58 protein-coding genes (1 of these 58 cut by a window edge) are annotated in these 56,389 nt (G+C 68.9%); 36 read left to right on the top strand and 22 right to left on the bottom strand.

Translation table 11 applies throughout. The features are described 5' to 3' along the window. Together B0293_RS39670 and B0293_RS39665 are read left to right on the top strand one after the other, a co-directional pair. On the top strand, positions 1–437 hold the 3' portion of the coding sequence (locus B0293_RS39670) for an HAF repeat-containing protein (protein WP_322789255.1). Its footprint begins 724 nt before the window's first position; 437 of the gene's 1,161 nt are visible here — the last part of the coding sequence; its start codon lies off the left edge, out of view; it ends in the stop codon at positions 435–437. Positions 438–723: 286 nt separating this feature from the next. Continuing rightward, positions 724–2,769, top strand: a complete 2,046-nt coding sequence (locus tag B0293_RS39665) for an MDR family MFS transporter (protein ID WP_005163075.1) — start codon at positions 724–726, stop codon at positions 2,767–2,769. Here the strand turns inward: B0293_RS39665 and B0293_RS39660 are convergent. From B0293_RS39660 to B0293_RS39650, 3 genes are read right to left on the bottom strand one after another with little or no spacing between them, the layout of a single operon-like run. Next, positions 2,766–4,118 carry a dipeptidase gene (locus B0293_RS39660; RefSeq protein ID WP_052014534.1) on the bottom strand — a complete coding sequence of 451 codons (1,353 nt, stop codon included), beginning with the start codon at positions 4,116–4,118 and terminating at the stop codon, positions 2,766–2,768. The two genes, B0293_RS39665 and B0293_RS39660, sit on opposite strands and share 4 nt — an antisense overlap. Then, positions 4,115–4,555 carry a hypothetical protein gene (locus B0293_RS39655; protein WP_039919130.1) on the bottom strand — a complete coding sequence of 147 codons (441 nt, stop codon included), beginning with the start codon at positions 4,553–4,555 and terminating at the stop codon, positions 4,115–4,117. The genes B0293_RS39660 and B0293_RS39655 overlap by 4 nt, the downstream gene beginning before the upstream one ends. Then, complete coding sequence (locus B0293_RS39650) at positions 4,552–5,970, bottom strand: APC family permease (protein ID WP_039919139.1); 1,419 nt, start codon at positions 5,968–5,970, stop codon at positions 4,552–4,554. Before B0293_RS39650 ends, B0293_RS39655 begins: the two co-directional genes overlap by 4 nt. Positions 5,971–5,973: 3 nt before the next feature. Between B0293_RS39650 and B0293_RS43615 the strand changes: the two genes are divergently transcribed. Then, entirely contained in the window at positions 5,974–6,123 is a 150-nt protein-coding gene (locus B0293_RS43615) for a hypothetical protein (protein WP_157376432.1), read from the top strand. A 109-nt stretch (positions 6,124–6,232) separates the two neighbouring features. Then, positions 6,233–6,679: a DUF6069 family protein gene (locus tag B0293_RS39645; protein ID WP_005163086.1), complete on the top strand. Its 447-nt coding sequence runs from the start codon at positions 6,233–6,235 to the stop codon at positions 6,677–6,679. 12 nt (positions 6,680–6,691) lie between these two features. Here B0293_RS39645 and B0293_RS39640 read toward each other — a convergent pair whose 3' ends face one another. Together B0293_RS39640 and B0293_RS39635 are read right to left on the bottom strand one after the other, a co-directional pair. Beyond that, positions 6,692–7,396, bottom strand: a complete 705-nt coding sequence (locus B0293_RS39640) for a GOLPH3/VPS74 family protein (protein WP_052014535.1) — start codon at positions 7,394–7,396, stop codon at positions 6,692–6,694. A gap of 155 nt (positions 7,397–7,551) precedes the next feature. Continuing rightward, the gene (locus B0293_RS39635; RefSeq protein ID WP_039919131.1) at positions 7,552–9,015 is read right to left on the bottom strand and encodes an alpha/beta hydrolase; all 1,464 of its coding nucleotides are present in this window, start codon (positions 9,013–9,015) and stop codon (positions 7,552–7,554) included. A gap of 147 nt (positions 9,016–9,162) precedes the next feature. Here B0293_RS39635 and B0293_RS39630 point away from each other — a divergent pair, with 147 nt between their 5' ends. Both B0293_RS39630 and B0293_RS39625 read left to right on the top strand, forming a co-directional pair. Further along, positions 9,163–9,879, top strand: coding sequence for a helix-turn-helix domain-containing protein (locus tag B0293_RS39630; protein WP_005163094.1), 717 nt, complete (start codon positions 9,163–9,165; stop codon positions 9,877–9,879). Further along, positions 9,876–10,538, top strand: coding sequence for a hypothetical protein (locus B0293_RS39625; RefSeq protein ID WP_005163097.1), 663 nt, complete (start codon positions 9,876–9,878; stop codon positions 10,536–10,538). The genes B0293_RS39630 and B0293_RS39625 overlap by 4 nt, the downstream gene beginning before the upstream one ends. Before the next feature lie 117 nt (positions 10,539–10,655). On the opposite strand, the gene B0293_RS39620 is transcribed toward B0293_RS39625, so the two are convergent. The 3 genes from B0293_RS39620 to B0293_RS39610 all read right to left on the bottom strand — a co-directional run bounded on the left by B0293_RS39620 (position 10,656) and on the right by B0293_RS39610 (position 13,467). Next, positions 10,656–11,111, bottom strand: coding sequence for a MaoC family dehydratase (locus B0293_RS39620; protein ID WP_005163100.1), 456 nt, complete (start codon positions 11,109–11,111; stop codon positions 10,656–10,658). Continuing rightward, positions 11,108–12,424 (bottom strand): MFS transporter, encoded by a 1,317-nt coding sequence (locus tag B0293_RS39615; protein WP_005163102.1) that lies wholly within the window; start codon positions 12,422–12,424, stop codon positions 11,108–11,110. The genes B0293_RS39620 and B0293_RS39615 overlap by 4 nt, the downstream gene beginning before the upstream one ends. A gap of 137 nt (positions 12,425–12,561) precedes the next feature. After that, on the bottom strand, positions 12,562–13,467 hold the full coding sequence (locus tag B0293_RS39610; protein ID WP_005163105.1) for a LysR family transcriptional regulator: 906 nt from the start codon (positions 13,465–13,467) through the stop codon (positions 12,562–12,564). A 109-nt stretch (positions 13,468–13,576) separates the two neighbouring features. Here B0293_RS39610 and B0293_RS39605 point away from each other — a divergent pair, with 109 nt between their 5' ends. From B0293_RS39605 to B0293_RS39565, 9 genes are all read left to right on the top strand, one after another. Continuing rightward, positions 13,577–14,488 (top strand): CoA transferase subunit A, encoded by a 912-nt coding sequence (locus B0293_RS39605; protein ID WP_039919140.1) that lies wholly within the window; start codon positions 13,577–13,579, stop codon positions 14,486–14,488. After that, entirely contained in the window at positions 14,485–15,255 is a 771-nt protein-coding gene (locus B0293_RS39600) for a CoA-transferase subunit beta (RefSeq protein WP_005163109.1), read from the top strand. The genes B0293_RS39605 and B0293_RS39600 overlap by 4 nt, the downstream gene beginning before the upstream one ends. A gap of 10 nt (positions 15,256–15,265) precedes the next feature. Next, entirely contained in the window at positions 15,266–16,756 is a 1,491-nt protein-coding gene (locus tag B0293_RS39595; protein ID WP_005163111.1) for a 3-hydroxyacyl-CoA dehydrogenase, read from the top strand. Further along, a complete protein-coding gene (locus B0293_RS39590; RefSeq protein WP_005163114.1) occupies positions 16,753–17,913 on the top strand; it encodes an acyl-CoA dehydrogenase family protein in 1,161 nt (386 codons plus the stop codon). The genes B0293_RS39595 and B0293_RS39590 overlap by 4 nt, the downstream gene beginning before the upstream one ends. Before the next feature lie 503 nt (positions 17,914–18,416). Then, positions 18,417–19,883 (top strand): alpha/beta hydrolase, encoded by a 1,467-nt coding sequence (locus B0293_RS39585; RefSeq protein WP_005163118.1) that lies wholly within the window; start codon positions 18,417–18,419, stop codon positions 19,881–19,883. A 104-nt stretch (positions 19,884–19,987) separates the two neighbouring features. Then, positions 19,988–21,178 carry a sensor histidine kinase gene (locus tag B0293_RS39580; protein ID WP_005163121.1) on the top strand — a complete coding sequence of 397 codons (1,191 nt, stop codon included), beginning with the start codon at positions 19,988–19,990 and terminating at the stop codon, positions 21,176–21,178. After that, positions 21,175–21,828 (top strand): response regulator, encoded by a 654-nt coding sequence (locus B0293_RS39575; protein WP_005163124.1) that lies wholly within the window; start codon positions 21,175–21,177, stop codon positions 21,826–21,828. The genes B0293_RS39580 and B0293_RS39575 overlap by 4 nt, the downstream gene beginning before the upstream one ends. Before the next feature lie 117 nt (positions 21,829–21,945). Next, on the top strand, positions 21,946–22,365 hold the full coding sequence (locus B0293_RS39570) for a hypothetical protein (protein WP_143254749.1): 420 nt from the start codon (positions 21,946–21,948) through the stop codon (positions 22,363–22,365). 19 nt (positions 22,366–22,384) lie between these two features. After that, the gene (locus B0293_RS39565) at positions 22,385–22,750 is read left to right on the top strand and encodes a VOC family protein (protein ID WP_005163128.1); all 366 of its coding nucleotides are present in this window, start codon (positions 22,385–22,387) and stop codon (positions 22,748–22,750) included. Between the two features lie 66 nt (positions 22,751–22,816). On the opposite strand, the gene B0293_RS39560 is transcribed toward B0293_RS39565, so the two are convergent. Both B0293_RS39560 and B0293_RS39555 read right to left on the bottom strand, forming a co-directional pair. Next, a complete protein-coding gene (locus B0293_RS39560) occupies positions 22,817–23,917 on the bottom strand; it encodes a sensor histidine kinase (RefSeq protein WP_005163131.1) in 1,101 nt (366 codons plus the stop codon). Then, positions 23,914–24,573 (bottom strand): response regulator, encoded by a 660-nt coding sequence (locus B0293_RS39555; protein WP_039919133.1) that lies wholly within the window; start codon positions 24,571–24,573, stop codon positions 23,914–23,916. The genes B0293_RS39560 and B0293_RS39555 overlap by 4 nt, the downstream gene beginning before the upstream one ends. Positions 24,574–24,813: 240 nt before the next feature. Here B0293_RS39555 and B0293_RS39550 point away from each other — a divergent pair, with 240 nt between their 5' ends. Next, positions 24,814–25,575 carry a BPL-N domain-containing protein gene (locus B0293_RS39550; protein WP_039919134.1) on the top strand — a complete coding sequence of 254 codons (762 nt, stop codon included), beginning with the start codon at positions 24,814–24,816 and terminating at the stop codon, positions 25,573–25,575. Positions 25,576–25,646: 71 nt separating this feature from the next. Then, entirely contained in the window at positions 25,647–26,183 is a 537-nt protein-coding gene (locus B0293_RS39545) for a helix-turn-helix transcriptional regulator (RefSeq protein WP_005163139.1), read from the top strand. A gap of 21 nt (positions 26,184–26,204) precedes the next feature. On the opposite strand, the gene B0293_RS39540 is transcribed toward B0293_RS39545, so the two are convergent. Further along, a complete protein-coding gene (locus B0293_RS39540) occupies positions 26,205–26,801 on the bottom strand; it encodes a TetR/AcrR family transcriptional regulator (protein WP_005163140.1) in 597 nt (198 codons plus the stop codon). Between the two features lie 92 nt (positions 26,802–26,893). On the opposite strand from B0293_RS39540, the gene B0293_RS39535 reads away from it, so the two are divergent. Beyond that, a complete protein-coding gene (locus tag B0293_RS39535; protein ID WP_005163143.1) occupies positions 26,894–27,829 on the top strand; it encodes a zinc-binding dehydrogenase in 936 nt (311 codons plus the stop codon). A gap of 5 nt (positions 27,830–27,834) precedes the next feature. Here the strand turns inward: B0293_RS39535 and B0293_RS39530 are convergent, their stop codons facing one another. Then, positions 27,835–28,197, bottom strand: coding sequence for a VOC family protein (locus tag B0293_RS39530; protein WP_039919136.1), 363 nt, complete (start codon positions 28,195–28,197; stop codon positions 27,835–27,837). A gap of 189 nt (positions 28,198–28,386) precedes the next feature. On the opposite strand from B0293_RS39530, the gene B0293_RS39525 reads away from it, so the two are divergent. The 4 genes from B0293_RS39525 to B0293_RS39505 all read left to right on the top strand — a co-directional run bounded on the left by B0293_RS39525 (position 28,387) and on the right by B0293_RS39505 (position 31,917). After that, on the top strand, positions 28,387–28,725 hold the full coding sequence (locus B0293_RS39525; protein WP_005163148.1) for a type VII secretion target: 339 nt from the start codon (positions 28,387–28,389) through the stop codon (positions 28,723–28,725). Beyond that, complete coding sequence (locus B0293_RS44830; protein ID WP_005163150.1) at positions 28,722–30,140, top strand: WXG100 family type VII secretion target; 1,419 nt, start codon at positions 28,722–28,724, stop codon at positions 30,138–30,140. The genes B0293_RS39525 and B0293_RS44830 overlap by 4 nt, the downstream gene beginning before the upstream one ends. Positions 30,141–30,658: 518 nt before the next feature. Beyond that, entirely contained in the window at positions 30,659–31,114 is a 456-nt protein-coding gene (locus tag B0293_RS39510; protein WP_005163152.1) for a hypothetical protein, read from the top strand. Then, positions 31,108–31,917, top strand: a complete 810-nt coding sequence (locus B0293_RS39505) for an MBL fold metallo-hydrolase (RefSeq protein WP_005163154.1) — start codon at positions 31,108–31,110, stop codon at positions 31,915–31,917. The genes B0293_RS39510 and B0293_RS39505 overlap by 7 nt, the downstream gene beginning before the upstream one ends. Before the next feature lie 15 nt (positions 31,918–31,932). Here the strand turns inward: B0293_RS39505 and B0293_RS39500 are convergent, their stop codons facing one another. Next, on the bottom strand, positions 31,933–32,373 hold the full coding sequence (locus tag B0293_RS39500; protein WP_005163157.1) for a hypothetical protein: 441 nt from the start codon (positions 32,371–32,373) through the stop codon (positions 31,933–31,935). A 330-nt stretch (positions 32,374–32,703) separates the two neighbouring features. Between B0293_RS39500 and B0293_RS39495 the strand changes: the two genes are divergently transcribed. Continuing rightward, positions 32,704–33,585 carry a class I SAM-dependent methyltransferase gene (locus tag B0293_RS39495; protein WP_005163168.1) on the top strand — a complete coding sequence of 294 codons (882 nt, stop codon included), beginning with the start codon at positions 32,704–32,706 and terminating at the stop codon, positions 33,583–33,585. On the opposite strand, the gene B0293_RS39490 is transcribed toward B0293_RS39495, so the two are convergent. The 6 genes from B0293_RS39490 to B0293_RS39465 are packed head-to-tail and all read right to left on the bottom strand — an operon-like array spanning position 33,544 to position 38,613. Then, complete coding sequence (locus B0293_RS39490; RefSeq protein WP_005163170.1) at positions 33,544–34,494, bottom strand: PDR/VanB family oxidoreductase; 951 nt, start codon at positions 34,492–34,494, stop codon at positions 33,544–33,546. The two genes, B0293_RS39495 and B0293_RS39490, sit on opposite strands and share 42 nt — an antisense overlap. A gap of 24 nt (positions 34,495–34,518) precedes the next feature. Beyond that, positions 34,519–35,268 (bottom strand): SDR family NAD(P)-dependent oxidoreductase, encoded by a 750-nt coding sequence (locus B0293_RS39485; RefSeq protein WP_005163172.1) that lies wholly within the window; start codon positions 35,266–35,268, stop codon positions 34,519–34,521. Further along, the gene (locus tag B0293_RS39480) at positions 35,265–35,759 is read right to left on the bottom strand and encodes an aromatic-ring-hydroxylating dioxygenase subunit beta (RefSeq protein WP_005163174.1); all 495 of its coding nucleotides are present in this window, start codon (positions 35,757–35,759) and stop codon (positions 35,265–35,267) included. The genes B0293_RS39485 and B0293_RS39480 overlap by 4 nt, the downstream gene beginning before the upstream one ends. Then, positions 35,752–37,059 carry an aromatic ring-hydroxylating oxygenase subunit alpha gene (locus B0293_RS39475; RefSeq protein ID WP_005163176.1) on the bottom strand — a complete coding sequence of 436 codons (1,308 nt, stop codon included), beginning with the start codon at positions 37,057–37,059 and terminating at the stop codon, positions 35,752–35,754. The genes B0293_RS39480 and B0293_RS39475 overlap by 8 nt, the downstream gene beginning before the upstream one ends. A 5-nt stretch (positions 37,060–37,064) precedes the next feature. Continuing rightward, the gene (locus B0293_RS39470) at positions 37,065–37,436 is read right to left on the bottom strand and encodes a hypothetical protein (RefSeq protein WP_005163177.1); all 372 of its coding nucleotides are present in this window, start codon (positions 37,434–37,436) and stop codon (positions 37,065–37,067) included. 37 nt (positions 37,437–37,473) lie between these two features. Then, positions 37,474–38,613 (bottom strand): acyl-CoA dehydrogenase family protein, encoded by a 1,140-nt coding sequence (locus tag B0293_RS39465; RefSeq protein WP_005163180.1) that lies wholly within the window; start codon positions 38,611–38,613, stop codon positions 37,474–37,476. Between the two features lie 174 nt (positions 38,614–38,787). Between B0293_RS39465 and B0293_RS39460 the strand changes: the two genes are divergently transcribed. From B0293_RS39460 to B0293_RS39440, 5 genes are all read left to right on the top strand, one after another. Beyond that, a complete protein-coding gene (locus B0293_RS39460; RefSeq protein WP_005163182.1) occupies positions 38,788–40,299 on the top strand; it encodes a PAS domain-containing sensor histidine kinase in 1,512 nt (503 codons plus the stop codon). Between the two features lie 70 nt (positions 40,300–40,369). Further along, positions 40,370–40,885 (top strand): flavin reductase, encoded by a 516-nt coding sequence (locus tag B0293_RS39455; RefSeq protein ID WP_005163202.1) that lies wholly within the window; start codon positions 40,370–40,372, stop codon positions 40,883–40,885. A gap of 15 nt (positions 40,886–40,900) precedes the next feature. Further along, positions 40,901–41,170, top strand: coding sequence for a hypothetical protein (locus tag B0293_RS39450; protein ID WP_005163205.1), 270 nt, complete (start codon positions 40,901–40,903; stop codon positions 41,168–41,170). Continuing rightward, positions 41,167–42,423: an amidase gene (locus B0293_RS39445; protein ID WP_005163207.1), complete on the top strand. Its 1,257-nt coding sequence runs from the start codon at positions 41,167–41,169 to the stop codon at positions 42,421–42,423. Before B0293_RS39450 ends, B0293_RS39445 begins: the two co-directional genes overlap by 4 nt. Beyond that, on the top strand, positions 42,420–43,061 hold the full coding sequence (locus tag B0293_RS39440) for a response regulator transcription factor (protein ID WP_005163209.1): 642 nt from the start codon (positions 42,420–42,422) through the stop codon (positions 43,059–43,061). The genes B0293_RS39445 and B0293_RS39440 overlap by 4 nt, the downstream gene beginning before the upstream one ends. Here B0293_RS39440 and B0293_RS39435 read toward each other — a convergent pair. The 3 genes from B0293_RS39435 to B0293_RS39425 form a co-directional block, all read right to left on the bottom strand. Further along, positions 43,051–43,596 (bottom strand): nuclear transport factor 2 family protein, encoded by a 546-nt coding sequence (locus B0293_RS39435; RefSeq protein WP_005163210.1) that lies wholly within the window; start codon positions 43,594–43,596, stop codon positions 43,051–43,053. The genes B0293_RS39440 and B0293_RS39435 overlap by 11 nt on opposite strands. Beyond that, positions 43,593–44,915: an MFS transporter gene (locus B0293_RS39430; protein WP_005163215.1), complete on the bottom strand. Its 1,323-nt coding sequence runs from the start codon at positions 44,913–44,915 to the stop codon at positions 43,593–43,595. The genes B0293_RS39435 and B0293_RS39430 overlap by 4 nt, the downstream gene beginning before the upstream one ends. A 720-nt stretch (positions 44,916–45,635) precedes the next feature. Next, on the bottom strand, positions 45,636–46,496 hold the full coding sequence (locus B0293_RS39425; RefSeq protein WP_005165014.1) for an alpha/beta fold hydrolase: 861 nt from the start codon (positions 46,494–46,496) through the stop codon (positions 45,636–45,638). A gap of 129 nt (positions 46,497–46,625) precedes the next feature. On the opposite strand from B0293_RS39425, the gene B0293_RS39420 reads away from it, so the two are divergent. The 8 genes from B0293_RS39420 (at position 46,626) to B0293_RS39385 (ending at position 56,012) form a co-directional block, all read left to right on the top strand. Further along, entirely contained in the window at positions 46,626–47,543 is a 918-nt protein-coding gene (locus tag B0293_RS39420; RefSeq protein WP_005165016.1) for an AurF N-oxygenase family protein, read from the top strand. Position 47,544: 1 nt separating this feature from the next. After that, complete coding sequence (locus tag B0293_RS39415; protein WP_005165017.1) at positions 47,545–49,050, top strand: FAD-dependent oxidoreductase; 1,506 nt, start codon at positions 47,545–47,547, stop codon at positions 49,048–49,050. Between the two features lie 279 nt (positions 49,051–49,329). Continuing rightward, positions 49,330–49,863 (top strand): RNA polymerase sigma factor, encoded by a 534-nt coding sequence (locus tag B0293_RS39410; RefSeq protein WP_157376437.1) that lies wholly within the window; start codon positions 49,330–49,332, stop codon positions 49,861–49,863. 39 nt (positions 49,864–49,902) lie between these two features. Next, entirely contained in the window at positions 49,903–51,153 is a 1,251-nt protein-coding gene (locus B0293_RS39405; protein ID WP_143254748.1) for an ABC transporter substrate-binding protein, read from the top strand. A 117-nt stretch (positions 51,154–51,270) separates the two neighbouring features. Further along, the gene (locus tag B0293_RS39400; protein ID WP_005165020.1) at positions 51,271–52,884 is read left to right on the top strand and encodes a hypothetical protein; all 1,614 of its coding nucleotides are present in this window, start codon (positions 51,271–51,273) and stop codon (positions 52,882–52,884) included. Between the two features lie 52 nt (positions 52,885–52,936). After that, positions 52,937–55,057 (top strand): HelD family protein, encoded by a 2,121-nt coding sequence (locus B0293_RS39395; RefSeq protein WP_005165021.1) that lies wholly within the window; start codon positions 52,937–52,939, stop codon positions 55,055–55,057. After that, positions 55,057–55,308, top strand: a complete 252-nt coding sequence (locus tag B0293_RS39390) for a hypothetical protein (protein WP_005165022.1) — start codon at positions 55,057–55,059, stop codon at positions 55,306–55,308. The genes B0293_RS39395 and B0293_RS39390 overlap by 1 nt, the downstream gene beginning before the upstream one ends. A 221-nt stretch (positions 55,309–55,529) precedes the next feature. Next, on the top strand, positions 55,530–56,012 hold the full coding sequence (locus tag B0293_RS39385; RefSeq protein ID WP_005165023.1) for a hypothetical protein: 483 nt from the start codon (positions 55,530–55,532) through the stop codon (positions 56,010–56,012). The last annotated feature ends 377 nt before the right edge of the window (positions 56,013–56,389 follow it).

Below are 56,389 nucleotides of genomic sequence, written 5' to 3'. Positions count from 1 at the left end.
CCGTGCGTGACACCAGCAGCGGGCCCACCATTCCGGCGAGGTGGGACCAGGCAGGCGTGCGGCATCCGATGGAATGGCCCAGTCCCCACGTGGTCTGGGTCTATCAGATCGGCTCCACCGGTTACGTGGTCGGCTCCGGCTATCTCTATCCGCCGAAGCGGTCTGCCTTGCTCTGGGACCTCGACGGTCACGTCACGGCCCTGCCCGACGACGGCAAGGGCGCCGACGCCGAATCGGTCGACGCGGACGGCACCGTTGCGGGCACCTTCAAGAGCCAGGCGACGATCTGGTTCCGTAACGGGGAACGCAGGCAGCTTGGCACGCTGCCCGGCGGCACCAGCAGCAAGGGTTACCGGATCACCGACAGCGGTCGCGTCGTCGGGACCGCCTACACCGCCGCGGGCAAGAGCCACGCGGTGTACTGGACGCTCGGCTAGCACGGAACAGCGCCGGGGGCAGTGAGCTGAAGGGGACTTTTCCCTCATCGCACGCGCGGAAAGTCCCCTTCACCGCGACACCGAGGTCGGCGTGTGGGCGAGCGAATGAACACGCCACCTTTGCCAGTTCCGTGAAGGCCTCCTTCACTACCTTGAGGGTAGGGAAGGAGGCCTTCACGGACGGTCCATTTCGGACCCCCGCGAGGACCACCGGATCGGGTGATCATCGAAGTGCGCCGGACCCTCGGCCTGTCTTACGTTGGGTGCCCGACGTGAGGGAGACTCGATGACCACGACCGCCGAGGTCGGCCGACCGGACGTCACCCCTCCGGTGCTGAGCCGCAAGCGCCGGAACGCGGTGTTCGGGGCGGTCATGCTCGGGATCCTGCTCGCCGCGCTCGACCAGACGATCGTGGGCACCGCGCTGCCGACGATCGTCGGCGACCTCGGCGGCGCCGGGCATCTGTCGTGGGTGATCACCTCGTACCTGCTCGCCGAGACGATCATGACCGTCGTCGTCGGGAAGCTCGGCGACCTGTTCGGCCGCAAGCTGATGTTCCAGCTGTCGGTGATCGTGTTCACGGTGGGCTCGTTCTTCTGCGGGTTCGCCGACGACATGATCTGGCTCATCGTCGCCCGCGCGGTACAGGGCCTGGGCGCGGGCGGTCTGATGGTCACCGCGACCGCGCTCGTGGCCGACGTCGTGCCCTTGCGCGAGCGGGGCAAGTACCAGGGTGTGCTCGGTTCGGTCTTCGGCGTCGTCACGGTGCTCGGCCCGATGCTGGGCGGGTTGTTCGTGGACCACCTGTCGTGGCGGTGGGCCTTCTACGTCAACGTCCCGATCGCGGTCGTCGTGCTGATCGTGGCGGCGAGCGCGATGCCGAGCGTGAAGGCCGTGGCGAAGCCGGTGATCGACTATCTCGGCATCCTGCTGATCGGGCTGGCCGCGACCGGTCTGACCCTGGTCACCAGCTGGGGAGGCACGCAGTACGCGTGGGATTCGCCGACGATCATCGGGATGGCGATCGGCTCGGTGATCCTGCTGGTGCTGTTCGTCTTCGCGGAGAAGCGGGCGAAGGAACCGACCCTGCCGATGCGGCTGTTCCGGAATCCCGTGTTCGCCGTTTCGGCGATCCTGAGCTTCGTCGTCGGGTTCGCGATGCTCGGTGCGCTGTCGTACCTGCCGACGTATCTGCAATACGTCCACGGCATCTCGGCGACCAGTTCGGGTGTGCGGATGCTGCCGATGGTGATCGCGTTGCTGGTGGCCGGCGTTTTCGCGGGCAACGTTGTCGGAAAGACGGGGCGGTACAAGATCTTCCCGATCGCGGGCGGGGTCGGGCTGACGCTCGGCCTGTACCTGCTCTCGCGCCTGACCCCGACGAGCGGGTTCTGGGAGATGTCCCTCTACTTCGCCGTGCTCGGCCTGGGAATCGGCTTGAGCATGCAGGTCCTGGTCATCGTCGTGCAGAACACCGCCGACTATCGCGATCTGGGCGTGGCGACCTCCGGTGTGACGTTCCTCCGATCCCTGGGTTCTTCTTTCGGAGCGGCCATCTTCGGCACGATCTACGCCAACCAGCTGGCGCCGAACATGGCCGCGGCGGTCGCGGAACACCCACTGCCGCCCGGAATCGACCCCCGGGCCGTGCAGGTCCCGAACGCGCTCCACGCCTTGCCGGATTCGGTGTCGGCTCCCTATGTGCAGGCGTACAGCGATTCCCTGCACACGGTGTTCCTTTACGCCGCACCGGTCGGGCTCGTCGCGCTGGTGCTGGCCTTCTTCCTCAAGGAGGTTCCGCTGCGGGACACTTCGCGAGCGGCCGCGCCGGACCTCGGCGAGGGTTTCGCGATGCCGGAGTCGGGCAACGGAGACCAGGATCTCGAGCGCGCTGTCGGCCGGTTGCTGGCACGCGACGGAAAAGCGGCCTCCGCGGGGATCCTCGCGAAGTCCGGTTGCGAACTCGGTACTGGCGGGCTTTGGTGCCTGGGGCAGGTCCGGCTCCGGGAACGGCGGGACAAACCCACGTCCCTGAAGGTGATCGGCGATCGCTACGGCATCCCGCCCGAGGTGTTCGAAGCCGCCTTCGCACGCCTGGAGTTCACCGGGCACCTGGTCTTCAAGTCCGGGGAGTGGGCCACCACGGAGACAGGGCGAGCCGAACTCGAAAAGCTCATCCGGGCGTGGAAGGACTGGTTGGCCGAACGGCTGCGGGACTGGGGCCTGGAAGGACACGACGAGCTCGACGAGGCGCTCGGCCGGGTCGCGAACCGCATCCTGGACCAGGCCGCCGAGGACCAGCCGAGCGGGAAGCACGCGGCGGTCGTCTAAGCCGGACTTCCGTAGTCCCGCAGGAACAAGGCTTCGGTCAGTGCCATGGCCGAGATCTCTTGAGGGGCCACGCTTTCGTTGGGCGCGTGGATGCGTGCCAGTGGTTCCTCGACGCCGATGAGCAGGATTTCGGCGTCCGGGTACGTCTCGGCGAACACGGTGCAGAGCGGGATCGACCCGCCTTGCCCGAGCCTGCTCATCGGCCGGCCGTACGCGGCCTGCATCGCGTCGGCCATCGCCCGGTAGGCTGGACCGTCGATCGCGGAGCGAAAGGGCCGCCCACACGCTTCGACCTCCGTCGACAGGTGCACACCCCTGGGCGTCACGGCGGTCAGGTGCTCGGTCAGCGCGTTCGCCGCCTCGTCCGGTTCGACGCCGGGCGGGATCCGCAGGTTCAGCCGGGCGCGGGCGTGTGGCGTGATCGCGGCGGCGGAGCCGACGACCGGAGGGCAGTCGATGCCGAGGATCGTCACCGCCGGTCGCGCCCACAGCATGTCCGCGACTCCGGCACCCCCGAGCAGCGGCGCGCCGGGGAAGAGCCCGGCGTCGACGCGGAACTGCGCGTCCGGGTACGGGGCTCCTGGCCAGAGACCGTCGTTGGACAGTCCGCGGACGGCGGTGTTGCCTTCGTCGTCGCGGAGGGTGGCGAGCACGGACACCAGCGCGGCGAGCGCGTCCGGGGCGGGGCCGCCGAACATGCCGGAGTGCAGTTCGGACGGCAAGGCGTCGACGGTGACGATCATGGTGACCATGCCCCGCAGGCTGACCGTGACGGCGGGTTGCCCGACCGCGACGTTCCCGGTGTCGCACACCAGGATCGTGTCGGCCCGCAGGAGATCGGCGTGCTCGGGGACGAAGGCCTCCAGCCCGCCGGTACCTTGCTCCTCGGAGCCCTCGACGACGACCTTGAGGTTGACGGGCAGGTCGTCGCCGAGCGCGCGCAAGGCGGTGAGGTGCATGAGGATGTTGCCCTTGCAGTCGGCGGCACCGCGGCCGTACCAGCGTCCGTCCACTTCGGTCAGCCGGAACGGCGGCGTGTGCCACGCGTCGTCCTTCAGCGGCGGCTGGACGTCGTAGTGCGCGTAGAGCAGCACGGTCGGCGCGTTTTCCTTGCCGCACGGGCGGGAGCCGACGACGGCCTGGCTGCCGTCGGGGGTGTCGGCGAGCCGGGTGTCGGCGAATCCGGCTTCGGTGAAGGCGTCCGCCACCCAGGTGGCGGCACGACGGCACTCGTCGGGCGGGAACTGCCGGGGGTCCGCGACGGACCGGATCGCGACGAGCTCCGCGAGCTCTTCTTGTGCCTGCGGCATCAGTTCGTTCACCCGGTCACGGAGATCCATCTCCCTCATCCTCCTGTCACGTCGCTGAAGCCTTGTTGATTCAGGAAATTCTTGAAGCCCGCGAGTTTTTCGGGGCAGTAGACCTCGACGACGAGCAGCTGCCCGCGGGCCAGAGTGCCTTCCGGGAGTACCGGCCGCGTGCCGGGCCCGCCGCCGGAGATCCCGCCCTCGCTCGTCGCGCGGGCGAACGCCGCGTCCGGGTCGGCGCAGATCGAGCCGCCGTCCGTGCCGAACAGCCGGACGAGCTGCTCCTGAGACGGCGTGCGCGCACCTTCTTGGACGAGCCGGGTGATCAGTATGTTGGCTTTCTCCTCCGCTTCGACGTTCGAACGCGCCGAGCGGAACAGCAGGTATCCGGCTACCAGCAGCACACCCAGCACCAGGCCCACCACGACATACACGGTCTTTCGCTGTTTACGGCTCGATCCTCTGTCCACTATGGTCATGGCGTGCTCGTCTCGGATGGCTCTGGCAGCCGCCACGACGGCTTGCGCAACCGGTAGAACAGGAATGGCACGAGCAGGCCGAGGCCGAGCGCGCCGCCGGCGACGATCCCGAGGTACACCCACGGATTGCCGGAACCGAACTGGGAAGGCGGCACGAACCCCACCAGCAGCGCGGCCAGTGACGCGCAGAACCCGACCCCGCACAGCCCGACCAGCATCGGCGCGCGGTAGCCGCGCGGGTGATCGGGGAACTTGCGCCGCAACCGCGCCGCCGCGACGAACATGAGCAGATACATGATCAGGTACACCTGGGTGGTGATCACCGAGAAGATCCAGTACGCGCTCGAAACGTCCGGGATGAACGCGTAGAGCAGCGCGATGAGCGTCGTGATCCCGCCCTGGACGACGAGGATGTTCTGCTGCACGCCCTGTTTGTTGAGCCGTTGCAGGAAAGGCGGTAGGTAGCCCTCTTGCCGGGAGATCAGCAACAGCCCCTTCGACGGGCCGGCCAGCCAGGTCAGCATCCCGCCGAGCGAGGCCAGGACGAGCATGATGCCGATCAACGGCGTCAGCCACTGGATTCCGAAGTTGGCGAACACCGCGTCGAAGGCCTGCATCACCCCGGCGGTGAGTGACAACTGATCGGCCGGGATGATCCAGCTGATCGCCAGCGCCGGCAGGATGAAGATCAGCAGCACCAGCCCCATCGCCACGAACATCGCGCGCGGGAACTCCTTGCCGGGCTTGCGCAGCGAGGACACGTGGACCGCGTTCATCTCCATGCCCGAATAGGACAGGAAGTTGTTCACGATCAGCACGAGACTGGCCAGCCCTGCCCAAGCGGGGAGCAGGTCGCCCGCCGACATCGGCGCCGCGGACGGGTTTCCCTGCCCGAGGAACACGAGACCGAGGATCACCAGCAGTGCCCCGGGGAGGAGGGTGCCGATCACGAGCCCGCCGCCGGCGAGCCCGGCGACGCCTTTCGTGCCGCGGGAGGAGATCCAGACCCCTGACCAGTACATCACGACGATGACCGCGGCCGTCCACCATCCGCTGTCGGCGAGGCTCGGATCGAACACGTACGCGAGCGTGCTCGCGACGTACCCGAGCAGACTCGGGTAGTAGAAGATCGTCATCGCGAACTGGCACCAGACGGCCAGGAAACCCATCGGCTTGGAGAGCCCCAGCGCCACCCAGTTGTAGACCCCGCCGGACCAACCGGAGGCGAGTTCGGCGGAGACGAGCGAGGTCGGCAGCAGGAACACGATCGCCGGTACGACGTAAAGGAAAACGGCCGCGAGCCCGTACACGGCCATGGTCGGGGACGGGCGCAGGCTCGCGACCGAACTGGTCGTCATGAGCGCGAGCGCGATCCAGGAGATCCACGCGGTGGTCGGCACGGTGCGGGTGCTCACGATGTGCTCCCGCCCGGTCCGGGGAGCGATCTGTTCGCGGTCGTCATGGTCGTCGGCCTCCTCGAGCTCGGCGTGCGCTCGATCGTGGTCCGCGCGGAGGCCGGCCGGGTCACCCGTTGCGGGCGAGACCGGCACGGGACGGCTCGACGGTGATGACGTGCCCGGCCGCCGTGCTCACCCGGATCGGGGGAGTACGGCGGCGATCCGCTGTGTTTCGGTGGCGGCAAGGCGTTCCGGGCACAGGGAGATCGCGGAGGGGACCATGACGGAAGACGTGCGGCACCGTTTCGTGGTGGGCAGGCTCTGGGCGGGCGGTGGAGCGACGGCACTGGTCGCGGCCTTGGCGGCGATCGTGGTCGTCCTCGTCGCGAGTGGACTGTTCGGAGTGCCCGTGCTGGTCCCGACCGGGGAAGGCGCGTGGGGCGCCATCGGCGTCGTGGTCTACGCGATGAGCGCCGCGGTCGCCGCGCTGGCCGCGACCGGGTTGCTGTATCTCCTCTTGCTCGGGACACCGCGCGCCAGGTCGTTCTTCGTGTCGATCATGGTGCTTCTGACGGCGATCACCGTGATCATCCCGCTGAGCATCGACGCCGGCCTGCCCGCCCGGATCGCGACGGCCGCCGGGAATCTCTTCCTGGGCCTGCTGATCACCGGCACGTTGTCCGGCGTCCTCCATTCCGCGATCCGGGCGGGCAGGCTGGTTCGCTGACCCGGCTTCCCGTTACGTCGCGCTGGTGGTGACGGTGACCGCCACGACGGCGGTGGACACCGCGATCGCCGCTGCCGTGCGGACCACGGCGGCGTTGACGGCCTCGGCGCCCCAGTTGCCGTTCTCGATTTCCTTCGCGCGCTTGTAGACCTTCGCCGACCACGCGAGGGTCGGCCGGAGCGCGGGCAGCGCACCGCTCGCGGACAGCAGGGCGGTCACCGCGGCGGTGCGCGGGTCGGGAGTCTTGCCGTCCACCAGCACGGCGCGGATCTCGTCCCGGAGCGCCGCTTCGTGCCGCGTGTCGGCCGCGGGCAGGCGGGTCACGGGGAACAGGCCGAGCACCCGCTTCTTTTCGCGCCGGATGAGGCCGCGTTCGATCAGCCTGTCGGTCAGCGTCTTCCAGAGGTCGCCGCCGATCGCGAGCAGCAGCGGCTGAACGCGCTGGTCCTTCTCGGCGATCTGGTCGTAGGCGGCCTGAAGCACCGGGTCGGGCAGCGGTCCGTCGCCCACCGCGATGATCCGGGGACCGTTCAACGCTGAGGATTCTCCTGTCTCGACCCTGCCGAGCAGGGCGAGTTCGGCGAGTACGGCGCCGCCGAGGGTGTACGGCAGCGTGCCCGCCGCCGCGGGGGTCCCGGTCTCGTCGTCGAGCAGCAACAAGAGCAGGTCCTCGACGATCAGCAGGTCGTTCTGCACTGTTCTCCCCGTTCTCGACATCGCCCGCAGGGAAGCGGGCGCCCTTCGATGTTCTTACGGGAGTGGCGGCGGGACCAGTGACACAGCGTCATACGTCGCCGATTCGCTCGAATGGCTGGTCTTCGAAGAAGGTGCCGGGCCGGTCCTGGCGCGGACCTGCCCGGCACCGGAGGAGGTCAGGCCGGTTCCGCCACGCAGGCGCGATCGTCCTGGGGACGCTCGCCCGTGGTCAGGAACGCGGTGACCGTGTCGTTGGCGCACTTGTTCGCGCCGATCAGGTAGACGCCGTGGCCGCCCTGGTCGGCGGTGACCATCCGGGCCCGGTCACCGAGGGCGCGCCGCATCTGCTCGGCACCGGACAGCGGCGTCGCCGGGTCGCGGGTGTTCTGTGCCAGCAGCACGTCCGACGGGCCTCGGTCACCGACCCGCACGGGCGGTTCGGCGGGCTCGGACCGCCAGAAGGCGCAGGGGCGGATGTTCGCCCCGGACGCGCCGAACATCGGGTAGCGCTTCCGGTCGACGGAGACGTCGTGCAGGTAGCTGCCCACCGACTTCGGCCAGCGGGAGTCGTTGCAGATCACGTAAAGGTGGCTGGCCACGGCGTTTTCCACATTCGGCTGGGCCTCCGCCGCGACCATCCGCGGTGGCGGCTGGTTCGTGTCGAGCGCCTTCCAGATCTCGGCCAGCTGGGGCATCCGGCTGTCGCGGTACAGGGATGCGAAGGTCGCCAGCCGGAACAGAGCGCCGTCATAGCCCTGCACCGGTGCCTTGTCCAGACGGGCGGCGAGGTCGAAGTACTTCGCGGTCACCGCTTCCGGGGTGGTGCCCAGGTCGTACTCGGGCTTCGCGGCCGCGAACTTGGCGAAGTCCGGGAATCGCTTCTCCATGCCTGGACCGAACAGCCGGCTCCCCGCCCGGTCCAGACCACCCGGGACCAGGTTGCTGTCGAGCACGATCCGGTCGCCGCGGTTGGGGAACAGCGTGGCGTAGACCGCGCCGAGGTGGGTGCCGTAGGAGTAGCCGAGGAAGGAGATCTTGTCCTCGTGCAGCGCCTCGCGGATCCGGTCCATGTCGCGTGCGGTGGCCGCGGTCGACACGTAGGGCAGCAGGTTCGCCGTCTTCGACTTGGCGCACTGGTCGGCGACGATCTTCGAGTTCCGGGCGTGCGTCAGCACGTCGGCCGCGTCACGCGCGTACGGCGGGATGTTGCCCCTGTTCTGCTGCTCCGTCGTCAGATCGCAGGTGACCGGGGTGCTGCGGCCCACCCCGCGCGGGTCGAAGCCGATGATGTCGTAGCTGTCCAGGACGCTTTGCGGCATCTTGAGGTCGACGAGCGCACCCGGGAAGTCGAGGCCGCTGCCGCCCGGTCCGCCGGGGTTGGTCAGCAGCACACCCCGGCGCTTGTCAGGGTTCTTGCTCGCGAGGCGGGAGAGCGAGAGCTGGATCTGCGGGCCGTCCGGGTTCCGGTGGTCGAGCGGGACGTCGATGGTGGTGCACTGCAGGCCGTGTTTGGCGACGTCGGCGGGGCAATCACCCCACTTCAGCGGCTGGGCGGACTTGCCGGGTTCAGCGAGTCCCGGTGGTGCGAACATCACTGCGGCCGTGGCCGCGGCGACGACGATGGTCAAGGCTCTCCGCATGGCTTCCCCTCGGGTGGCACGTCGGGTGTCTGTCCGTTTTGAGTAGAGACCGTGCCCTCGGGGCATGGTCAAGAAGACGTCCGCCGCGGGTGCCATCCGGTGATCTTCCTTGACTGTGCCCCAGGGGCATGGTGTCCACTTCGGGGGATGGCTTGGAGCACACGTGAGCTGGCGGAGCTGGCAGGCACGACCCTGAAGACCGTCCGCTACTACCACCGGATCGGTCTGCTCGACGAGCCGGAACGAGGAGCGAACGGGTACAAGCGGTACCGCCTCTCGCATCTGATCCGGCTGCTGCGGATCCGGCGGCTCGTCGATCTGGGGGTGCCGCTGTCCGACATCGAGGCGATGGACGAGTCGGACGGGAACGCGGAGCGGACGTTGCGCGCGCTGGACGCCGAACTGAAGGTGAGCATCGAACGGCAGGAGCGGATGCGGAAGGAACTGGCGTTGATCCTGGAGCGCCGCAGTCTCGTCGACCTGCCGCCGGGCTTCGACGGGGACGTCGCCGATCTGTCCGAAGTGGAGCGTTCGATGCTGATGGTCTTCTCGCGGGTGCTGGACGCGGAGACGATGGACGCGGTGCGCGAGTTGCACGCGGCACCCCGTCATCCGGCGCAAGCGGAGCTCGACAAGCTACCGGCCGACGCCGACGAAGCCACGAGACAGCGGGTGGCCGAGGCACTCGCGCCTGTCGCGCGCGACCAGATCGAGGCACAGCCGTCCTTGACGGACGCGAGGACGAGGGTGGCGCTGTCCGAACCGACGGTCCTCAGTGGACTGGTCGAGCTGTACAACCCGGCGCAGCTGGACGTCCTGCGGCGGCTGAACACCCTGATCGAGAAGAAAGAGAAAGGACCATGAAGAACCTCAAACGACGGTGGCAGCTCGGCAAAGTCAGGCCCGGTGACGGGAGCGCGCTCCCGGACTACCGGCTCTGGCAGCTGTTCTCCCGTTCAGTGCTCTTCCTCGATCTCGTGACGCCGTCCGGGGAAACCCATGTGTACGCGGTCGATGTCCGGCACATGGTCGACGCGAAAACCCGGAAGCAGCACGAAGACGCGGTCGGGAAGAGCCCCGCCGCGCTGTACCGGGACGGTGTCCAGATCCATCGGTCCAATCTGCCGACGTCGTTTCCGGTGCCCGGCGGTGTCATCGAGGTCGCCACCAGCGCGTTCGGGCTGAAACGCATCCATTTCGTCGCTGAAGACGGCACCGAACGCGCGCTACGCCCGCACGACCGTTCGCAGGAAGGACTGCGGGCACGATTCGACCGGCGTTTCCCGCGTACGAGTGCGGTCGTCGGTGCGGTGACTCTCCTCATCCTCCTGGCGGCGCTCGTCGTCAACGTCATGAACGGGATCGAGGCCCTCACGCGCGCCCCGGCCATCGCCGAGTACGTCGGCAGGTTCGTCTCGCCGGTCGACCTGCCCACGTGGGGGACCGTCGCCGGGGTGCTTTCCGCCGTCGAACGGGCCACGAGACTCCGGTTCAACCGGCTGATCGACACCGTCTCTTCCTGACCGAAAGCGGCCTGCTTGATGTCCCCAATGCCACATTGGAGACACTCAGCGTCTCCAATGTGGCATTGGGGACATCAGCCGCTCAAGAACCCGAATCGTCACTCACGACCACCCGCGTCACGGGTAGTAGCGCGTCACCGATTCCGCGGCACAGGCCGGTTTACCCGACCCTTCAAGCTCGAAGGTGAAGGCACGCACCATCTGCACGCCGTCCCTCGGCACGGGTGTCACCTCCAGCACGGACGCGTGCAGCCGCACCCGGCTTCCGACCGGGACCGGCGCGGGGAACCGGACCTTGTTCAGCCCGTAGTTCAACGCCATGCCGACGCCGGTGACGTGCAGCAGTTCGGCGAGCATCGGGATGCCCCAGCTCAGTGTCATGTAGCCGTGGGCGATCGTCCTGCCGAACGGCCCCGCCGCGGCGCGCACCGGGTCGGTGTGGATCCACTGGTGGTCGCCGGAAACCTCGGCGAAGGTGTCGATGAGGTCCTGCGTCACCGTTCGCCAGTCCGAAGTGCCGAGGTCGCGTCCTGCCAGTGCTTCGATCTCTTCGAAGCCGTTCGCGGTGATCATCGGGTCACCGCCGCGGCGGCGGGCGCCGGCGCTTCGGCGCGCTCGTCGTAGTTGGGCCGCTTCAGCAGCGCCAGCATGCAGCCCATCGTCAGCAGGACCTGGAACACCGCGAACACGATCACGGCGGTGATCGAGCCGGTGAGGTTGAGCAGGAACTGGCCCACGATCGGTGTCGTACCGCCGAGCAGCGTGCCGCACAGCTGGTAGCACAGCGAGATCCCGGTGTAGCGCACGTGCGCGGGGAACCGGCTGGCGAGCATTCCCGCGAGCGCGGCGTAGTAGAGGCAGTGCGGGATGGTCGCGATCACGACGCCGACCATCGCGGAGGTGTAGTCGCCGGTGCTGATCAGCAGGAACATCAGCGGCATCAGCACCAGTTCGGGCAGCAGCATCACCGTCACCGCGCGGCGCCAGCTGGTCATCTTCGTGACGATCACCGCGCCCCACGGCTGCACCAGGATCTGCGTGATGTTGGCGACCAGGATGATCGTGAGGAAGGAGCTGCGGCTGAAGCCGATGTCCGACGTCGCCCACGAAAGCGCGAAGGTGGACTTGAAGTAGGTGGCGGACAGGCCGATGGTGCAGGCGCCGATGCCGAGCACGATCAGCATCGGGTGGTTGCGGAGCACCTCGGTCAGCGGCAGCTTGGCGACCTTCTTGGCCTCGATCAGCCCCGCCATCGCCGGGGATTCGGTGACCTTCAGGCGGATGAACAGCCCGACCACGACCAGCAGCGCCGAGGCGAGGAACGGGACCCGCCAGCCCCAGCTGACGAACGCCGCGTCCGGCAGCTGGCTGATCGCGAGGAAGCTGACCGTGCTGAGCGTGTTGCCCACCGGCGAACCCTGTTGCGCGAAAGCGCCGTAGAGGATCGATTTCCCCTTGGGCGCGTGTTCGGAGGCGATGAGCACGGAACCGCCCCATTCACCGCCGAGCCCGATGCCCTGGATCATCCGGATCACCACGAGCAGGATCGGCGCGGCGATCCCGATGGTCGCGTAGCCGGGCAGCACACCGATCAGGGTGGTCGAGATGCCCATCAGCAGCAGCGTGATGACGAGCGTCTTCTTGCGGCCGAGGCGGTCACCGATGTGGCCGAAGATGATGCCGCCGAGCGGCCGGGCCAGGAATCCGACCCAGAAGGTCGCGAACGCGACCAGGGTGCCGATGGCTCCGTCGAGTTCGGGGAAGAAGACCTTGTCGAACACCAGCGCGGAAGCGGTGCCGTAGATGTAGAAATCGAACCACTCGATGGTCGAGCCGATGAACGCCCCGATTCCCGCGCGTTTCGCGGTCGCATTCGCCGCACCCATGCCGTCTCCTTGGATCGCCGTTGTTCCCGGGCACGGCGACCCCCGGCGCCAACGTCCCTGTTCTGGCCGGAACCATGCCAGCCGTCACCGAGACACGTCCAATACTGAATAGACCACTCAGTAAGTGCTTCCGCGTATCAATCGTCGACGGGTACGGGCGTGGGCAGCGCCGTCTGGGCGACGGCGAGAACCGTCCGCAGCGCGGCGGACGGGTTGTCGGCACGCCAGGCCAGTGCCGCGTGCAGCCGCATCGCCTTCCCGGCGAGACGCCGGTAGACCAGGCCGGTCTGCTGGATGTGCTGGCAGGACGTCAAGGTCAGCGTCACGCCGACGCCTGCCGCGACGAGCGCCAGGATCGTGTACGAGTCGGGCGCCTCCTGGACCACTTTCGGGGTGAACCCGCCTTCGGCGCAGGCTTTGACGGTGGCCTCGCGGACCGTGGAGCCCGCGTTCGCGGGGAAGCTGACGAACACCTCGGAGGCCAGCTCCTCGATGGGGATGCGCTCGTGCCCGGCGAGGCGGTGATCCGACGGCAGTGCGCAGATCAGCTCCTCCTCGTCGATCACCCTGGCCCGCACGCCGGGCTGGGTGACCGGCAGGCGGACGAAGCCGAGGTCCAGCGAGCCGTCCGCGACGCGGTCGAGCGCCACGTTGGCGTAGGTCTGCCCGCGCATCACCAGTTCGAGCCCGGGGTGCGCGGCCCGGACCGCCCTGGTCAGCAGCGGCAGAGACTCGTGACTCGACGCCCCGGCGAAACCGACGGTCACCCGGCCGAACTCGCCGCGGCCCGCCGCCTTCGCGGCACGGGTGGCGAGGTCGAGGTCGTCGAGGACGGTGCGGGCCGGAGCTAGGAAGGACTCACCCGCGCTGGTGAGGCGCACCGACCGGGTGTTGCGTTCGAACAGGGCGACACCGAGTTCGCGTTCGAGCTGGCGGATCTGCTGGCTCAGCGGCGGCTGTGCCATTTGCAGGCGCTTCGCGGCGCGGCCGAAGTGCAGCTCCTCGGCCACCGCCAGGAAGGCGTTCAGATGACGGAACTCCACGTCGCACCTCGATTATTCTCAGCTCAGTATCAATCTGACCTTAATTCGGTATTGGACTCTGCACAATGCCGCCTGGCACGGTGAACCCGTGACCGACAAGACCACCACGATGGCCGAGGCCATCGCCGCCTTCGTCCACGACGGCGACACCGTCGCGCTCGAAGGGTTCACGCATCTGATCCCGACCGCCGCCGGGCACGAGATCATCCGGCAGGGCCGCCGCGATCTCACCGTGGTCCGGATGACCGCGGACATCGTCGTGGACCAGATGCTCGCGGGCGGCTGCGTGCGCAAACTGGTGTCCTCGTTCGTCGGCAACTCCTCCGCGGGCTCGCTCGGGGAACTGCGGCGGCGGATCGAGCGCGCCGACCCCGAACCGCTGGAGTTCGAGGAGTACAGCCACTACGGCATGATCGGCCGCTACCTGGCCGGCGCGCAGCGGCTGCCGTTCTACCCGGTGCGCTCGTACGCGGGCAGCGATCTGGTGTCGGTCAATCCCGGCCTCCGCAAGGTGCGCTCGCCCTACGACGACGGCGAGCAGGTCTACGTGGTGCCGCCGGTCAACCCGGACGTGACGATCGTCCACGCCCAGCGGGCGGACCGTTCGGGCAACACCCAGGTCTGGGGCCTGACCGGGATCCAGGCCGAAGCCGTGTACGCGGCGAAGAAGGCCGTGGTGGTGGTCGAGGAGATCGTCGACGACGACGTCATCCGCCGTGATCCCAACCGCACGCTCATTCCCTCGCACGCTGTCGACGCCGTGGTCGCCTGCCCGCGTGGCACGCATCCGTCGTTCGCGCAGGGCTATTACGACCGCGACAACGCGTTCTACCGCGGCTGGTCGGCGATCAGCGCGGACCCCGGGCGCCTGCGAGCATGGCTGTCGGAGTGGGTGTTCGGTACCCGGGATCACCCGGAGTATGTGGCGAAACTGGGGGAGCGGTACTGGGCGGGCCTCGCCGTCGACGACGCGCTGAGCCTGCCGGTGAACTACGGGAAGCGACGGGAGCACGCCCGATGACGTCCACAAAGGACACCACTTCGTCCGAGCTGCTGTCGGTGGTCGCTTCTCGCGAGCTGGCCGGGAAACGCACCGTGTTCGCCGGGATCGGCCTGCCGACGCTGGCCGCGTCGCTGGCCCACCTCACGGTCGCGCCGGACCTGGAGATCGTCTACGAGTCCGGGGTCTGCGGCGCGCATCCTTCGCAGCTGCCGGAGACCATCGCCGACGCTGTGCTGATCACCGGTGCCGAGGCGGTGCTGTCGATGCCCGCGCTCTTCGGGAACGTGTTGCAGGGCGGGCACATCGACGTCGGTTTCCTCGGCGCCGCGCAGATCGACCGGTGGGGGAACCTGAACTCGTCGGTGATCGGCGACTGGGCCGACCCCTCGGTGCGGCTCCCGGGCCCTGGCGGCGCGATGGAGGTGATGGCGAACTCCGGCGAGGTGTTCGTCGTGATGCGCCGCCACGATCCCCGGTCCTTTGTGGACAAGCTGGACTTCTGTACCTCGCCGGGCCCGGATCGTGCGCTGGCGGACGGAATCCGGCCGCTGGGAGCGGGTGTCACCAGGGTGATCACCGAACTCGGTATCCTCGCGCGGCAGGGGGTGGGCGAAGCGCTGCGGCTGGTCGCCGTCCATCCCGGCGTGACGGCCGACCAGGTGCGCGCGGCCACCGGCTGGCCGCTGGAGGTCGCCGAGGACCTGGCCACCATCGAACCGCCCGCGGCCGCCGAACTCCGGCGGCTGCGCGAAGAAGTCGACCCCGGTCGCGTCTACTTGCGCTGAAGGAGCGAACATGCGGATCAGGGTCATCGGAACCGGTGTGATGGGCCGGGGTATCGCGCAGTGGGCGGCGACCGCCGGGCACACCGTCGAGCTCGCCGACGCCAGGCGCGAGGCGGTCGGCGAGGCGATCGACTTCATCGGGCAGCTGCTCGACCGCGCCGTGGTCAAAGGGCGCATGACGGAACCGGAAGCGGGCGAGGTCCGCGCCAGGCTCGTGCCGCTGGACGCGGTCGCGGCGCCGGGTGACGACGTCGACCTGGTGATCGAGGCGGTCCGCGAGGATCTGGACACCAAGGCGGAGTTGTTCACCGGTCTGGAAGCGGTGCTGCCGTCCTCGACGATTTTCGCGACGAACACGTCTTCACTGCCGGTCACCCGGATCGCCGCGACACTGGCCGATCCGTCGCGGCTGGCCGGGTTGCACTTCTTCAACCCGGTGCCGTTGATGAAGATCGTCGAGGTCGTCCCGGGAGCGGCCACCCGTCCCGACATCCCCGGCACGCTGGCCGAGCTGGTGCGCACGTCCGGCCACCGCGCGGTGACGGTCGCCGACACCCCCGGTTTCCTGATCAACCACGCCGGGCGCGGGCTGGTCACCGAGGCGTTCGCGCTGCTGGAGGACTCGGTCGCCGAACCGGTGGTGATCGACCGGATCGCCCGCGACGTGCTCGGACTGCGGATGGGCCCGTTCGAGCTGATGGACCTGACCGGACTCGACGTGACGGCCGCCGTCATCGACTCGATCTGGACGGGGTTCCGGCATTCCGACCGGCTGCGGCCGTCGTTCCTCACCCCGAACCGGGTGGCGGCAGGGCTGTTCGGCCGCAAGAGCGGACGCGGGTTCTACGACCACCGGCCCGGCGCCGAGGACACCCCGGAAGCAGCCGTCGTCGCCGCCGAGTGTCCTTTGTGGATCGCAGGATCCGGGCCGGACGCCGACGCCCTGCGCGCGGCACTGCCGACGGCGTTGGAGGAGCCGGTCTCTGAGGCTGTCGTGCTGGTACCGACCTGGGGCACCACGGTTGCGGCGGAGATCACCGCGCACGGGCTGCCCGCGTCCCGCACCTTCGGCGTGGATCCGCTGTCACTGACCACCCGTCGTCGTGTGCTGGCGGTGACCCCGGCGTCGGACCCGGACGCGGTCCGCGCGGCCGTCGGTGCCTTGGGTGCCGAGCTGGTCTCGGTGGTGCGGGACACCGCCGGTTCGGTCGCCCAGCGCCTGCTCGCGTCGATCGTCTCGGTCGCCGCGTCGATCGCGGAACGTGCGCTGGCCGCACCGGAGGACATCGACCTGGCCGTCACGGCCGCGCTCGGCTACCCGTTCGGACCGCTCGCCTGGGGTGATCGCGTCGGAGCCGTTCGGCTGCTCGAACTCCAGAACCGGTTGCACGACAGTACCGGCGACCCGCGCTACCGGCCGACGCGCTGGCTTCGGGAACGCGCCGAGCTCGGCCTGCCCCTGACCGCACCCGCCTACCCGCTGGAGAAGGAAACACCGTGATTTCACCGGATTTCGGCCTGACCGAGACACAGCGCGACATCCGCGCCATGGCCGCGCGGTTCGTCGACGAGGAGATCGTCCCGCACGCGGCGGAGTGGGACCGAGCCGAACAGGTCGATCGTGGCATTGTGAAACGCCTGGGAGAACTGGGTTTCCTCGGCCTGATGGTCCCCGAGGCCTACGGCGGCGTGGACGCGGACATGCTGTCCTACGTCCTGGTCACCGAAGAATTGGGGCGCGGTGACTCCGCGGTGCGCGGGATCGTCTCGGTGTCGCTCGGCCTGGTCACCAAGACCATCGTGACGCACGGGACGGACGAGCAGCGAGCGGAGTGGCTGCCCCGCCTCGTCAGCGGCGACGCCCTCGGCTGCTTCGCCCTCACCGAACCGGGCACCGGCTCCGACGCGGCGTCGGTCAGCACCCGCGCCACCCGCGACGGCGGTGACTGGATCCTCGACGGCGGGAAGATGTTCATCACCAACGGAACCTGGGCGCAGGTGGCGTTGACCTTCGCCCGCACCAGCGAGCGCGGCCTCACCGCCTTCCTGGTGCCGACCGACTCGGCGGGCCTGACCGCGCGGGAGATCCACGGCAAGCTCGGCCTGCGCGGCCAGGCGACCGCGGAGCTGACCTTCGACGGCGTGCGCGTGCCCGACTCGGCACGGCTGGGCGAGGTGGACCGCGGTCTGGGCATCGCGCTGGGTGCGTTGTCCCGGGGGCGTGTGTCGGTCGCGGCAGGTGCCGTCGGGCTGGGACAGGCCGCCGTGGACGCGGCCGTGCGGTACTCCACCGAACGCACCCAGTTCGGCCGCCCGATCGCGTCGTTCCAGCTGGTCCAGGAGCTGCTCGCCGAGTCCGCGGTGGACGTCCGGGCCGCCCGGCTGCTCACCCATCACGTCGCGCGGATCGCCGATTCCGGTGTCTCGCCGAAGGATTACGCGACCGACGCGTCCATCGCGAAGTACCACGCGAGCGAGGCCGCGGTGCGGGTCAGCAACAACTGCCTCCAGGTCTTCGGCGGCTACGGGTTCATCGACGAGTTCCCGGTCGGCAAGTACCTGCGCGACGCCCGCGTGCTGACCCTGTACGAAGGCACCAGCCAGGTGCAGAAGCTGCTGATCGGCCGCGATCTGACCGGTGTGAACGCGATGCTGTGAGCGCGGGTGGGTCGTGAGTGGCGATTCCGGGTTGTTGACGGGTGTCATGCTCGCTCGTCGGCGTGTCGGCTTCGGACGTTGCGAACGTGGCTTTCGGGGCGTTGGACGACCAGAAACCCACACAGTCCCGAGTGACCGGTCCGGTCGCGAAAGGGTGTGTGGGAATAGAGACGTCCAAGGTCCCTATTTCCACACAGCCCTCACCCTGAGTAACGCTCGTGCCCTCGTCGGCCACCTCAATCGGACAAGCTTGCCGGTGTGTCGGCTTCGGACGTTGCGAAAGCCACTTTCACAACCTTGAACGTTGCGAAAGTGGCTTTCGCAACACCGCCGGCCCACCAGGCCGCCTCGGTCCCGGCGCCCTCAACCGCGACCCCTCGTCCTTCCGGCTAGTCCTTTTGGCCGACCAAAGGCGATGACGGAACCATTCGCGCGCTCGATGTGCGTTCACCGTCCGGTGAACAGGATGGAGATTCGCCAACAGATCGGAAGAGGGGTCTCGGATGAGGAAGACGTGGTCCATCGCACTCGCGATCGCCATCCTGGCGGCGGCCGCCGCGGCGGCGGTACCGGCGGGGGCTTCACCAGGGGCGCAAGCCAAGCCGGAGCCGGTGAAGTGGGGTCCGTGTCCGGAGGACGCCGCGGCACCCGGCCTGGAATGTTCGACGATCAAGGTCCCGCTCGACTACGACGACCCGGGTGGCAAGCGGATCGACATCGCGATCTCCCGGCTGGTGAGCAAGAACCCGGGACAGCGTCGCGGCGTGCTGCTCACCAATCCGGGTGGTCCGTCGGCCGGGCTGAAGTTCCCTGCCGACCTGAGGACGGCGAAGATGCCGCAGGCCGTTCTCGACAGCTACGACCTGATCGGGTTCGACCCACGCGGGATGGGGCACAGCACCTCGGTGACCTGTGACCTGACGCCGGAGCAGAGCGCGGTGGGCAACGTCCCGCCGTACGCGCGCGACGCCGCCGACGTGGCGAAGCGGGCCGAGCAGTCGAAGGCCATCGCCCGCCAGTGCGCCACTTCGAAGACGGCGTGGATGTTGCCGCACGTCAGCACGGCGAACACCGCGCGGGACATGGACAGTATCCGGGCCGCGCTGGGGGAGAAGAAGATCTCCTTCGCGGGCTACTCGTGGGGCACCCACCTCGGCGCCGTGTACACCACGCTGTACCCGCAGCGCAGCGACCGGATCATGCTCGACAGCAACGTGGGCCCGGACGGCTGGGACTACGCGAACGACCGGATGTACGCCCAGGGCTTCGACGACCGGTTCCCGGACTTCGCCAAGTTCGCGGCCGCGAAGCCCGAATACGGTCTGGGCAGCACGCCCGAGCAGGTCACCGCGAAGTACTTCGACCTCGCCGCGCGGCTGGACAAAGCCCCGGTCCGCGACATCGACGGCCCGACGTTCCGGATGCTCACCTACGGCTTCCTCTTCAGCGACGCGGGAATGCCGCTCGTGGGCAAGATCTGGCAGGCGCTCGACAAGGACCAGCCGCTCCCGCCGATGGGGCCCGGCGAAGTGCCCGGCGTGGAGAACCTGGTCTCCGGCCGCTACTACATGATCTGCAACGACTCCCGCTGGCCCGGATCGGTGGGCACCTACCAGCGCACCGTCGCGATCGACCGGCTCCGTCATCCGATGTTCGGCGCCGCCGGGGCCAACGTCCAGCCCTGCGCGTTCTGGTCCGCGCCCGCCGACCCGCCGGTGCGCGTCGGTGACCGGGGGCCGTCCAACGTGCTCATGCTGCAGAACCAGCGTGACCCGGCGACACCGCTGAAGGGTGCCGAGAAGCTGCGGCGCGCGCTCGGCGACCGGGCCCGCATGGTCACCGTCGACGCGGGCGGGCACGGGGTCTATCCCTACGTCGGCAACAAGTGCGCCGACACGGCGGCGACCACCTTCCTGCTGACGGGCCAGCGCCCGAAGCACGACCTGGCGTGCGCGGCCGAACCACGATGAAACACCGGGCCGCTGGGTGCGCCGGGCCATCCGGCGCATCCGGCGTCCCGGTCGCCACTGAGGCATGATGATCACCGGACCAGCGAACCGGGAGGGACGGCCGCGTGCTTCCGACCGCCACAGCACCGCCCGTTCGCGGCCTGGTGATCGCCGAGGTGGTGGTGCTGGGCGGGCTGAACATCGAACAGCTGGTACGGCGCCTGATCCTGGACGGTCCGGCCCCGGCCGGCGAGATCCTCTACTTCGCGGTCGGTCTTGTGCTGGGTGCGTTCGCGTTGCTGCGGCGCCGTTTCCCGGCGCGGACGGCGGCGCTGACCGCGTCGGGGATCGCGCTCTCACTGGCTTGCAGCGCGGTCGGTTTCTTGACCGAACCGGCCGCGGCGCCGAGCGGCGACGCCGAGGCGCTGGCGACGGCGATCCTGATCGGGGCGGCGTGCCACCGGCTGCCGCGTGGTCACGCCGCCGTGCTCGCGGTACTCGGTGGTCTGACCATGGCCGCGGCGCCGGTCCTGCGCTTCGGCGAAGGGGCCACGACGCTGTCCATCGCAGTGGTGTGGGCTCTGCTGTGGGGATGCAGCGTCATCGTCGGACTGATGCTCCGCGACGGTGAGGCCCGTCGTGAAGCGGCACTGGCCGCGGCCCGTGACCGGGAGCGGCTCGCGCTGGCCCGGGAACTGCACGATCTGGTGGCGCACCACATCACCGGGGTCGTGGTCCGCACGCAAGCCGCCGGCGTCATCCTGGCGGACGGGCCGGAACAGGAGCTGATCAAGGAGATCGAGCACGCCGGCGCGGAAGCCCTCGGCGCGGTGCGGAGGCTGGTCATGATGCTGCGCAGTCCCGAACCCGGGTCGCAGGTCACCGCCGGCGGATTGGTGGAGACCATCGAAGCGGCGATCGGCGACGACGAGGGCGTCACGGTGCGGCTGGCGGAAGGGCTGGAAGACCTCGTGATCGCGCCGGAAACGGTGTCCACCGTCCATCGCGTCGTCCTCGAATCGCTGAACAACGTACGCAGGCACGCGCCCGACGCCCGCCGGGTCACCGTGCTGGTCGAGCCGGTCGACGGCCGCCGGTACCTCCGGGTCGAGGTCGGCAACGACGGGCTCCGGCCCGGCCGGGTGCGCCGGTCGCCGGGCGGTTACGGCCTGATCGGGATGGCCGAGCGGATCTCGGCGCTGGACGGCAAGCTGACCGCCGGGGCGCATGGCGAGCGCGGTTGGCGGGTACTCGCCGAACTGCCTTTGCCGGGCGGCGTTTCGGCAGCCGCAGCCGAAGGAGGATCGACGCGGTGACACTGCGAGTCCTGCTGGCCGACGACCAGGCCTTGGTGCGCACGGGTTTCCGGTTGATCCTGGAACGGGTTCCCGGACTGGAAGTGGTCGGCGAGGCGGAGAACGGCGAGCAAGCGGTCCGGCTCGCCCAGCGGCTGCGCCCGGACGTCACGCTGATGGACATCCGCATGCCACTGGTCGACGGGCTCGCCGCCACGCGGCGGCTGGCGGGGCCAGACGTCGAAGACCCGTTGCGTGTCCTGGTCGTCACCACCTTCGACCTCGACGAGCTGGTGCACGAGGCCTTGTGCGCCGGCGCCTGCGGTTTCCTGCTGAAGGACGCCGGTCCCGGGCTGCTGGTGGAGGCGGTGCACGCGGCCGCGAACGGTGAAGCGCTGGTCTCGCCGTCGATCACCACCCGGCTGCTGGCCCATTTCACCGCCACCTCGGCCCGGCGCCGCGCCCGCCGTGCGGATCCCGCGCTGACCCAGCGCGAACTCGACGTCGCCAAGGCCATCGCGCGCGGCCGGACGAACGCCGAGATCACCGACGAGCTGACGATCTCCCTGTCGACGGTGAAGACCCACCTCGCCTCGATCCAGCGCAAGATCGCGGCCCGCAATCGCACCGAAATCGCCGTGTGGGCCTGGGAATCCGGCCTCGTGCGCTGAGCCGGGCCCGGTCGTGTGGTCCGAACGAGCCCTGACGAAGCCGACCGGGCCGGAATAGCCTTTTTTGTCATGGAACCTGAATTGCAGGTTAATCATCGACAGATGAGGTGAAGCCCGATGACCGAACCGAAATCGAGCCAGTCCCGGACCTCGTCGAGGCTTCGGCGAGGCGCTGTCGTAATGGCCGTCGCCGCGGGTGCCCTCCCGTTCTTGGCGGGTACCGCGCAGGCCGCCGCTTTCGTGCCCATTCCTTCGAACTACGTTTACGATCCGAGCCGCGGCGCCTGGCACGATTACTGCACCTTGTCGCCGGACAAGCCCGTCGTCCCGCCGTGGGGTCAGGTGGACTTCCGCGGGCCGTGCGCGAACCACGACATGTGCGAGGAAGCGGGCGGAAAGAACACGCTGCGCTGCGACGATCTCTTCTTCCGGCTCATGCACCGGCAATGCGATCACACTTTCGGCACCGGCCCGGCCCGTGGCCCGTGCGATTTCATCGCCGACACCTATTACAACGCCGTCCGCTCGACGGGCTGAAAACCGCTACGGTCGCCGCATGAGCGAAAACGCGAAGAGCGACCCGGCCAGGATCGGGAACGTGCTGCACCCGGTGGCGGACGTCGACGCCGCCGTGCGGTTCTACTCCGCCGCTCTCGGTCTGGAGACGAAATTCGTGGACGGAGACCGCTACGCCGCTCTCGACGCGGGCGGCACCACGCTTGCTCTCGCCGGTCCCGCCGAGGACGTCACCGGCGGCGTTCCCGCGGCGTCGTTCAAGGTGCCCGACGTGGGCGCGGCGGTGGCCGCGATCGTGGAGCGCGGTGGATCCGTGGTCCGGCAGCCGGAGCGCGGCCCGCACGAGGTCCGGGCCGTGGCACGCGATCCCTGGGGCAACACCGTCGTGCTCTACGGACCGCGCTGACCGCTGAGTCCGGTCCAGCCGTGATCGGACGGACGACACGTGTGATCGGATGGACGACACGCGTGATCAGGCGGACGACACGTGTGATCGGCCGCTGATGGGCAGTCGCAACCGCAGGCGGAAGCCTCCGTCGGGGAGGGTGTCGGTGACCACGGTGCCGCCCAGCAACGCCGCGCGTTCCTGAAGACCGAGCAGCCCGTGCCGGGCGCTGGGCAACGTCAGAGTCGGGCGGGTCGCGGGCGTATTGCCGACGGTCACCGTGAGATCGGTGCCGTCGTGCGCGATGTCCACGGTCGCCGTGCCGCCCGGCGCGTGTTTGCGCACGTTGGTCAGTGCTTCCTGGATGGTCCGGTAGATCGTGCGCTGGACGGCCGTGTCGATGCCGTCCGGCGCCGTCCCGGTCCGCCGGGTTTCGATACCGCTCCCGGCGATCAGTCGGTCGAGGTCGGACAGTGTCGGCTGCGGCATCAGCTCGGTCGTGGAACTGCCGGAGGCGCGCAGCAGGTTCACCATGTGGCGCAGCTCGTCGAGGGTGCCGACCGAAAGCTTCCGGACGTTCTCGGCGGCGGTTTTCGCGTTCGGGTCGGTGGTCGAAACGCTGAGCGCGCCCGCCTGGACGGCGATCAGGCTGACCTGGTGCGACACGACGTCGTGCATTTCGCGGGCCAGCTGGGTGCGTTCCTTGGCGAGGACCGCCTGGGCGTCCAGGATTCGTTCGTGTTCGCGGGCCTGCCGGATGTCGTCCAGCCGCAGGGTGAGTTCGCGCTGCGTGTGCACCAGTCTGCCGAGGAAGATCGGCGCGGCCGGGGTGATGACCGCGTAGATGACGGTGAGCACGTCGGTCTCCTCGAACCGCAGATCGAGGCCGGGGAACACGTAACCGGCGGTGGCCAGCACGCCGCATCCGACGAGCAGGTACCGGTTGGAACGCAGTAATGCCACGGAATAGAGGGCGATCAGCGTCGCGATGACCGAACCCGAGATCGCGAGCGCGGGCAGGGTGACGGCGAAGACGAAGACCGGCCACCGGCGGCGGAGCGGCAGGATGGCCAGGGCCACCAGCGCGGCGCCGAGCGCCAGCGGTTCGGCCCGGCCCAGGTTCGCGTCGATCGCGGCGACGGCGATGAGGCACGCGTCGACGAGCAGCAGGCGCACCACCCGGTTCACGAGCGGCCTTCGCCGTTGCTCAGCAACCCCGCCTGCTGGGCCAGCAAAGCGGCCTGGACGCGGGTCGTCACCTGGAGTTTCGTGAGGATGGCGGACACGTGGTCCTTGACCGTGCCGACACCCAGGTGGATCCGCGCGGCGATGTCCGCGTTGGACAGCCCGTCCGTGATGAGCACGAGCACCGCGCGTTCGCGCTCCGACAGCCGCCCGACCTGCGTGGCCGCGGCGGATCCCGCCCCCGATTCGAGATAGCCGTCGACGACGGTGCGCGTGACCTTGGGGGAGAGCACCACCCCGCCGGCGGCCAGCGTCCGCACGAAATGCGCGAGCAGGTCGGGGGCGGTGTCCTTGAGCAGGAACCCGGCCGCGCCCGAACGCAGCGCGGTCGCGATGTACTCGTCGGAGTCGAAGGTCGTCAGCATCGCCACGGCCGGTGTCTTCCGCAGGCCACGCAGCTGCCGCAGGATGGTGAGCCCGTCGACGTCGGGCATCCGGATGTCGAGCAGCACGACGTCGGGGCCGTGCAGGCCGATCTCCTTGACCGCCTCGGCACCGGTCACCGTCGCCACGACCTCGATGTCGCCCGCGGCCTCCAGGATGAGGCGGAATCCCGAGCGCACCAGCTCCTCGTCGTCGACGACGACCACCCGAATCATGCGCCCAGTCTCGTCGCATCCGGGGGACGGGCACCACCCGAGGCGGGGAAGCCCGTACCCGCCGACCGGATGGACGACGGCAGCCGGTCGGCGGGTCGTTCGGGCCGGGTCGCCGGTGCGGCCGGTCGCCGCGTGCCCGGAGCATGGAAAGTGGCGAAAAGGACCACGATCGCGATCGGCGGACACGGGAGTGCGGCAGTGCCTGGAACGGATCCGAAGATCATCCCTTCACCTGGTGCGGTGAACCGACGTCGAGTGCTTTTCGGCGCGCTTCCCGTCGCCGCGTTGCTGGCCGTCGGTTGTGGACGGCAGGCGCTCGGCGACGAGGGCGGTCGCAAGCCGCTCGCGCTGGTGTACAACGGCCCGCAGGGCTGCGCGGACTGCGCGCCGTCGGTGGCCAAGGTGCTGCGCGAGGCACCGCGGCCGTTCGACGTCAAGTACGTCGGCCCCGGCACCGGGGTTCCGCTCGACGCTGCCACGTTGGCCGGGGCACAGCTGTACGTCCAGCCCGGCGGCGGTGACGATCTGGAGCGGACCTGGCGGGACCTGCGCGGCTCGGCCCAGGTGATGCGCGACTGGATCCGGTCGGGTGGCAGCTACCTCGGCCTGTGCTTCGGCGGTTACCTGGCGGGCCGCGACCCGGGCTTCGACCTGCTGCCCGGCGACAGCTACGGGTACGCCGGTTCCCCCGGGTCGACCGTCCCCGACGACCGCGACACCGTGCTGGAGGTGACCTGGAAGGGAGAGTCCCGGCACATGTACTTCCAGGACGGCCCGGCCTTCCGGTTGAACGACGGAGCCGACGCGACCGTTTTGGCGACCTACGACAACGGAGCCGCGGCCGTCATCGTCGCCCCGTACGGCAAGGGCCGGATCGGGGTCAGCGGCCCCCATCCGGAGGCCGACGAGTCCTGGTATGAGGACGCGGGCCTGAGCAATCCGGACGGAGTCCGCTTCGACCTCGCCCACGAGCTGATCGACACGACCGTCGGACGGCCGTGAAAACGCGGGTGCGTGTCTGTGCCCTGGACCCCCTCACAGCGGCCGGGATGGTCAGCTATCTGGGATCCCGCATGGACTTGAGAATCGTCGGCGCCTCGCAGCGCGAGGACATCGACGTCGTCGTCGCGGCTTTCGAACGCCTGTCGGCCGACGCGATCGAGGCCTTGCGCCGGCTCGCGGAGGAGCCGGGCAAGCCGATCGTGCTGATGGTGGACCGGATCAGGGAAAGCGAGCTGCCGGTCGCGGCGGAGTGCGGGGTGGTCGCCCTGTTGCCGCGCGCGGCGGTGGCGGACGCGGAACTGCCGGACGCCGTCCGCTCCGCCGTGGCGGAGCCCCCACCGAATCCGCTTGGCGCCCTGACCCGGCAGGCCGAACGATTCCGGCGTGGCTTCCCCGATCCGCCCGAGCCCGCCGCGCCTGCCCTTTCCGAACGTGAGACCGAAGTGCTGCGGCTGATGGCCGACGGGCTCGACACGAACGCGATCGCGGCCGAACTGTCCTATTCGGAACGGACGGTGAAGAACATCATCTACGCCATGACTTCCCGGCTGAAACTGCGGAACCGGCCGCACGCGGTGGCGTACGCCTTGCGCACCGGGGCGATTTGAGGCGACCTTCGCTTTCGCGGGTCACGCTCGCAGGAGCAGGCTGTCGTTCATGGCGGAGAACGCGCGCCGCACGTGGCCCGGCAGTTCTCCGGGAGCGCACTCGGGCAGCCACTCGTCCAGCGCGCACCGCCAGGTGGCCACGCAGAATTCGATGAGCATGCGCAGTTCGAGGTTGTGCGTGTCACCGAGCCGCTGCGCGACCTCCGTCTGGATTTCCGCGCAGTGCCGCAGCGAATGGCCGTTGAGCGAGGCCGACTGGTCGATCAGCTTGAGCGTCGCGGGGAAGCGCTCGTACCAGTCGTCGTCCATGCGGCTCAACGTGGTCAGCAGCGCGTCGCGGAAAACGTCCACAAGAGACCCGGACTTCCCGGTTTCGTCCAGGGTGACCAGGAAAGCGCTCCAGAGCTGTTTGACGGCGGTGAGGGCGACGTCCTCCTTCGACCGGTAGTTGCGGAAGAAGGTCCGCCTCGACACCTCCACCGCGTCGAGCAGCGCGTCGAGCGGAGTGGCGTCGAAACCGTGCTCGCCGAACAGCTCGATCGCCGTCTCCGCCAGGGCTTGGCGCGTGCGCAGCTTCTTGCGCTCGCGCAGCGTCGCGGGCTCCCCGGAGATCGTCATGGACCGAAGTCTAGCCGACCCGCCTCGGGCGAGCATATGCTTCAATGGAGCAAACGCCACACTGTGGCACTTTGACGCGAGGAGATCAGATCGTGCGTGCACTAGTCGTGGACCACACCGCGAAAGCCCATCTCTCCCAGGCCGACGTGGCCGATCCGGTACCCGCGCCCGGCGAGGCGCTGGTCCGGGTGGAGGCGGTTTCCCTCAACTACGGCGAGGTCAAGGGCGCGACCGACCCGTCAACGCCGGACGGCGCCCTGATCGGCTGGGACGCGGCGGGTGTGGTGATCGAGGCGGCGGCCGACGGTTCGGGCCCGGCGGCCGGGACCCGGGTGGTCACGCTGGGCGAGACCGCGGGATGGGCCGAGCTGCGGGCGGTGCCGGCCACCCGGCTCGGCATCGTGCCCGACGGCGCCGACCTAGGCGCGGTGAGCACGATCCCGGTCGCCGGCCTGACTGCGCTGCAGGTGTTGCGCCGCATGGGACAGCTGCTCGGCCGCCGGGTGATGATCACCGGAGCTTCCGGCGGTGTCGGCCGCTACGCGATCCAGCTCGCGGCCCGCGCGGGCGCCGAAGTCGTCGCGATCAGCGGGAATCCCGCGCTGGAGGACAGCCTGCGGGCGCTGGGGGCGCACGAGGTGCGCGCCGACCCGGCCCAGGTCGAGCGGCCCGTGTCCGCGGTGCTGGAGAACGTCGGAGGGCAGCAGCTCGTGGACGCGTTCGCCGCCGTCGAGGCGGGTGGGACGGTGGTGAGCGTCGGCCGGTCGTCCGGAGCGGACTCGATCTTCCCCGCCGCGGCGCTGACACCGACCGACGGACGGCACGACCGGTCGATCCGCACCTACTTCCTGCTCGCCGACGCGGCAGAAGACTTCTCCTCGGACCTGACCTGGCTCGCCGCCGAGATCGCCGCCGGCCGCCTCGACCCCGGGATCAGCATGCGGGCGCCGTGGACCTCCTACGGCGAGGCGGTCACGACCCTGCTCGAACGGCGCCTGCACGGCAAAGCGGTACTGGACATCGTCTGAGCGGGCTATTCGGCCTTGAAATGGGGGTTGTGGATGAGGCCGACCAGATTGCCGTCGGGAGTGCGGACGACGGCGACCTTGATACCTCCGCCGACTTCTTTGGCCCCGGAATGTGAAGTCGCCCCAGTGGAGAGCAGGGACTCTTCGGTCGCCTCGACATCCTCGACGCCCCAATAGGTGATCGGACCGGTTGCGAGGTCGCTCTTGGGATCGAGCGCGAGTTCGTAACCGGCGACCGAGTAACCGACGTAGAACGGCTGGTCGAAATACGGTTCGATGTTCAGCACCGAAGTCCACCATCGCTTGGCGGCCTCGAGATCCGGCGCAGGGTAGACGATGGTGCGAAGGCCGAGGAATTCCACGCTCATCGGAAGGACGCTAGCACCGCGTCGTCGCCGAAACCCGGAAGAAGCGCTGACGCGGCTGCCCTTTAGTTCATCGAACGTTGCCTGTTCGCACAGAGCGTCCACGCGTACGGGCGCTCGGTGACAGGGTGGCCGCGCAGTGATCATCGAGAGGGAACGGCGACAGTCCCGGTCGTTCCGGAGGGAAGGCAGATGAGTTTCCAGGTCGTACCGGCGGAAATCGGCAAGCACGCGGCCACTGTGGACGGGATCGCCGAGCGCCTGGACACCGTGCTGGCGGCGGCGAACACCGCGGCCATGTCGGACGAGGCCTACGGTCTGATCTGCGCGTTCGTACCGCCGTTCATCAATCCGGCGGAGGAGAAGACGATCGACTCGATCAAGGCCGCGATCGACGGTGTCCGGGCGACCGCCGCCAACCTGCGCACGGCCGAGCGGTCCTACACCGAGCAGGACTCCGCCGGTGTGGAGATGTTCAAGCAGTACGAGGCCGCCATCCCGACGACGCCGATGGAGAAGGCCCAGCGATGACCAACCCTCTCGTCGCCACGCCGAAGGATTCCACCACCGCGGTGTCCGGCGTTCCCCTGCTCGAGTCCGCCACCGAACTCAAATCCGCCATCGAGAGCGGTGACTGGGCGTCCGTCGCCGTCGGCGCGGTCGGGACGGCCATGGACGCGGTGTCCGCCGCCATGGACCCGTTCGGCACCATCCTCGCCGCCGGGGTCGGCTGGCTGATGGAGCACGTCGGACCGCTGAAGGAGGCGCTCGACGCGCTCGCCGGGGACCCGGACGAGATCACGGCGCACGCCGAGACCTGGCAGAACGTCGCCGACGAACTCGCCTCGATCAGCACCGACCTCGACGGGGCGGTCGTCGCCGAGACCGCGAACTGGGCAGGCACCGCCGGTGACGCCTACCGCGCCAGGGGAGCGGACGTCGCGGCCCTGATCGGCGCCTGTCAGCAGGCCGCGGGCGGCGCGTCCTCCGGTACCCGGATCGGCGGCGAGGTGGTCACCGCCGTCCGCACGCTGGTCCGCGACACCATCGCCGAACTGATCGCCAGGCTGATCAGCTGGGCGTTGCAGGTACTGGCGACGCTCGGACTCGGGATGACCTGGGTGCTGCCCCAGGTCACCGCCGCCATCGCGAAGACCGCGACCAAGATCGCCACCGTCGTCACCAAACTGGTCAAGGCGATGAGCGCGCTCGCGCCGCTGATGAAGAAGGCGAAGAACATCTTCGCCCAAGCGGAGAAGGCGCTGCGCAAGATCGACGCGGGCAAGACCGGGCCCGCCGGGAAGCCGCGTGGCCCGAAACCGGGCGGGGAGTACAACGGAACCCGTGGCGGGGGAGGCGGCGGCAAGGGGAAGAAACCCCAGCCGCAGCCCGACAAGCCGCCGGAGCTTTCGCCTCAGCTCGGGAAGTTCGACGATCTCACCCAGGCGCAGAAGGACGCCGCGCAGAAGATGAAGCGGTGGATCCTCGACCACAAGGACAGCGGCCAGTTCGGCGCCTGGCACGACAAGGTGGACAACAACAAGCTCAACTCGCTGGGTCTGGGGAACAGCCCCACGCCCGGCGCGGGCTCCACGTGGGGCGGCCGGATCTACGGGAACCACGGGCAGGCGGGCGGCAAGATCGGGAACGAGGGCAGGCTCCCGCACAACGGCAAGATGAGCGACTCCAACAAACCCGCCGATCAGCCGCTGGGCCCCGACGGGAAGCCGACGAAGCCGTACGACGGCAAGTACTACGAGTTCGACGTCCACCCGACACCGCGGTACGACAACAAGCCCATCCGGGACGCCGACGAGTACACGGACTTCAACGGGAAGCCGTTGCCGGAGAACCAGCGGCCGAAACCGGACCGCATCGTCAAGGACGACAACGGCAAGTTCTATTACGCGCCGGGGCACTACGACAAGTTCTACGAGGTTCCCTGACCTGGCCCGGGCCTGGGGTCGGGTGCCAGGTCCGTGAAGGACTCCTTGAGGGACCAGTAGTTGGTTACCCATTGGTGTGGTTGGCGGTGTGGTCGACGGGGGAGGATTCCGGCCGTTGAACGTCCAGGATCTTCCCCCGTCAGGTTGTCTGCCCCAGGGCATGGCAGACACGACCTTGATCAACGGAGGATCGGGGACGTTGAGTGTCCCGGATCTTCCGTTGATCAAGGTCTGTGACCGGGGCGACCTGCGCGACGAACCACTCTCGCGCAGGTCAGGCATAGGTGAACAAATACTGGTCCGTGAAGGCCTCCTTGAGGGACTCTGGGTCCCTCAAGGAGGCCTTCACGGACTTCACCGCGGGTCTGCCGGTTCTCGTGGCGGGGCGGAGTCCCGGAAGCGTTGCGAAAGCCACGTTCGCAACTTTCAACGTTGCGAACGTGGCTTTCGCGACACCCGAGGTCGGCGTGCGGGCGAGCGAAGGAACACGCCACCTTGCCGCCTGAGAGAATCGCGCCGTGGCGACCAACGATCTCCAGTTCGACTATCGGCGCCGCGGCGATCTCGGCGTGCTCGAAGTCGTGCCACGCGTCGGTGGCGTGCTGCTCACCGAGCTGATCGACGAGTTCGAGACGGGGGCCGGGATGCGGCCGGCGGGCGGGGTCTACGGCGGCTTGATCCCGGGGTACTTCCGGTTCGGTCCGATGGAAGACCACTTCCAGGGGCGGTCCGCTCGGGAGAGGGGGCTCACCCCTTTGCTCGGATGCGAGTGCGGCGAGTGGGGTTGCTGGCCTCTCTTGGCCAGGATCACCGCGACGGACGACCTGGTGATCTGGGAAGCGTTCGAGCAACCTCACCGCCCGGCGCGCGACTACTCGGCGTTCGGACCGTTCCGGTTCGACAGACGCCACTACGATCACGCCGTGGAGAAACTGGGCAGGGAAGTCGCGGCGAGCGAGAGCCGCCCGTGCTGACGCGGGTCGCCGAGGGCGTGCTCGTCCACGAGAGCGAGTTCGTGCAGAGCAACGCCATCGTCGTGCAAGGCGAGAACGGTGTGCTGCTCATCGACCCCGGCGTGCAGGACCACGAAATGGCCTGCCTCGCGAACGACCTGTCGCGGTCGGGACAGGTCGTGGTGGCGGGCTTTTCGACGCATCCGGATTGGGATCATCTGCTCTGGCACGCGGAGTTCGGCACGGCTCCCCGTTACGGCACGGCCCGATGCGCGGCCGCCGTCGAGGAGCTGCTGTCCGACCCGGACGCGAAGGCCCACATCACCGAACACCTGGAGCCGACGGGCATCGCCGAGAAGGTCTCGCTGGACCTGTTCGGTCTCGTCACCGCCCTGCCCGCTGGGACGGCGCGGATCCCCTGGGACGGCCCCCGGGCCCGGATCATCGAGCATCGCGCGCACGCGCCGGGCCACGCTGCGCTGGTCATCGAAGAACGCGGGGTTCTCGTCGCCGGGGACATGCTCTCCGACGTCCTGGTGCCGATGCTCGACTTCGACGGCGACGCCGACCCGGTCGAGGACTACCTCGCCGCGCTGCGGCTGCTGGAGGAGGTGGCGGGCGACGTCGCTGTCGTCGTCCCCGGCCACGGCTCGGTGGGCGGAGCCGGTCAGGCGCGCGAACGGATCGACCGCGATCGGGCGTACGTGCTCGCCTTGCGGGAGGGCCGTGTCCCCGACGATCCGCGGATCGGTCCGTCGGCGAAACCCGGCTGGGAGTGGGTCGGCGACGTGCACGACGGGCAGGTCCGGCGCCTTTCGGCTTGACCCACCCGCCAGTGGTCAGCGGCGCCCGGCGGCCAGGATGACGAGGAACTGGCCGCCACCCGGCTCGACGTTCGCGGTCACCGGCAGCCCGGGTACCAGCCGGGAGAACCGGTCCACCAGCCAGTCCGCCGCCTCCTGCGCGTCCTGCCTGGTCGGGCACCGGGCCACCATCTCGCGGCCGCCCTTGCGCTCCAGCCGCCCGGCGACGGTGATCAGCGGCGCGGGTTCGACCACGTGCAGGCGGTCGGGCCAGGCGATCACCACCTTCACCGCGCCCTTGCGGGTGTTGCACCCGCGGTGCGCGAGCCGCTCGGCGATCTTGGCCTTCCGGTCGGCGGTCCGGCTGTCGACACTGGGCCCTCGCGAATCGTTCACCGACATGTCGGGGTCGACCGGTTCGTCGCACACCCAGCATCGCCAGCCGTCGCGCTCGGCCACATCATCCAGAAGACTCACCCGAGCAACCTAGCCCGCCCTGCTCCCGCCCCGCGCACCGCACCGGCGTCCGGCGCGGAAGCGGTTCGAGAGACGAACAAAGTATCTTTAGTACTCTTTACCGTTCTAAATACCTTGCGTTAATCTTGGATCCTGAGCTCGGGTTTCGAAGATCGGCACGTGTCGATTGTCGTATTCCTTCTCGTGCGAACGATTGATTACCTTTCGTCCGCGAGTCGGGATTGTTCCTCGCATTCTGAGAATCCGTAACAGGACATCGCTCCTGCTCGACGCTGTCGTTGGGATTCCGGGGCAGCTGACGACGCCATACAAATTTATGGAGGTAGGCAGGTGTTCGGTCGAGTCAACCCTATCGCTCGTGGAAGACAGGTCCGGCTTCACTATCAGGATCCCCGTTTCGCCGCCGATTACGCTCAGGCATATCGATCCGGCCCGAGTGAACGTTATTTCGCGTCGCGGCTGTACGCCGTCTCGGAGACTTTGCGGGCCTTCCCGTCCGGTGACCTGCTCGATGTGGGCTGCGGTCCGGGCGTGATGGTCCACCACCTGCTCGGCGCCGACGGCGGAGATTTCCGGATCACCGCGTGCGACCAGTCCGCCGCGATGGTCGACATCGCCGCGCGCGGACTGCGCGACGACGACAAGGTCCGGCTGCACGTCGCCGACATCGACGATCTGCCGTTTCCCCGCCACAGCTTCGACATCGTGCTGGCGATGGGCGTGCTGGAGTACGTCGACGCCGGCCGCGCCCTGCGCGAGATCGCGCGCGTGACGAAGCCCGGCGGCTTCGTCGTGATCTCGATGCTCAACCCGTTCAGCCCGTACCGGCTGTTCGAGTGGGGCGTGTTCTGGCCGGCACGGCGCCTGCTCGGCCGGATCGAACGGCTTTTCGGTGTCCCTGAAGAGCGCAGGCATCGCGCGGACAAGAGCGGTATCCACGCCCTGCCGGCGTTCCGCTTGGTCGGCCGGATGCGGGAATCGGGTTTACAGCCACGTGACGTCGTGTACTACGACATCACGGCACTCGTTCCGCCGTTCGACCGGCTGATCCGGCCGTGGCTGTATCGCTGGCGGTATGCCCCCGAACGCACGGTGAGCCGGAGGGCCCGGCGGTGGCTCGGCACCGGATACCTTGTCGTCGCGCAGTTCCCCGCCGAGGTCCGGCACAGTTCAGTACAGCTCGATGACGAGTCGCTCGCTGAACGCGCGTGAAACGCACAGGGCCATTTGGCTTTCGCGGTCGGCGGCGGTCAGGCAGTTGTCGCGATGGTCCGGGACGCCGTCCAGCACACCGGACACGCACGAGCCGCAGATGCCTTCCTGACAGGATTTGAAGACTTCGACGCCGTTGTCCTCGAGCACCGCCAGGATCGATTTCCCCGCCGGGACTTCGAACTCCTCGCCGGTGTCGAGTGCGACGGTGATCGGACGGTCACCGGAGGTGTCCACGTCGGCGGCCTCGAAATGTTCGACGTGCACGCGATCCGCGCCGACGACCTCGCCGAGAACGGCGGCGACCTGCCCCATGAAGCCGTCGGGGCCGCAGGTGTAGACCCGTGTCGCCGAGGTCAGCCGGGCCGCGATCGTCCGCAGGACGCCGGGATGTTCGTCGCGGGGAACGCCGAAGTGCGGGCGGACCCGGTCGGCGAACCCCACCCGCTCCAGCAAGTCCGCGAAAGCCGCCTGCTCGCGGGAGCGGGCGAAGTAGTGCAGTTCGAATTCGCCGCCCCGGGCGAAGAGTTCGTAGGCCATCGACAGCAGCGGCGTGATGCCGATGCCACCGGCGACGAGGACGTGCCGGTCCGCTTCGGCGGCGACGCCCAGCAGATTGCGTGGTGCGCCGATCTCGAGCTCGTCGCCGACCGAGACCTGATGCATCGCCGCGGATCCGCCGCGCGAGTCCGGTTCCCGTTTGACGGCGATCAGGATCGAGTTCGGGTCGTCCGGGGCGCCGCACAGCGAGTACTGCCGCAGCACCCCGGTCGGGCCGAGGACGTCGACGTGCGCACCGGCCCGGTAGCGGACCCGCAACGGCTCGTCGTCCTGCCGGACCAGCCGCAGGGTCCGGATTTCCGGGGTCTCTTCGGTGATTTCGACGACGCGGAAGACGGCGTTCGTCATCGAGGCCTCCAGACGATGGTTCGGTCAGCGCATGAACAGTCCGCCGTTCGCGTCCCAGCAGGCGCCGGTGACGGAGGCGGCTTCGGGGGACGCGAGCAGCGCCACCATGTCGGCGATGAACGTCATGCTCCCCAACCGTCCGACCGGGATGGCGGCCTTCAGCCCGGCGAGGTTCTCCTCACCGACGAGCCGGTGGACCATGGGGCTGTCCTGCGGGCCGGGGGAGACCGCGTTCACCGTGACCCCCCGTGCGGCGAGTTCGCGGGCGAACACCTTGGTCGCCGTCAGGATCGCGCCCTTGGAGGACGCGTAGTGCCCGCCGGTCGTGGTGCCGCCGTTCTGGCCCGCCAAGGACGCCATGTTGACGATCCGGCCGTACCCGGCTTCGGCCATGTGCGCGCCGAAAAGCTGGCAGGCGTGGAAGGTGCCGCCGAAATTCACCGCCATCACCTCGTCGAGTTCCTCCGGCGTGATCTCCAGCAGTGGCCGGGCCTGGGTGCGGGCGGCGTTGTTGACCAGGACCTGGACCCCGCCGAAGTCGCCGAGCACCGACGCGAGCAGCTGGTCGACGTCGGCACGATCGGCGACGTCGACCCGGTAGCTCCGGGCGTGCGGCCCGGCCCGGTCCAGTTCGGCCGCGAGCCGCTGGGCCGCGGCTTCGTCGAGGTCGGCGATCGCCACCCGGTGCCCGCCGCCGTGCAGGCGCCGGACGATCTGCTCGCCGAGGCCGGTGGCCCCGCCGGTGACCACGGCGACCGGCGCGGTGCCGGTCACAGCAGGAATCCCGCGGCGGGAACGGCTTCGTCGGCATCGACCAGCCGGACGACCTTGCGGGCGAGCCGATCCTCTTCGCCACCGGCGCCGAGACGGACGACGTAATCGACGTCCGCCGCCCAGAGGTCGTGGCGGCCGCGTTTGTAGGCGACGATGATCTGACTCGCCTTGATCGACACCGACCCGTCGCCGACGTCGGCGGGGACGAAACGCGAGACGGTCCGGACGGTGATCGCCGAGTCCACCGCGGCGATCGCGTAGCCCTCGGTCATCCGCCGCACCCGCAGCGCGCGCATCCTGGCGTCGTCGTGGACCATGTTGAGCACGTCGTCGAAGTCCTCGGCGTCGCGGTCGATCGGGATGACGTACAGCGCGTCTTCCGTGTAAAGACGTTGCCAGGCCTCGTAATCCTTGGCGTCCAGCAGCGCCGCCTCACGCCAGATCAGCTCGATCGCGCGGACCACCCGCGCGTCGGTGAGGGTCTCAGTCATCGCTCATCATCTGCTTCCACCGGGCATACGCGGCCCTCATGCCGGTCTCGTCGGTGACATGGCCGGTCGGCCAGCCCTCCTCGGAAGGCTTTTCGCGGCCGAGGCCGCGGTTGACCATGATCGGCATCTCGGGCGCGCCCTGGGCACCGCGCTGCACCCGGTCCCAGCCTTCGGAGTCGTCCGGCGTGCCGAAACCGAACGGACCCTGGAAGTGTTCGTGGGCGCGCAGCCGTTCCCGGTTGACCGGTCCGACGATCTCGGCCGGACCGTCGCTGCCGAGGGCGACGTGTTCGATGACGGTCTCGTCGACGCTGATCGGCCGCAGCACCCGGAAGAACGAGATCGACATCGACACGTTCGGGAACAGGTTGAGGTTGAAACCCGTGCCGTGCACGGCACGCACCAGCCTGCGGATCTCGGCTCGGTCCGCTCCGGCGGCTTCGAGCCGGGCGACCAGGCCGTCGAACCGCGGCTGGAGGGGCTCGCTGCCGTCGTCCGCGTCCAGATCGGAGTGCCCGGGGACCATCTGCATCACCGAGTGGCCGTTCCCGAGGTCGTGGGTGACCGCCGCGGGATCGGTCATGAACGACATCATCTCGGCGGTTTCGGCGTCGACCGAAGACATCCAGGAGCGGTGCACGATGGGGAAGTGGTACCCGTCGGTGGTGTTCTCCAGCTGGATCTTCCAGTTGCCGCGGTAGGTGAACCGGTGGGTGCCGAGCACCTTCACCGGATAGCCGCCGCCCTGGGCCATGAAGCGGTCGATCCACAGCTTGACGTCGCCGAGGAAGTCGGCCAGCGGCTCGGCTTCGGCGTTCAAGGTCGCGAAGATCATCCCGCCGTACGACTCGGTGCGCAGCGTCTTCAGCCCGAGATCGGACTTGTCCATGACACCCTCGTACCCGTCGGGATACGGGACGCCACGCAGTTTGCCGTCCAAGCCGTAGGACCAGGCGTGGTAGGGACAGGTGAACCCGTTGGCGTGGCCGGACTTCTTCTCGCAGAGCGACGCGCCCCGGTGACGGCAGCGGTTCACCAGCGTGCGGATCTCGCCCTTGCGGTCCTTGGTCACGATCACCGGATGACGTCCGACGTGGGTCGACTTGAAGCTGCCCGCCCTGGGCAGTTCCGATTCGTGGGCGACCCAGATCCACGTCCGCTCGAAGATCTTCGTCATCTCCTGCTCGAAGATCTCCGGGTCGGTGTACAGGCGGCCGGCGACCCTGTCGCCCAGGACGAGATCGGCGGGCGGCAGGCCGTGCACGGTGGCGGCGGTGAACGCCGTGCTTTCGATGGCCATCGCGATCAGCCCCGGTATTCGCGCGGGGTGAGGGCGCGGCCGATGCGCGCTTCGATCTTGGCGTACTTCCACAGCTTCCACGGACTGTCGCCGACCGGTGTGGTGCGCAGGATGCCGCAAGCCTCCTTGACGGTCTCCTGGGTGTCGACGTCGCAGAGCAGGTAGCAGGTCCACGGCCAGCCGTCGGACGGGCCGACCAGATGCGAGTCGTCGTCGATGTCGCCGATGAAGCCGACGCCGGGCAGGCCCTTGATGCCGTCCATCAGCGCGACGAAGGCGGTCCACACGTCACTCGCGGCGACGCCGCCTTCGGGAAGGTCGAAGAAGTTCTGGTTGATGCCGATGCAGAACAGCACCCGCAGCGGGGTAGCGCTCATGGTGGTGGTTCATCTCCTCGTCAGCGGTCGGGAGTGGTCACTGGAAACCGGGAACGGTGGGCGGCTGGCCCATCAGCACGGCACCCGCGGCGTCGTACATGGCCGGGCCGAGGAAAGCGTGCTGGCGCGGGACCAGGGCGTCGCCGAGCAGCCCTTGCAAGGGATGGCCGGTGGCGATGGCGGCGGTCCCGGACAGGCGGATGACCTGGTCGACGGTTTCCGCGGCGGTCTTCGCCAGATGGGTCGAGGACATCCGGAGATGCGCGTTCTGTTCCGGCGTCACGGGATCGCCGTCCAGTACGGTCTGCCACGCGTCGTGGGTGACCTCGTAGAAGTATGCCCGTGCCGAACGCATCGTCGCCTCGGCTTCGGCCAGCCCGGTGCGGTAGTAGGCGCGGTCGGCGAGTTTCGGCGCGCCTGTGACGCCCGAACGGCCGCTGCCGACCTCGATAGCGAAGTCGAGCGCGGCGCGCGCGACACCCGCGCCGACGACCGCCAGGACCTGGGAGGCGTAGGCGAGGGTGGGGTAGCGGTACAGCGGTTCGTCGATGGTCGGCTCGCCGCCGCGGATGAACGTCCATTCCCGGGGCACCTCGACCTTGTCGACGACGAGATCGAAGGAACCCGTGCCCTTCATCCCGACGACGTCCCATTCCCGGACGATCTCGACCTGTTCGGGGCGCAGCAGCGCGGTGCGCGGCTTTCCGGCGGTCGAGTCGTCACCCGGGATCCCGACGCCCAGGATGTCCGCGCCCATGCAGCCGCTCGCGAACTTCCAGCGGCCGTCGACCAGGAAGCCTGCCGCGGTCGGTTCGGCCCGCTGGACGGGGAAGAGCCCGCCCGCGAAGCACACGTCCGGTCCGTCGGCGTACAGCTTGGCCTGGGTCTCGACGGGCAGCGCCGCGAGGTAGACCAGCGCCGAGCCGAAGCTGGCGACCCAGCCGGTGGAGCCGTCGACGACGGAGATCCGCTCCACCAGTTCCAGGAATTCGGCCGGGGGAAGGGGAGCACCGCCGAACCGCGCGGGGGTCGCGGCCCGGTAGACGCCTGCTTCCTTGAGCCTGCCGACGAACTCGCGCGACACGTACCGCTGGTCGCGGAACTCCTGACGGCGCTCGGCGAGTTCGGCCAGGACGTCTTCGAGTGTCGCGGCCGGGCGCTCCTGGGTCTGGGCCATCTGGCGCTCCTCGGGTCGGGGCAGCGGTCCGGTGTGACCGCGTGCCCTCGACGTTAGGGATCACGTCCAGGTCTTTCCATTGGTCATTGCCTGCCCGGGTGCGGGGGTTCCCACCCGGACCCATAGGGGAAATCCTTACCCGGCGGTCCGGAGGCGAACTCCTATGCTGAGGCCGTGCAGGTCGATCCGATGGCGCCGGAGCTGGGGGCCGACGACTTCGCGGCGATGATGAACGCCTCGAAGGTGTGCGTGCTCGTCCACGACGCGGCGACCAAGAACATCCTGTGGGCCAACCCCGCCGCGTGCGAGATGCTCGAATTCAGCCTTTCGGAGCTCCGCCCGCTCAAGGCGAACCACATGAGCAGTTCCGCCCAGCAGTACGACCGGGTGATCGGGCGGGCGTGGCTCCAGGCGGCGGTGGACCACGGTTCGAGCCGGATCGTGTGGCACTACCGCAGCAAATCGGGTCGCGTCATCCCCACCGACGCGGTGGCCATCCGCGTCGAGCTGGCCCGGGGTCCCGCGGTGATGGTCCAGTTCCGCGACATCCAGCGCGCGGAGGAGGTCGAGCGGGAGCTGAAGCTGACGACGTCGTACGTCGACGCGCTGGCCCGGCACACCTCGACCGTCGCGTTCATGCTCGACGCCGCCGGCGCGGTGCGGTTCGCGACCGACAGCGCGCTGACCTTCCTCGGGCTGACCGGCGACGACGATCGGCTGGCCGGGGAGCCGCTGACCGCGTACGCGCGGTTGTACCTCGACGGCAGGCCGGTCCGCTGGGCCGAGGTGGCCGCCGGCGCGGACCCGGTCGGACCGGTCCAGCTGGAGGTGTCGGGGGAGTGCGCGACCTGGCTGGAGGGAAGCCTGGAGCGGCTCTCCGAGTCCGAGGTGGACGCGTACCTGATGATCCTGCACGACGTCTCAGAGCGAGTGCGTGGCGAAGCGCGCCGGGAACTGGAACTGCGGCACGAGAACTATCTGGCGCGCTACAACGCCATGGGGGACCTGGCGATGGCGATCGCGCACGAGCTCGGCCAGCCGCTGGCCGCCGCCGCGAACTTCATCGCGGGCATCCGGGCGCGCGCCGCCACGATGGCCACCGCCGGCGACGTCCGCGACCAGATCGCGGGCCAGATGGGCTACGGCTTGGACAGTGTCGCCCGGCAGATCGACAGGGCCAAGGAGATCGTCGGCTCCCTGCGGTCCTTCGTCGGGCATCTGGAACAGGTCGAGCAGCTGGTCGACCTGAACGAGATCGTCCGGGAATGCCTGTACTTCATCGAGCTGAGCGCCGCGCCGAACGCCGTCGAGGTCGAGGTCCGGCTCGATCCGGCGCCGGTACCGGTGCGCTGCGAGCGTGTCCTCACCGGTCAGGTGGTGATGAACCTGTGTCTCAACGCGATCGACGAGACCGCGGAATGCGAACCGCTGCTCCGGCGGATCACCGTGAGCACACAGGTGAAGGAAGGCGTCGGGGTGCTCACCGTCGACGACCACGGCCGTGGTGTCTCCCGTGACCCCTTCGCCGAATCGTTCACCGGCAAGCCCGGCGGAAGCGGGATCGGGCTGGCGCTGAGCCACCGCATCATCACCCGGCAGCACGGAAGCATCTGGGCCGAGCTGCGCGAGGAGGGCGGCTCCCGGTTCGGTTTCGCGCTGCCACTGGCGGAGCAGGGCGCCACGTAAGGGAAATCCTCAGGCGGCGCGGTGGAACTCGGGATATCGCCGGTTTCGGCCGCGGCTCTAGCGTCGAGGCATGACCGATGAGCTGACCACCACCCAGCGCCGGTTCCGCGCGGCGATGGCGAATCTTTCGACGGCCGTCAACATCGTCACCACCGACGGGGTGAGCGGCAAGGCCGGCATCACGGTGAGCGCGGTCTGTTCGGTCACCGACTCGCCGCCGACCCTGCTGGTCTGCGTCAACCAGTCCAGCTACACCCACGACATCTTCCGCACCAACCGGCGGATGGCCATCAACGTCCTGGCGCCCCAGCACGAGAATCTCGCCGTGCAGTTCGCGGGCGCGACCGACGTGCCGATGCTCGACCGGTTCCGGTTCGACGTCTGGGATCACGACAGTTTCGGGATCCCCGTCGTCCGCGACGCGGCGGCCGTCCTCATCGGACAGGTCGGCGCCGAATTCACCCAGGGCACGCACACCGTGCTCTTCGTCGAGGTCGAGGACGTGTTCGTCGACGAGGACGCCGGGGCCCTCGCCTACTTCCGGCGCGCCTTCCACCGGATCGCGCCGACCGGCGCGAACGCCTGAGCGACGGGGACGCGGATGAACGAGCAGGGCGAGCGCACCACGCTGATGTGTTACAACGATACCCACGGATACGGCTGGCGCCATGTGGATCTGTTCGTGCACGACGCCGAGGGACGCGAGCTGAACTGGGTCCACTGGCAGGTCCCGGCGGACGGTCCCGACGCCGCCGACGAGGTGACGGCGCGGGTCGAACCCCGGCTGAGGCGTACCTCGGAGTGGCGGCACGCGGTGAGCGCGGGCGGTGTGGACTATTGGGAAGCGGATGCCGCTTGGGAGGAAGAGTGAAGCTCACACGCCCGTGGCCGTTGCGTGAACTCGTCGGAGAGCTACGGCAGGGGCGTACGACGCCCGAGGCGGCGGCGCGACGCGCGCTGGCCCGGATCTCTGAGACCGAGCCGGAGCTGCACGCTTGGGTCGAGCAGGCACCGCTCGACGACCTGTCGCCGGACTCCACCGGGCCACTCGGCGGCGTACCGCTCGGGGTCAAGGACATCATCGACCTGGCGGGCCTGCCCACCCGCTGCGGTTCGGAGCTGCGTGCCGAGGCCGCTCCGGCGGACACGGACGCGGCGATCCTGACCGCGTGGCGCACGGCGGGCGCGGTGCCGCTCGGCAAGACGGTCAGCACCGAGTTCGCGTTCTTCGCCCCCGGCCCGACCCGCAATCCTGCGGCCCCCGGTCACACCCCGGGCGGCTCGTCGAGCGGCTCGGCCGCCGCGGTCGCGTCCGGGCAGGCTCCGCTGGCGCTGGGTTCGCAGACCGCCGGATCGGTCACCAGGCCGGCGTCGTTCTGCGGGGTCGCCTCGCTGGTCATGAGCCACGGCCGGTACCCGGTCACCGGCGTGACCGGGCTGAGCCCCTCGCTGGACAGCCACGGCGTGTTCGCGGCCTCGGCCGCCGATCTCGCGCTCGCGTGGTCGGCGCTGACCGCCGAACCCGACGTCGGGACGGATGGCGATCGTCGGCCGCCGCGAATTCTGGTGTGGGCCGCCGACGCGCTCGACGTCGTCGAAGCGCCGATGCGGGACGCCGTCACACAGGCGGCGAAGCTCGTGAGGGAAGCCGGGGCGACGGTCGAGCCGTTCCCCGACGAACGGCTGATGGCCGAAGTCACCGCCGCGCATCCGGTGGTGATGGCCTACGAAGCGGCCCGGGAAAGGGCCGCCGAACTCGCCGTGGCCGAACGGTTGAGCGTCCCCTTGGCGCGCCTGCTCCGGACCGGTGCCGCCACCTCGGACGCCGAGTACGGCGCCGCACGCGCCACCATCGCCCGTGGTGCCGCCCGGGTCGCGGAACTCCTCGGCTCCTACGACCTCGTGCTCGGCCCGGCCGCGCCCGGCGCCGCGCCGCGAGGACTCGACACGACCGGGGACCCGGCCCTGAGCCGGGGTTGGCAGGCACTCGGCCTGCCCGCGATCGCGCTGCCCGGATTCACCGACCCGGCGGGTTTGCCGCTCGGTCTACAGGTCGTCGGAAGGCGCGGCGGGGAAACCGACCTGCTCGGACACGCCTGCTGGGTGGAACGGAGCCTCCCGTGAGTGCCGGTGATTCCGCGTCCGGAGGCGAACCGTCGCCGGTGGTCTACATCGTCGACGACGACGAGGCCATCCGCCAATCCCTGGTGTTCCTGCTGGAAAGCGTCGGCATCCAGGCGCTCGTCTACCCGGACGGGCCGACGTTCCTGGAGGAGTTCGACCCCGACGAGCCGAGCGTTCTGATCGTCGACGTCCGGATGCCGGGGCTCAGCGGGTTGCAACTCCAGGAGAAGCTCGTCGCCCGCGAATTCCCGGCCCCGGTGATCTTCTGCTCCGCGCACGGCGACATCCCGATGTCGGTGCGGGCACTCCGGCAGGGCGCGGTCGACTTCCTGGAGAAACCGTACGAACCGCAGCGGATGCTGGAGGTCGTCCAGGCACAGCTGGTGATCGCGACGGAACGCTTCGCGGTGGCCGCACGCCGCAAGGCCGTCGGCGAACGGATCGCGACGCTGACCCCACGCGAGCGGGAGGTGCTCAGGCTGGTGATCGACGGACTGCCCAGCCAGCTGATCGCGCGCCGGCTGGGCACCAGCGTGAAAACCGTGGACGTGCACCGCGCCCGGATCAAGGCCAAGACCGAGTCCGACAGCCTCGGCACCCTGGTCCGCGACGTCCTCCAGCATCAGGTCAGCGTGTAGGCGCCATCAGCACCGACGCCGCCGGGAAGTCCGACGCGAAACCCGAAGGCAACGGGGCGATGAAGACGTTCTCGGTCCGCGTGCGGGTGAGGAGCCAGCCGTCCTCGTGGCGCCTGAAGGCGTTGTTGAGCCTGCTGGACCGCAGAAGCCCGGTGCCGTCGGCGTAGAGCCACGGCTGGACGTGGATCCATTGCCCCTCGGCCTTCTCGCCGTCGACGTGGATCTGTTCCGAGGTCAGGTAATGGGCGTTGAGGACCAGCTTCTGACTCCAGAACCGCTCGAAATGCGCCCGGATCGCGGCCTTGCCCACCGCACGGCCGAACTGGCCGTCGTAGTGCTCGCCGACGCCTTCCCAGACCGCGTCCTCGGCGTAGAGGTCGAGGATCAGGTCGATGCGGTGCTCGTCGTCGGTGACGCCGAATTCCGGGCACGGGGTGTCGCAGAGGAACATGTAGCGTGCCTGGAGCCGCCGGATCGCGGCCTCGGCCTCCAACGTCTCGACGCGGCGCCGCAGTTCGGTGATCTCGTCGTTCATCGGCCGGTCCTCACTGGTGCGGTTTCGGGGAGTGCCAGCAGGCAGACGACGGTCAGCGCCATCCCGCCGGCGAGGTAGTAGCCGACCGACGTCGCGGTGCCGGTCCATTCGATGAGCCGGTTGGCCATCGACGGCGCGAGACCGCCGCCCAGTACCGCGCCGATCTGGTAGGCCAGCCCGGCGCCGGACTGACGTTGTTCGGGCGTGAACAGCTCCGTCAGACAAGTGATCAGCGGTCCGAAAAGGAATCCGGTGAGGGCGAAACCACCGGCGATGGCGAGCGCCCACGCGGTCAGCGTGCCGATCCGCGCGATCGGGAAGAGCACGAACATGTACGCCAGTACCGCCACGGCCGCCGCGACCATCACGGGTTTGCGGCCCAGCCGGTCGGAGAGCCGGGCGCCGAGCACGACCGTCACCGCGTGGAGCGCGAGCGCCGGCAGCGTGCACCACAGCGCGGCCTGGATGTCCAGCCCGAGGCCTTGGGGAACGGGACCGGCGGCGTACGAGAGCATGAATCCGGCCAGTACGAACATGACCCCGTTGAGCCCGGTGTTCGCCCCGGCCGCGAGCAGCAGCCTTCCCCAGCTGTCGCGGATGACGTTCCAGATCGGCATCTTGACGATCTGCTCGTCCAGCTTGTCGGCCGCGAGTTCGTGGAACACGGGCGATTCCTCAAGAGCACGCCGCGCCCAGACACCGATCGCCAGCACGACCGCGCCGCCGATGAAGGGAATCCGCCAGCCCCAGCTGGTGACAATTCCTTGCGGTAGATAGAAGATCAGCACGAAGGCGAGATTCGCCAGCAGGGCGCCCAACGGCGAACCCAGCGCGACGAAGGCGCCGTACGCCGCTCGCCGGGCCGGTGGCGCGTGTTCCACCGCGAGCACCGACGCCCCGCCCAGTTCACCGCCTCGCGAGAAACCGTGCACCAGTCGCAACAGGACGAGCAGCAACGGCGCGGCCACGCCGATTTCGGCATAGCCGGGCAAGAGTCCCATGAGGACAGTGGCCGCGCCCATGAGATAGAAGGTGATGAGCATGGCGCGCCGTCGCCCGTACCGGTCGCCGACCCACCCCATCACGATCGCGCCGAGCGGTGCGACGACGTAGCCGATGGTGTAGGTCATCAGGCTCATGAACGACGCGAACCAGGGATCGGTGCCGCCGGAGAAGAAGACCTTGGGAAAGACCAGCGCGGAGGCGACGGTGTAGATCGAGAAGTCGAAGAACTCCAGCGAAGTCCCGGCACCCGCGCCGATCGCCAGCCTGCGGGTCCGGGTCGAGGTGGTCGTGGATGGAGCGGTGGATGCTGTCATGCGCTCTTCCTTGAACGGTGACGAGACGGTCGGCGTTGCTCCCTCCCCGGCGACGCCTGTGAGTTCGTCTCAACGTAGGAACGCGCGGAGACCGCGGCCATTGGAGGAACCCGTTGCCCGGCTGAAGGATTTCCCTACCGTGCCGCTCCTCCCGCTCGACTTGCGTCCACCGAGGACGCCCGCCGGAAGGTTGCGAAAGCCACTTTCGCAACGTTGAAGGTTGCGAAAGTGGCTTTCGCAACGCCGCCTTTCGATCGGGTCGCTCTGGTGGGTGGGTCGTGCCGTCGATCATCGGTCCGGTCCGTGAAGGCCTCCTTGAGGGACTCTGGGTCCCTCAAGGAGTACTTCACGGAATCGCGGTCGCCACTCTCGCCCCACATGCACCAGCAGCCACAGCGGTTACGCGTGAAGGCCCCCTTCCCTCGGCTCAGCCGAGGAAAGGGGGCCTTCATGTACAGCAGGCGGGCAAGGGCAGGGACCGAGTGGGTCGTGAGTGGTAAGTGACGTTCTAACGTCACTTACCACTCACGACCCACTCGCCCCACCGCTCACCGCCGCCTGGCCTGCCTGCGGTACATGAAGGCCCCCTTCACTGCGTTTAGCGCAAGGAAGGAGGCCTTCACGGACCGGACCTGACCTGTCAACAACAGCAGCCAGAGGCCAGGAGGTACCTAAGACACCCTTGGCTCTAACGACACTTAACACTCACGACCGCTTGCCTCAGACAGGGGAGCCCGCGGCCGTGGCGGTGCGGTCGATGATGGCGGCCAGCGTCGCGGCCGCCTCTTCGGGAACCCAGTGACTGACGCCGGTCAGGATCTCGAGCCGGTACTCGCCGTCGACGTACTGGCCGGCGAGTTCGGCGCTCCGGCGGGACAGGGCCGTGTCGCCGTCACTCCAGACGTGGGTGGTCGGGACCGGAACCCGTCCGCTCAGGCCCGTCGGGCGCTGCAGGAACATCGCGCGGTACCAGTTCAGCCCACCGGTCAGCGCGCCGCCGCGCAGGATCTCCTGGTGCACCCGGCCGATCTGCTCCGGGGTCATCCCGGTTTTCGCGAGTGTCCGGTCCAGGACCCGCGGCCGGGACCGCATGGCGCGTTCGGGCAGCCAGGGGATCTGGAAGAAGGCCATGTAGGACGACCGGATGAGCTGGTCACCGGTCAGCATCGCGCGCAGGAAGGCCCCGGCGTGGGGGACCGACACGCTGGTCAGGGACCTGATCAGGTCCGGCCGCCGGGCCGCGGTCGCCCACGCGACGTTGGCGCCCCAGTCGTGTCCGACCAGGTGGACCGGTCCGGTCCCGATCGCGTCGACGAGCGCGACGGTGTCGCCCACGAGACGGCTCGACCGGTAGGCGAAGCGACCCTTGGGCCGCGCACGGGGCGAGTAGCCGCGCTGGTCGGGGGCGATCGTGCGGTACCCCTGCTCGTTGAGCAATGCGGCGGTCTCCGCCCACGAAGTGCTCGTCTGCGGGAATCCGTGCAGCAGGACGACGACGGTGCCGTCCAGCGGGCCGGTGTCGCGTACGTCGAAGGTGAGGCCGTCGTGGTCGAAGGAGCCGACGCGGCTGGGGCTCGTCATGGTCCGGTTCTCCTCGCTGATCGGCGGGGCGGGTGGCCATGGCGGCCATTTAGGTGTTACCTTGGGTAACAGTGAATCTCGGTAACGCTTAAACCGTACACCCCAGCCGACGTTGTCAGGGAGGTCCGTATGACCAGCACCGATGTGCCGCGCACCGCGGAGACGGCCGAGGCCGGTCGCCGCGAGACCGCGCAGCGCCTGCTCGATTCGTCCGCGATGCTGTCCTACGACCCGGCCACCGAGGTGGACTGGGAGACGCCGCTGGACAAGGACTTCCACGGCGCGAGCCCGGAGTGGAGCACCCTCTACGGCACGAGTTACTGGGCCGAGATGAGCCCGGAGCAGCAGAAGGAGCTCACGCGCCAGGAAGCCGCTTCGGTCGCGAGCACCGGAATCTGGTTCGAGATGATCCTGCAGCAGATGGTGCTGCGCGACTTCTACGCCAAGGACCCGACCGACCCGGCCTTCCAGTGGGCGCTGACCGAGATCGCCGACGAATGCCGTCACTCGATCATGTTCGCCCGCGGCGCGGAGAAGCTCGGCGCGCCTCCGTACCGTCCGCGCAGGCTCGCCGTCGAACTCGGCCGGGTCTTCAAGGCGACCGCCACTGGTGAAGCGGCGTACGCGGCGATCCTCGTCGCCGAAGAAGTCCTCGACGTGATGCAGCGCGACTGGATGCGCGACGAGCGCGTGGTCCCGTTCGTGCGCACCATCAACAACATCCACGTGGTCGAAGAGTCCCGGCACATGAAGTTCGCCAGGGAAGAGACCAAGGAGCAACTGGAGGGCGCGGGCCCCGTGCGCCGCCGGATCAACGCGCTGGTCATCGCGATCGCGTCGTACTTCATCGTCAGCAGCATGGTCAACCGCGACGTCTACAAGAACGCGGGGCTCGACACCGCGCGCGCGTTGCGCGAGGCGAAGGCCAACGAGCACCACAAGTCGATGATGCGCTCCAGCTGTGCCGGGCTGATGGAGTTCCTCGGCTCGTGCGGTCTGCTCACCAAGCCCGCCCTAGTGTTCTACAAGCGGGCGAACCTGATCTGACATGGCCTTCGCGATCACCCAGACCTGTTGCAGCGACGCCACTTGCGTGTCGGTCTGCCCGGTCAACTGCATCCATCCGACACCGGACGAGCCCGATTTCGGCACCACCGAAATGCTCTACGTCGATCCGGCGTCGTGCATCGATTGCGGGGCCTGCGCGGACGCCTGCCCGGTGGACGCGATCTTCCCGGCGGATCTGCTGACCGGACCGCTCCAGGTCTACGCGGGAATCAACGCGGAGTACTTCGCGGATCGCGAGGTCGTCTCCTCGGCGGACCCGGCGCCGAACTTCCACAGCTGGAGCCCGCCGACGTTCGACAGGGCCATTCCGAGCGACTTCGCGCCGCCGGACATCGCCGTCGTCGGCACCGGCCCGGCCGGGATGTACGCCGTCGAGGACCTGCTCCTGCACACGAACGCGCGGGTCACCCTGATCGACCGGCTGCCGGTCGCGGGCGGGCTCGTCCGCTTCGGCGTCGCCCCGGACCACCCCGCCACGAAACGGATCGGCGAGACCTTCTCGCGGCTTCACGAGCACCCGCGGCTGCGGCTGCGACTGGGCACCGAGGTCGGCCGGGACGTCACCGTGGACGAACTGGCCGGGCGTCATGACGCCGTCGTGTACGCGGTCGGCGCCTCGTCCGCGCGAGGCCTCGGTCTCGGCGGCGAAGAACTGCCGGGCAGCGTCGCCGCGACCACCGTGGTCGGCTGGTACAACGGGCATCCGGACGTCCCCGCGGACGCGGTGGACCTGTCCGCGGAACGTGTCGTGCTGATCGGCACCGGCAACGTCGCCCTCGACGTGGCCCGGATCCTGACCGCCGACCCGGACACGCTGACCGGGACCACGATCGCCCCGCACGCGCTGGAACGTTTGCGTACCAGCAAGATCAGGGAGGTCGTGTTGCTCGCCCGGCGCGGGCCGGAGGACGCCGCCTACACCTCCCCGGAACTGCTCGCGCTGGCCGGACGCGCCGACGTGCCGCTCGTCGTCGACGACGCGGACCCGCGCACCACGGCCGCGATCGACGCGGGCACCGGCAAGGCGAAACTGTTGCGCGACCTAGGGCGCGAGACCGTCGACTGGACCGCGCCACCGGCCGCGGACGGACGCCGTATCGTCCTGCGTTTCCACTCCGCGCCCACCGGGATCATCGGGGACACACAGGTGCGCGGCCTGCGTGTCACGGGCCCGGACGGGCAGGCCGAGATCGCCACCGGCCAGGTCGTGCGCGCGGTCGGATACCGCGGCGTTCCCGTGCCGGGCCTCCCGTTCGACGACGACCGCGGCACGATCCCGAACACCGCCGGCCGCGTCGACGGAAGCACCGGCGCCTACGTGGTCGGCTGGATCAAACGCGGCCCCTCCGGCGGGATCGGCGCGAACCGCACCTGCGCCCGGGAGACCGTGGCGACCCTGCTGGACGACATCACCTCCGGCAGGCTTCCGGTCCGGACCCGGCGATCGCCGATCGCCGCGCTGGCCGCGCGATTCCGAGGCCGCTGACCACGGCCTTTCGGACCGGCCTCGAGTTTCGGCCTAAAAAGCCACACTTTCGCCTTGACGGGCGAAAGTGTGGCTTTTTAATTCTTTCGAGTGAACCGCGCGTTCGTCCGTGCATCTGATCTTCGACAGTCGTCTTCTCCATATGTGGCTATCCCGGGTCGGGCGTGCAAGGCGGGAGATCACCGGCTTTGGCCTGAAATTGTCCAAGATTCGCCTCGTGCCGATTTCCGGGTCGGCGAGAAAGGGTGAATCCGCTAGACGGTGAAAGGCTGTCCGAGCGTGGTCGACGATCGACGCGTTGAAACAGACAGAAGTCCTCTTCAAAGAGAATTCGAAAAGATCTACCCGGTCTTGCGCGCCAAGATTCTTCGCTTTGTCAAGTTTCGCGCGGGCTGGCTCGACTGTGACGAGATGGCCGACGCCGTGCTCGAGCGTCTTTGGCAGCGGTTGCGCGACTCTCGGCCCGCCGTCCGGGAGATCGAAGCGATGGCGATCGCCATCGCGGCGAATGTGGTGAAGGACGCGGTCAAGAAGAAGCGACCGGTGTACACGGACGACATCGCGGGCCTCGAGAAGAGACCCAGCGCCTGGATCACGGGAGACCGAGATGGGCACATCGATCTCCTCGCCGCGATCGAGCAGCTCGAGCCTCATCTACGGGAGGCGCTCAGCCTGGTTTTCTTCGACGAGCAGTCCGTGGTCCAAGCGGCGCGGATTCTCCGCGTCGGCAGAGGCGTCGTACGACGGCGTATCGACCGGGCGCTCGAGAAACTCCGTCGACTGCTGGCGGATCGTCCTCCCGGCCAGACCTGAGTTCAACGGGAAGTGAAGTGCGGAAAAGGGGAGTGCGAAGTGAGAATCTCATGGCGGCGATCCAAGATGGCGGGCACCGCGTATGACGGTGATCTCGAGAGGCGGCTCGCCTCACTCCGTGAGGCGATGTTCCAGGCGTCGTACGCCCGGAACGACCCCGCCCGGCAACGCGAATTCCTGGAAAGAATCTTCGAAGGAACGCAGAGCCAGGATTCTTCCTTCGTTTCCGTCGTCGAAGCCAGAGGGCCCCGTGACGGCGTGGTGGAGGTCGCGCCGGCGTCCGTTCCGGACCTCGTCGCGGCGAGGCGGAAGCGCCGGAACCTGGTCGTCACGGCCGCCGCCGCGGTGGTCTTGTGCGTCGTCGGCGTGTGCTACGGGGTCCTGCGCCAGGGCGGAGGCGGTGCCCAGGAGGGCGCCGGTCAGGCGGCGAAGTTGCGCATCGGCCTGTTGAACGTCGTCGACACGGCTCCCTTGTACCGGGCACTCGACCAGGGCTACTTCAAGGACGAGCACATCGACATCGAGATCGAAAAGGTCCGGGGCGGCCCCGACGCCATCAGGGAATTGGTTCAGAAGAAGATCGACATCGCCTTCACCAGTTACCCGGGCGCGCTGACCGCGCAGTCCAAAGGGGTGGCCGATCTGAAGATCCTCGCGGCGGCCTACACCGCGCGCAACAGCCATCTCATGCTGATGGGTCTCGGTGACGGGCCGTTGACGCACCCCAGTGACGTGCGGGGCAAGCGCATCGCGGTGACGGCCACGGGATCCATCTCCGACATCGGCATGGCCTTGGCCCTCCGCGACGCCAACGTCGCGCCCGGTTCCATCGAGTGGGTGCCGATGTTCATGGACGACATGCTCGCCGCGCTGAAACGCGGCGACGTCGACGGCGCCGTCATGGCGGAGCCCTACGTGACCCGGGCGGAGCAGGCCGGTGCGGTCCCGGTGCTCGACGTGACCTTGGGGCGCCGGGCCTTGCTGCCCTTGTCCGGCTGGTTCGTCACGTCCGGGCAGGTGGAGAGCCAGGCCAAGGTCCTCCGGGCCTTCCAGAGTGCCTTGGCGCGTGGCGCGAGGGATGTGCAGCGGCCCGATGTCCGGGACTCGGTGCTGACCAAGTACCTGGAGGTCGACCCCGCGTTCGTCGACGACGTCCGGATCGCGACGTACCCGGAGACGGTCGACCCGACGGAAATCCAGAAAGTCGCGGATCTCATGCTGGCCAACGGTTTCCTGGCCGCGCCGCTGGACGTCCGGAAGCTGGTGCTCCGCTGGCCGAGCGGCGGCTGACGTCCCGGGATGGCCAGACGGTCATCCCGTCCGCGCTTTATCGACTCAAAGCCGATTCGAGGAGTGTGTGCCGTGCCTGTGTTCGTCGCATACGCACATGATGCGCGAGGAAGGGCAATGGCCGGCGCGCTCGTGTCCGCCTTGCGCGACCGAGGTGTCGTCGTGCACTGGGACGGTGACCTCAAAGAGCAGAACGTGGTGTCACAAGCGGCCTGGATGGCCCAGATGATCGCTGAGAACCTGGTCATCCCTGTCCTGTCCGAGGCCTTCGTCGAGCACTTCGGCCGGATCACGGAGTCCCCGGCTCACCGCGGGGTCAGGTTCGAAAGCTCTCTCATCATCCAGAAGTACTACGACCACTGGCGGTCGACGCATTGCCCGATCATCCCCGTCGCGGACCGCGGATTCGTTGTGGAGTCAGCACCTGCCGTCCTGGCCGGCATCCCCATCAGCCGGCTGGGCGAGCAGCCCGGCGACGGTATCGACGAGATCGTCCGGCGGATCCGGCGGCTCGAAGGCGCGGCGCCGAGCCAGCTTCCGCCACCACTGGAGCCGCACGACATCGTCAGCGACATGGAGTGGGCCGGGAGCACGGCCGTCTCCGGTCCGGATCTCGTGCGTGAGTGGCTGCGCTGCCTGGTCGGGACACCGCTCGACGCCGGTAAGTTCGCCGGGACGTTCTCCGCGGTCGAGAACGTCATCCGCGGCTCGGTCGACGACCGGCTGATGCAGGAGATCACCGATCGCTGCGTCGTGGTGCTGAACACGGCACCGGCCGGCTCACCGGCCTCGGGGGAGAAGGCGAGAGCGCTCATCGTGGGTCTGGCCTGGTTGCTGCGACGGCGCGGAGAGTTCGGGCTGGCCGCGAGAGTGGTGCTCGAAGCGGTGGACATCGCGGAGACGGAGGGAGACCTCCTGACCGCGGCCCTCGGTCACGCTTCGTTGGGACACATCCGCCGGGAACTCGCCGAAGGCTCGGCCGGTCGGTCGCGTTCCGGCCACCTCCGGACGGCTGAAGGCAGTGCCAGGAAAGCGATCAAGCTACTCCGCCGGCTCGGTGACAGCACCGGCCGGATCGGTGCGTGCGAACACGTTCACGCGCACGTCCGGTGGTGCCGCCATCAGTTGCTCGGCGAAGCGAGATCTCTGCGGGCGGCGGCCCGGCTCGCGGAGAAGGCGGCCCGGCACATGAGCGAAGCCGGCATGCCGATCCACCAGGAACTGTGCTTGTTGCGGGCGGAGATCGCCGCCGCCCGGGGTGACGCTCAGCGTGCGGGTGAACTCGTCGAACGCGTCGTGCGCAGCCTGACGGACCGACCGGCCGACTCGACCGCGTTCTCCGCTCTGGTCGGGCGGGCCCACCTCGTGTCCGCCGAAATCCGCAGGCACACCGAACCGTTGAAGGCCGTCCGGCTCGCCGAAGCGGCGTTCAAGATCTTCGATCGCGCATCGATGACCCGGTTCGCCGATCTGAGCCGGTGGATGCTCGTGACGCTCGACCCCCGGGCAGCGGGGGTGACCCCGGCGGACGTCCGGTACCTGGAGAGACGCTGCCAGGATCCTCGCGTCCGCCTCGGCGCGGTAGCGGAGCGGGGCCGCCGGATCGACGAGCGCATCCGGCCGCGATGGTCGGCCCGAGCGGAGTGGCGCGACATCCTGAAGGCGGTCGAGAGTTCGGCTGGTGACCAGTCCTCGCCGACAGCACGGATCACTCCTTTCCTGGGCGGCTGAGGCGGCGAGAAAGAACAAGACTGTTCTTCCTGAATTTCGCGGTACACGCTCGATGGAGCCGAACGTCGACGTGGAGGTACGGGTGGCTTTGACCGGTGGTGGCATCGACCGTGAGATCGACAGGGAGCAGGAGTACGTGACGGCCTTGTACGCCCGGCTGGATGCTCTGCGCGAGGAGGCGGCCGAGCGGCTGGCGGCGGCCGAGGGCCGGGAGGCGGCGGCTGTCTGGCGGGCGGAGGCCGCGCGTCTGGACGCGGTGGAGCAGGGGTTGTGCTTCGGGCGGCTCGACATGCGTGACGGCCGGTGCGTGTACATCGGCAGGCTCGGCCTTTTCCCGGACGAAGGCGGCGAGCCGTTGCTGGTGGACTGGCGGGTTCCGGTGGCCCGGGCGTTCTACACCGCGACGGCGACCGCTCCGGGCGGGGTGCGGAGACGGCGGAACATCACCACGCGCGGCCGGATCGTCGTCGCGCTGAACGACGAGTTGCTGACCCCGGACGGCGCCCGCGACGAGGATCTGGTCGGTGAGGCGGCGTTGCTGGCGGCGGCGACCGCGGCGCGGACCGGGCGGATGCGCGACATCGTGTCCACCCTTCAGGCCGAACAGGATCAGATCATCCGGCACGAGACCGACGGGGTGCTGGTGGTGCAGGGCGGTCCCGGCACGGGGAAGACCGCCGTCGCGTTGCACCGGGTCGCGTATCTGCTCTACACCCGTCCGCATCTGCGCGCCCGCGGTGTTCTGGTGGTGGGTCCCAGCCGGGTCTTCCTCGACTACATCGGCCAGGTACTGCCGGGTCTCGGCGAGAACAGCGTGGTGACCGCGACCATCGCCGACCTGCGGCCGGACGTCGAGATCAGCCGGGAGGATCCGCCCGGGCTCGTCGAGCTCAAGGGCGAGGCGGTCATGGCCGGGCAGCTGGCCGCGGCGGTGGGGTCGCGGTTGCGGACACCGGAGCACCCGGTCGAGGTCGAGTTCGAGCAACAGGTGCTGCGGCTCGAACCGCGCGAGTGCGACCGCGCGATGCGCAAGGCCAGGCGCACGAGACTTCCGCACAACCAGGCCAGGCTGGTCTTTCAGCGGGAGATCGTGGAGGCGCTCGCGGGACGCCTGATCGAGGCCATGGAAGCGATCGTGCTCACCGACACCGGCGAGGCGCTCGACGGCGGCAGCCCGGACGGCCGGCTCGGCGAGGCCGATCTGCGCGCGCTCGCGGCCGCGGGCGTCGTGATCGACCACGACACCGGGCCGACGACCATGCTGGACGAGGTGGACCGGGCCGCTCTGCGGAACTCGATACTCGCCGACACCGGTGTCCAGGCCACGCTCGATGAGCTGTGGCCGCCGCTGGCCCCGGAACGGGTGGTGTCGGACCTGCTCGGCGAGCGGTGTGACGGCTGGAGCGCCGTGGACGTCCCGTTGCTCGACGAAGCCGCCGCCCTGCTCGGACCGGACGACGGCCATGCCACGTTCGGGCACGTGGTCGTCGACGAGGCGCAGGAACTGTCCGAAATGGACTGGCGGATGCTGATGCGCCGGTGCCCCAGCAGATCGATGACCGTCGTCGGGGACCTCGCCCAGACCGGGAACCCGGCAGGAACCTCGTCGTGGGACCGCGTGCTGCGGCCACATGTGCGGGAGCGGTGGCAACTCGCCCGCCTCACGGTCAACTACCGCACACCGGCGGAAGTCATGGCCGCCACCGCGGACCTGCTCGCCGCCTACCATCCCGGAACGCCTCCGGCCCGCTCGATCCGCTCGACCGGTGTACCGCCCTGGCGGCTCGGCACCACCCGCGCCGACCTGATCACCACCGTCGCCGACCTCGCCGCGGCACACACCGACGGGCAACTCGGGATCATCGCGCCGAATGCCCTCGTCGCGCCGCTGGCCGCCGCGCTGGCCCTCGGCACTTCGCCAGACCTGAACGGAAAGGTAGTGCTGCTCACCGTCGATGAGGCCAAAGGCCTGGAGTTCGACTCGGTTCTGATCGTCGACCCGGCCGCGCTGCTCGGCGCCGCACCACACGGTCACAACGACCTCTACGTCGCCATGACCAGGACCACCCAGCGGCTGGGCGTCGTACACCCCGGACAGCCACCCGCCGAACTGTCCGCGTTGCAGCACCACCCGGGGAGGACAGAACAATGGGTGATCTACTGGATGACTTGATGAAACGGGCCGATGCCAACGCCTTGGCGGAGCTCGGGGTCTACGAACGTGAGTTCCCGGAGCATCGGGCGCTGGCCTCGAATCGGCGTTCTCGTGCGGAGACCTTGGATTACGCGGTGTGGTTCCGCCGTCGCACTGTCGAGCTGACCCAGGAGGTGGCCGAAGGTGACGACTTGGGGGAGTTGCTGCGTCTCGTGACCTGGTTCGGCGCGCAAACGCCCCGAGGCAGCGGCGCTTACCTGGACGCTTAATCTGGCAGGCCAACGCCGTCCGCGGACCCTTGACTACCGCCTCAGGCGGACCAGGGAAGTGGTCGAGCTCGATCCCGGTTCCGCCAAAGGAGTCCGCGTCCTCACCGCGGCCGGTTCCCGCCCGCTGGCTTCTGAGTAGTTCTACCGGTGCGGTGTGACGGAAGCTTCGGGCACGATCAGTGGTGTCCGTCTGCTGGGGGCGGCGCTCACCGAGGAGAATCATGAAACTCCGTCATGCCTTCACCACGCTCGCCGTCGCCACGGGTCTGATGGGCGTGTTCGCGCCTGTCGCGACCGCCGACGAGCCGATCGCGAGCATCGACTTCTCCGCCGAACAGGGCGCTTTCCCGGTCGACGGGAAGAGCGGGTACTGGGTCGGCTCGCCCGAGCACGAGGTGATGATCCGCGAGGTCGGTGACGTCGTGCGCGTGGACGCCGACGCCGACAACGGTCAGTACTACCTCCGGCTCGACTTCAGCGCCCCGACCGGTGCGTTGCAGGTGGGCCCGTACGAACACGCAGGGGGAGCCCGCATCCACGCGATCGCCACCGGTCTGGGCTGCCTGGACGACTACTCGACCTTCACGATCAGCCGTATCGAACGGAGCGCCGAAGGACTCACCGCCCTCGACGCCACGTTCGAACAGCGCTGCGGCAGTCCCGCCGCGCCGGCGCTGCGTGGCGAGGTCCGTTACCGGCGTTGAGTTCAGGCGGGAATCGTTCCCGCAGCCGTCGGCCGGTACTCAGGTCCGTGAAGGCCTCCTTGAGGGACTCTGGGTCCCTCAAGGAGGCTTTCACGGACTTCACCGCGGGTCTGCCGGTTCTCGTGGTGGGGCGGAGTCCCGGAGGCGTTGCGAAAGCCACGTTCGCAACCTTCAACGTTGCGAACGTGGCTTTCGCGACACCCGAGGTCGGCGTGCCGGCGAGCGAAGGAACACGCCGCCTTTGCCTTACCCCCCAATAGAACGACCCAAAACACTCACGACCCGCACCAAAAGTGCCTACAGGCATCAAGTGCCCACCGATCGCCACGAACTGTCCTGTGTGGACGAAGTGTCACTGAGCTTCCCCCCGTTCGCCG

The sequence above is a fragment of the Amycolatopsis azurea DSM 43854 genome, assembly GCF_001995215.1.
Taxonomy (GTDB): Bacteria; Actinomycetota; Actinomycetes; order Mycobacteriales; family Pseudonocardiaceae; genus Amycolatopsis; species Amycolatopsis azurea.
This window is presented reverse-complemented; position numbering and strand designations above follow the sequence as displayed.

Coding starts and splice junctions, on each gene's coding strand:
- B0293_RS39490 (WP_005163170.1), bottom strand. CDS start 34,494: ATGACGAACGCCGTCTTCCGCGTCGTCGAAATCACCGAAGAGACCCCG.
- B0293_RS39425 (WP_005165014.1), bottom strand. CDS start 46,496: ATGACGAGCCCCAGCCGCGTCGGCTCCTTCGACCACGACGGCCTCACC.
- B0293_RS39555 (WP_039919133.1), bottom strand. CDS start 24,573: ATGATTCGGGTGGTCGTCGTCGACGACGAGGAGCTGGTGCGCTCGGGA.
- B0293_RS44830 (WP_005163150.1), top strand. CDS start 28,722: ATGACCAACCCTCTCGTCGCCACGCCGAAGGATTCCACCACCGCGGTG.
- B0293_RS39385 (WP_005165023.1), top strand. CDS start 55,530: ATGAAACTCCGTCATGCCTTCACCACGCTCGCCGTCGCCACGGGTCTG.
- B0293_RS39570 (WP_143254749.1), top strand. CDS start 21,946: ATGACCGAACCGAAATCGAGCCAGTCCCGGACCTCGTCGAGGCTTCGG.
- B0293_RS39615 (WP_005163102.1), bottom strand. CDS start 12,424: ATGGGTGCGGCGAATGCGACCGCGAAACGCGCGGGAATCGGGGCGTTC.
- B0293_RS39640 (WP_052014535.1), bottom strand. CDS start 7,396: ATGTCGAGAACGGGGAGAACAGTGCAGAACGACCTGCTGATCGTCGAG.
- B0293_RS39595 (WP_005163111.1), top strand. CDS start 15,266: ATGCGGATCAGGGTCATCGGAACCGGTGTGATGGGCCGGGGTATCGCG.
- B0293_RS39470 (WP_005163177.1), bottom strand. CDS start 37,436: ATGAGCGCTACCCCGCTGCGGGTGCTGTTCTGCATCGGCATCAACCAG.
- B0293_RS39630 (WP_005163094.1), top strand. CDS start 9,163: ATGGCTTGGAGCACACGTGAGCTGGCGGAGCTGGCAGGCACGACCCTG.
- B0293_RS39400 (WP_005165020.1), top strand. CDS start 51,271: ATGGCCGGCGCGCTCGTGTCCGCCTTGCGCGACCGAGGTGTCGTCGTG.
- B0293_RS39465 (WP_005163180.1), bottom strand. CDS start 38,613: ATGGCCCAGACCCAGGAGCGCCCGGCCGCGACACTCGAAGACGTCCTG.
- B0293_RS39480 (WP_005163174.1), bottom strand. CDS start 35,759: ATGACTGAGACCCTCACCGACGCGCGGGTGGTCCGCGCGATCGAGCTG.
- B0293_RS39585 (WP_005163118.1), top strand. CDS start 18,417: ATGAGGAAGACGTGGTCCATCGCACTCGCGATCGCCATCCTGGCGGCG.
- B0293_RS39660 (WP_052014534.1), bottom strand. CDS start 4,118: ATGAGGGAGATGGATCTCCGTGACCGGGTGAACGAACTGATGCCGCAG.
- B0293_RS39390 (WP_005165022.1), top strand. CDS start 55,057: ATGAAACGGGCCGATGCCAACGCCTTGGCGGAGCTCGGGGTCTACGAA.
- B0293_RS39625 (WP_005163097.1), top strand. CDS start 9,876: ATGAAGAACCTCAAACGACGGTGGCAGCTCGGCAAAGTCAGGCCCGGT.
- B0293_RS39415 (WP_005165017.1), top strand. CDS start 47,545: ATGGCCTTCGCGATCACCCAGACCTGTTGCAGCGACGCCACTTGCGTG.
- B0293_RS39635 (WP_039919131.1), bottom strand. CDS start 9,015: ATGCGGAGAGCCTTGACCATCGTCGTCGCCGCGGCCACGGCCGCAGTG.
- B0293_RS39430 (WP_005163215.1), bottom strand. CDS start 44,915: ATGACAGCATCCACCGCTCCATCCACGACCACCTCGACCCGGACCCGC.
- B0293_RS39600 (WP_005163109.1), top strand. CDS start 14,485: ATGACGTCCACAAAGGACACCACTTCGTCCGAGCTGCTGTCGGTGGTC.
- B0293_RS39525 (WP_005163148.1), top strand. CDS start 28,387: ATGAGTTTCCAGGTCGTACCGGCGGAAATCGGCAAGCACGCGGCCACT.
- B0293_RS39655 (WP_039919130.1), bottom strand. CDS start 4,555: ATGACCATAGTGGACAGAGGATCGAGCCGTAAACAGCGAAAGACCGTG.
- B0293_RS39395 (WP_005165021.1), top strand. CDS start 52,937: ATGGAGCCGAACGTCGACGTGGAGGTACGGGTGGCTTTGACCGGTGGT.
- B0293_RS39540 (WP_005163140.1), bottom strand. CDS start 26,801: ATGACGATCTCCGGGGAGCCCGCGACGCTGCGCGAGCGCAAGAAGCTG.
- B0293_RS39565 (WP_005163128.1), top strand. CDS start 22,385: ATGAGCGAAAACGCGAAGAGCGACCCGGCCAGGATCGGGAACGTGCTG.
- B0293_RS39620 (WP_005163100.1), bottom strand. CDS start 11,111: ATGATCACCGCGAACGGCTTCGAAGAGATCGAAGCACTGGCAGGACGC.
- B0293_RS39545 (WP_005163139.1), top strand. CDS start 25,647: ATGGACTTGAGAATCGTCGGCGCCTCGCAGCGCGAGGACATCGACGTC.
- B0293_RS39605 (WP_039919140.1), top strand. CDS start 13,577: ATGGCCGAGGCCATCGCCGCCTTCGTCCACGACGGCGACACCGTCGCG.
- B0293_RS39450 (WP_005163205.1), top strand. CDS start 40,901: ATGAACGAGCAGGGCGAGCGCACCACGCTGATGTGTTACAACGATACC.
- B0293_RS39455 (WP_005163202.1), top strand. CDS start 40,370: ATGACCGATGAGCTGACCACCACCCAGCGCCGGTTCCGCGCGGCGATG.
- B0293_RS39645 (WP_005163086.1), top strand. CDS start 6,233: ATGACGGAAGACGTGCGGCACCGTTTCGTGGTGGGCAGGCTCTGGGCG.
- B0293_RS39420 (WP_005165016.1), top strand. CDS start 46,626: ATGACCAGCACCGATGTGCCGCGCACCGCGGAGACGGCCGAGGCCGGT.
- B0293_RS39435 (WP_005163210.1), bottom strand. CDS start 43,596: ATGAACGACGAGATCACCGAACTGCGGCGCCGCGTCGAGACGTTGGAG.
- B0293_RS39475 (WP_005163176.1), bottom strand. CDS start 37,059: ATGGCCATCGAAAGCACGGCGTTCACCGCCGCCACCGTGCACGGCCTG.
- B0293_RS39665 (WP_005163075.1), top strand. CDS start 724: ATGACCACGACCGCCGAGGTCGGCCGACCGGACGTCACCCCTCCGGTG.
- B0293_RS39530 (WP_039919136.1), bottom strand. CDS start 28,197: ATGAGCGTGGAATTCCTCGGCCTTCGCACCATCGTCTACCCTGCGCCG.